The organism is Virgibacillus sp., assembly GCF_013393565.1.
In the GTDB taxonomy this organism is placed as follows: domain Bacteria; phylum Bacillota; class Bacilli; order Bacillales; family Amphibacillaceae; genus Virgibacillus; species Virgibacillus dokdonensis.
Map to the genome: position 1 here is coordinate 1 of NZ_JABXHF010000033.1, position 41,794 is coordinate 41,794.

40 protein-coding genes are annotated in these 41,794 nt (G+C 37.9%); 30 read left to right on the forward strand and 10 right to left on the reverse strand.

Annotated elements, in window-relative coordinates:
- Positions 1–215 precede the first annotated feature (215 nt).
- Entirely contained in the window at positions 216–839 is a 624-nt protein-coding gene (locus tag HLX49_RS08730) for a spore coat protein (RefSeq protein WP_101933198.1), read from the reverse strand.
- Between the two features lie 144 nt (positions 840–983).
- On the opposite strand from HLX49_RS08730, the gene HLX49_RS08735 reads away from it, so the two are divergent.
- Both HLX49_RS08735 and HLX49_RS08740 read left to right on the forward strand, forming a co-directional pair.
- Positions 984–1,925 (forward strand): arginine deiminase family protein, encoded by a 942-nt coding sequence (locus HLX49_RS08735; protein WP_077701830.1) that lies wholly within the window; start codon positions 984–986, stop codon positions 1,923–1,925.
- A 20-nt stretch (positions 1,926–1,945) separates the two neighbouring features.
- Positions 1,946–3,226 carry an amino acid permease gene (locus HLX49_RS08740; RefSeq protein ID WP_237342816.1) on the forward strand — a complete coding sequence of 427 codons (1,281 nt, stop codon included), beginning with the start codon at positions 1,946–1,948 and terminating at the stop codon, positions 3,224–3,226.
- Positions 3,227–3,265: 39 nt separating this feature from the next.
- Here the strand turns inward: HLX49_RS08740 and HLX49_RS08745 are convergent, their stop codons facing one another.
- Positions 3,266–4,024: a YqcI/YcgG family protein gene (locus tag HLX49_RS08745; RefSeq protein WP_077701828.1), complete on the reverse strand. Its 759-nt coding sequence runs from the start codon at positions 4,022–4,024 to the stop codon at positions 3,266–3,268.
- Positions 4,025–4,117: 93 nt separating this feature from the next.
- Positions 4,118–4,744: a LysE family translocator gene (locus HLX49_RS08750; RefSeq protein WP_073008462.1), complete on the reverse strand. Its 627-nt coding sequence runs from the start codon at positions 4,742–4,744 to the stop codon at positions 4,118–4,120.
- A 251-nt stretch (positions 4,745–4,995) separates the two neighbouring features.
- Between HLX49_RS08750 and HLX49_RS08755 the strand changes: the two genes are divergently transcribed.
- The 4 genes from HLX49_RS08755 (at position 4,996) to HLX49_RS08770 (ending at position 8,314) form a co-directional block, all read left to right on the forward strand.
- Positions 4,996–5,382 (forward strand): SLAP domain-containing protein, encoded by a 387-nt coding sequence (locus HLX49_RS08755; RefSeq protein WP_296361311.1) that lies wholly within the window; start codon positions 4,996–4,998, stop codon positions 5,380–5,382.
- A gap of 218 nt (positions 5,383–5,600) precedes the next feature.
- Positions 5,601–6,563 (forward strand): D-2-hydroxyacid dehydrogenase, encoded by a 963-nt coding sequence (locus tag HLX49_RS08760; RefSeq protein WP_101933200.1) that lies wholly within the window; start codon positions 5,601–5,603, stop codon positions 6,561–6,563.
- Positions 6,564–6,627: 64 nt separating this feature from the next.
- Positions 6,628–7,191: an HAD-IA family hydrolase gene (locus tag HLX49_RS08765; protein ID WP_101933201.1), complete on the forward strand. Its 564-nt coding sequence runs from the start codon at positions 6,628–6,630 to the stop codon at positions 7,189–7,191.
- A 304-nt stretch (positions 7,192–7,495) separates the two neighbouring features.
- A complete protein-coding gene (locus HLX49_RS08770) occupies positions 7,496–8,314 on the forward strand; it encodes a formate/nitrite transporter family protein (RefSeq protein ID WP_296361313.1) in 819 nt (272 codons plus the stop codon).
- Between the two features lie 529 nt (positions 8,315–8,843).
- On the opposite strand, the gene HLX49_RS08775 is transcribed toward HLX49_RS08770, so the two are convergent.
- The 3 genes from HLX49_RS08775 to HLX49_RS08785 all read right to left on the reverse strand — a co-directional run bounded on the left by HLX49_RS08775 (position 8,844) and on the right by HLX49_RS08785 (position 11,768).
- Complete coding sequence (locus tag HLX49_RS08775) at positions 8,844–10,337, reverse strand: PH domain-containing protein (RefSeq protein WP_296361315.1); 1,494 nt, start codon at positions 10,335–10,337, stop codon at positions 8,844–8,846.
- Positions 10,337–10,834 carry a PH domain-containing protein gene (locus HLX49_RS08780; RefSeq protein ID WP_101933203.1) on the reverse strand — a complete coding sequence of 166 codons (498 nt, stop codon included), beginning with the start codon at positions 10,832–10,834 and terminating at the stop codon, positions 10,337–10,339. Before HLX49_RS08780 ends, HLX49_RS08775 begins: the two co-directional genes overlap by 1 nt.
- A 373-nt stretch (positions 10,835–11,207) precedes the next feature.
- Complete coding sequence (locus HLX49_RS08785) at positions 11,208–11,768, reverse strand: TetR/AcrR family transcriptional regulator (RefSeq protein WP_296361318.1); 561 nt, start codon at positions 11,766–11,768, stop codon at positions 11,208–11,210.
- A 182-nt stretch (positions 11,769–11,950) separates the two neighbouring features.
- Between HLX49_RS08785 and HLX49_RS08790 the strand changes: the two genes are divergently transcribed.
- Entirely contained in the window at positions 11,951–12,877 is a 927-nt protein-coding gene (locus HLX49_RS08790) for a DsbA family protein (protein WP_296361319.1), read from the forward strand.
- Between the two features lie 67 nt (positions 12,878–12,944).
- On the opposite strand, the gene HLX49_RS08795 is transcribed toward HLX49_RS08790, so the two are convergent.
- A complete protein-coding gene (locus HLX49_RS08795) occupies positions 12,945–13,838 on the reverse strand; it encodes a LysR family transcriptional regulator (RefSeq protein WP_101933206.1) in 894 nt (297 codons plus the stop codon).
- Positions 13,839–13,946: 108 nt separating this feature from the next.
- Here HLX49_RS08795 and HLX49_RS08800 point away from each other — a divergent pair, with 108 nt between their 5' ends.
- The 3 genes from HLX49_RS08800 to HLX49_RS08810 all read left to right on the forward strand — a co-directional run bounded on the left by HLX49_RS08800 (position 13,947) and on the right by HLX49_RS08810 (position 16,221).
- Positions 13,947–14,969, forward strand: coding sequence for a YeiH family protein (locus HLX49_RS08800; protein ID WP_101933207.1), 1,023 nt, complete (start codon positions 13,947–13,949; stop codon positions 14,967–14,969).
- 205 nt (positions 14,970–15,174) lie between these two features.
- Positions 15,175–15,741, forward strand: a complete 567-nt coding sequence (locus HLX49_RS08805) for a maltose acetyltransferase domain-containing protein (protein ID WP_101933208.1) — start codon at positions 15,175–15,177, stop codon at positions 15,739–15,741.
- 195 nt (positions 15,742–15,936) lie between these two features.
- A complete protein-coding gene (locus HLX49_RS08810; protein ID WP_077702160.1) occupies positions 15,937–16,221 on the forward strand; it encodes a phospholipase in 285 nt (94 codons plus the stop codon).
- 347 nt (positions 16,222–16,568) lie between these two features.
- Here HLX49_RS08810 and HLX49_RS08815 read toward each other — a convergent pair whose 3' ends face one another.
- The gene (locus HLX49_RS08815) at positions 16,569–17,282 is read right to left on the reverse strand and encodes a GntR family transcriptional regulator (protein ID WP_240458719.1); all 714 of its coding nucleotides are present in this window, start codon (positions 17,280–17,282) and stop codon (positions 16,569–16,571) included.
- 518 nt (positions 17,283–17,800) lie between these two features.
- On the opposite strand from HLX49_RS08815, the gene HLX49_RS08820 reads away from it, so the two are divergent.
- The 7 genes from HLX49_RS08820 (at position 17,801) to HLX49_RS08850 (ending at position 26,083) form a co-directional block, all read left to right on the forward strand.
- Entirely contained in the window at positions 17,801–19,534 is a 1,734-nt protein-coding gene (locus tag HLX49_RS08820; RefSeq protein WP_483372449.1) for a class I mannose-6-phosphate isomerase, read from the forward strand.
- 602 nt (positions 19,535–20,136) lie between these two features.
- Positions 20,137–20,532 carry a PTS sugar transporter subunit IIA gene (locus HLX49_RS08825; protein WP_077702162.1) on the forward strand — a complete coding sequence of 132 codons (396 nt, stop codon included), beginning with the start codon at positions 20,137–20,139 and terminating at the stop codon, positions 20,530–20,532.
- Positions 20,533–20,548: 16 nt separating this feature from the next.
- Complete coding sequence (locus tag HLX49_RS08830) at positions 20,549–21,034, forward strand: PTS sugar transporter subunit IIB (RefSeq protein WP_164085419.1); 486 nt, start codon at positions 20,549–20,551, stop codon at positions 21,032–21,034.
- A 25-nt stretch (positions 21,035–21,059) separates the two neighbouring features.
- Positions 21,060–21,851, forward strand: coding sequence for a PTS mannose/fructose/sorbose/N-acetylgalactosamine transporter subunit IIC (locus tag HLX49_RS08835; RefSeq protein ID WP_296361332.1), 792 nt, complete (start codon positions 21,060–21,062; stop codon positions 21,849–21,851).
- Between the two features lies 1 nt (position 21,852).
- Complete coding sequence (locus HLX49_RS08840; protein WP_077702165.1) at positions 21,853–22,659, forward strand: PTS system mannose/fructose/sorbose family transporter subunit IID; 807 nt, start codon at positions 21,853–21,855, stop codon at positions 22,657–22,659.
- A 546-nt stretch (positions 22,660–23,205) separates the two neighbouring features.
- Entirely contained in the window at positions 23,206–24,372 is a 1,167-nt protein-coding gene (locus tag HLX49_RS08845; RefSeq protein WP_077702166.1) for a TraB/GumN family protein, read from the forward strand.
- A 256-nt stretch (positions 24,373–24,628) separates the two neighbouring features.
- Positions 24,629–26,083, forward strand: a complete 1,455-nt coding sequence (locus HLX49_RS08850; protein WP_296361340.1) for a DASS family sodium-coupled anion symporter — start codon at positions 24,629–24,631, stop codon at positions 26,081–26,083.
- Between the two features lie 351 nt (positions 26,084–26,434).
- Here the strand turns inward: HLX49_RS08850 and HLX49_RS08855 are convergent, their stop codons facing one another.
- Positions 26,435–27,151 (reverse strand): response regulator, encoded by a 717-nt coding sequence (locus HLX49_RS08855; protein ID WP_077702168.1) that lies wholly within the window; start codon positions 27,149–27,151, stop codon positions 26,435–26,437.
- Entirely contained in the window at positions 27,123–28,769 is a 1,647-nt protein-coding gene (dcuS, locus tag HLX49_RS08860) for a DcuS/MalK family sensor histidine kinase (protein WP_296361343.1), read from the reverse strand. Before dcuS ends, HLX49_RS08855 begins: the two co-directional genes overlap by 29 nt.
- Before the next feature lie 501 nt (positions 28,770–29,270).
- On the opposite strand from dcuS, the gene HLX49_RS08865 reads away from it, so the two are divergent.
- The 13 genes from HLX49_RS08865 to HLX49_RS08925 all read left to right on the forward strand — a co-directional run bounded on the left by HLX49_RS08865 (position 29,271) and on the right by HLX49_RS08925 (position 41,613).
- Entirely contained in the window at positions 29,271–29,996 is a 726-nt protein-coding gene (locus tag HLX49_RS08865; RefSeq protein ID WP_296361345.1) for a GntR family transcriptional regulator, read from the forward strand.
- Positions 29,997–30,678: 682 nt separating this feature from the next.
- A complete protein-coding gene (gene phnG / locus HLX49_RS08870; RefSeq protein ID WP_296361347.1) occupies positions 30,679–31,101 on the forward strand; it encodes a phosphonate C-P lyase system protein PhnG in 423 nt (140 codons plus the stop codon).
- 131 nt (positions 31,102–31,232) lie between these two features.
- Positions 31,233–31,832, forward strand: a complete 600-nt coding sequence (phnH, locus tag HLX49_RS08875; RefSeq protein ID WP_077702173.1) for a phosphonate C-P lyase system protein PhnH — start codon at positions 31,233–31,235, stop codon at positions 31,830–31,832.
- Positions 31,833–32,951 carry a carbon-phosphorus lyase complex subunit PhnI gene (locus tag HLX49_RS08880; protein ID WP_077702174.1) on the forward strand — a complete coding sequence of 373 codons (1,119 nt, stop codon included), beginning with the start codon at positions 31,833–31,835 and terminating at the stop codon, positions 32,949–32,951.
- Positions 32,941–33,807: an alpha-D-ribose 1-methylphosphonate 5-phosphate C-P-lyase PhnJ gene (locus HLX49_RS08885; protein ID WP_077702175.1), complete on the forward strand. Its 867-nt coding sequence runs from the start codon at positions 32,941–32,943 to the stop codon at positions 33,805–33,807. The genes HLX49_RS08880 and HLX49_RS08885 overlap by 11 nt, the downstream gene beginning before the upstream one ends.
- Complete coding sequence (locus tag HLX49_RS08890) at positions 33,800–34,639, forward strand: ATP-binding cassette domain-containing protein (protein ID WP_077702176.1); 840 nt, start codon at positions 33,800–33,802, stop codon at positions 34,637–34,639. Before HLX49_RS08885 ends, HLX49_RS08890 begins: the two co-directional genes overlap by 8 nt.
- Before the next feature lie 13 nt (positions 34,640–34,652).
- Positions 34,653–35,834, forward strand: a complete 1,182-nt coding sequence (gene phnM / locus HLX49_RS08895; protein ID WP_296361354.1) for a phosphonate metabolism protein PhnM — start codon at positions 34,653–34,655, stop codon at positions 35,832–35,834.
- A 20-nt stretch (positions 35,835–35,854) separates the two neighbouring features.
- Positions 35,855–36,577: a phosphonate C-P lyase system protein PhnL gene (phnL, locus tag HLX49_RS08900; protein WP_296361356.1), complete on the forward strand. Its 723-nt coding sequence runs from the start codon at positions 35,855–35,857 to the stop codon at positions 36,575–36,577.
- Positions 36,567–37,382 carry a PHP domain-containing protein gene (locus HLX49_RS08905; RefSeq protein WP_077702179.1) on the forward strand — a complete coding sequence of 272 codons (816 nt, stop codon included), beginning with the start codon at positions 36,567–36,569 and terminating at the stop codon, positions 37,380–37,382. Before phnL ends, HLX49_RS08905 begins: the two co-directional genes overlap by 11 nt.
- Positions 37,383–37,872: 490 nt before the next feature.
- The gene (locus tag HLX49_RS08910; RefSeq protein ID WP_077702180.1) at positions 37,873–38,916 is read left to right on the forward strand and encodes a PhnD/SsuA/transferrin family substrate-binding protein; all 1,044 of its coding nucleotides are present in this window, start codon (positions 37,873–37,875) and stop codon (positions 38,914–38,916) included.
- 277 nt (positions 38,917–39,193) lie between these two features.
- Positions 39,194–39,958, forward strand: coding sequence for a phosphonate ABC transporter ATP-binding protein (phnC, locus tag HLX49_RS08915; protein ID WP_077702181.1), 765 nt, complete (start codon positions 39,194–39,196; stop codon positions 39,956–39,958).
- Between the two features lie 12 nt (positions 39,959–39,970).
- A complete protein-coding gene (phnE, locus tag HLX49_RS08920) occupies positions 39,971–40,756 on the forward strand; it encodes a phosphonate ABC transporter, permease protein PhnE (RefSeq protein WP_296361360.1) in 786 nt (261 codons plus the stop codon).
- Positions 40,756–41,613, forward strand: coding sequence for a PhnE/PtxC family ABC transporter permease (locus HLX49_RS08925; protein ID WP_296361362.1), 858 nt, complete (start codon positions 40,756–40,758; stop codon positions 41,611–41,613). The genes phnE and HLX49_RS08925 overlap by 1 nt, the downstream gene beginning before the upstream one ends.
- Positions 41,614–41,794 lie beyond the last annotated feature (181 nt).

Consider the following 41,794-nt stretch of genomic DNA (forward strand, 5'->3'; position numbering starts at 1 on the left):
GGATATAAAGACATCGCTCTACAATACCAGTTCGTACACTCAAACTATTGAACCGCCGTATACCGAACGGTACGTACGGTGGTGTGAGAGGGGTGAAAAGTTACTTAACTTTTCCCTCTACTCGATTCGCCCGAGTTCGTCGAGACCTCGCTCGCCCCCGCGCGTAAATCGCTCGCGACACCCAGAAGTTTCGTCAGTATGATTTGTATATGCTGTTAATGTAATTGATTACCTTGCTGCACGATCGTATAGCTGTTTAACATATGCTGCATGTCTTGTGGTGCTAGCTGTGGGACTTGATAGTAGCCATGTTTGTTTTGATATAGAAAGATTTCATAGCTCATTTCGATAAAGTTTGGAACGGTATCTGCAATGACGCGACGTAGTACAGGATTTGTCATTTCCGTAGCTGTCATAGCAAGTAGTGAGCTTAAAGATTTTGTATTTCCGAGCATGTAAGCAGATAGACCTTGATCAGATAAGTCGTTAATTGATGCGTTCGGTTTTTTTGGTTGGCCAGGGGTTATGCCATAAACGACATTATTATCTTGCTGCATCTCATATTGTTGTGTTGGCACAGCGGGGTCTTGTCCGGTTTGAAATGTTTGCACAATCGTGTTGTAAGCTTGCGTGACGAAAGCGGTTTGTCGTTGTAAAATCTCTTTTAACTCAGGGTCTTGTATATGTTGATCATACATTTGGTATTGGTCAAGCATACTAATTATTCCCGCAATGATTTCATGTGCATCAAATAATTCATGACCTCCATGATTGGTGTTTTGCTGATTTGGCATCGATCCAGGTTGTTGCTGGTTACCTTGCTGATTCATGTTGTGCATAATGAATTCCTCCTTGATTGTGTATTTTCCTTCATAGATTTTCCTGTTTATTTATTTTCATGTATTTAAATTTTTTTATCGTACACATAACCTTTTATTTATTGGCAAACATATAATCATAACGCAAAAAGGGCGGTGTTCATAGTGCGATTAGACCAACCTAGCTGCTGGTCAGAGCATGGTGCATTACAAACAGTGCTTGTTTGTTCTCCCTCCGTGCAAAGTATTCCAAGTCTACAAGTGGCAGAGAATGTACAATGGAATGCTCCAGTTCAACAGGATGTAGCAATGGAAAATCATCATTCACTTATATCTGTTTTGAAACAGGAAGGTGTTCAGGTAATTGATTATGCTTTGTACTTGGATCTGGTCACGAGGCAATTAAATGAGCAATTAATTAATCGTTTTTTTGTACGTGACTTGGCATGTGTATTTGGAAACACGATACTCCCGGGGATCGCAGGGACGTTTATGCGTCGAGCAGAATATGATCACGTTCATAAACTTTTGGAAAACTGGTTTCCAGAAACTTTTACTAAAGGAGTCACGAAAGGTGTAAAGGCATTAGAATATGGAGATGTCCTCATTCTAAATGCAAATGCTGTTTTTATTAATATTGGTATGCGTACAAGCTTGGAGAGTGTGGAACAAATGATGGGACATATTTTTCAAGCAGGATTTACAGAAATTGGACTGATTAGTTTGCCAAGACGGGCAGACACGCTTCATTTAGATATGAATTGTAATGTGGCGGCAGAGGATGTCGTCATTGCTAAAAACTATATGTATTATTTGCCAGTGCAAGTTGTCAATGAAGAAGGTGTAAAGGGCTATGACATGACAGAGAAGTTTTTGCATCGTCATGGGTTTGACGTATATTGGTTGGACAAATATGAGACGATACCTGATATTAACTTTCTTAATATAAACCCAGATACATTATTAATTAGTAAACAAGCACATAAGCAAATGTTAAAATCCCATCCCAAATTAAAGAATAAACGCTTTATAGAAGTTGACGTTTCCGAATTAGAAAAAGCTGGCGGAGGTATCCGTTGTATGACGCTGCCTCTGGTTCGTAAATAAGCAACATGAAAAAAGGGCAAATGAACTGGTGGCAGCTGTCTTTATTAGGTGTGGGATGTACCATTGGAACAGGCTTTTTCCTTGGAAGTAGTATGGCGATTAAAAACAGTGGTCCTGCGGTTATAGTGGCATTTGTCTTAGCGGCAGCAGGAACGTTTATCGTCTACGATTCTTTGGCGAGTATGTCGGTGGATGATCCAAATAAAGGATCATTTCGCTACTATTCTCAAAAAGCATTTGGCAGTTGGGCAGGTTTTAGTAATGGGTGGGTGTATGCTTTTTCAGAAATTCTAATTATGGGTAGCCAACTTATCGCCTTAGGGATATTTACACAATTCTGGTTTCCCAATGTTTCTTTATGGCTGCTTTGTGCCATATATGGCGCGCTAGGGTTACTAGTCATTTTAACCGGTATGAAAGGGTTTGAAAAAATAGAAGGCTTATTTGGCGTAATGAAAACAGCTGCCATCCTTATGTTTATTTTCGTAGCGGTGTTTCTATTAGTGACATTTGCAGGAGGAGAAAGTTTAATCCCTTCCTTCAACAAAACAAACCTATTTTCAGAAGGACCAACCGGTGTTTGGCATGCATTGATTTATGCTTTTTATGCGTTCGGTGGTGTGGAGGTAATGGGGTTACTAGTTATTGATTTAAAAAAACCGAAAGAGGCTCCCAAAGCTGGAAGGGTAATGATGATCGCACTCACTGCTATTTATATTATATCCATTAGTCTCATTCTCGTACTTGTATCATGGCAAACGATCCATGCGAATGAAAGTCCGTTTATTACAGCGCTTAAACCATTCTCCATTCCTTATGTCACAGATATTTTTACCGGGGTCTTCATTATTGCGGGCTTTTCTACGATGGTTGCAGCACTATTTGCAGTCCTCACGATTTTAGTTTCGTTAGCAGAAGACCACCATGCCCCTTCTATTTTTCAGCATCATGGGAAATGGAATGTGCCTTGGCCAGCATTTTTATGCACGACAGGTGGGTTGGTGGTATCCGTTATTATTGCGCTTGTGTTACCAGAGCGCTTATTTGAATATGTGACGACTGCTGCTGGGTTAATGTTACTCTATAATTGGATGTTTATATTAGCTACTTTCTTAAAACAAAAGAAACAGACAGGGTGGCAAAAAATAAAGCCGCTCATTGGAATGCTACTCATCACCATAGCTGTATCTGGTACATGGGTGGAGAAAACGAGTAGAATTGGTTTTTTCGTCAGCTTTGTTTTTATTTGTTTCATTGCTTTAGCTACCTTCTTGTCTCGTTCTACAAGACAACATGGATAGGTGGCGAGCGTCCCATCCATGTGTTCTCATTACCTTCTTCTATTGTAAGAACGAGCTCATTTTTTCTTTCATACGCATAAACGGACACTTGCTAGGACTCTCATCATCGTCACTTAAGAAGTATTGTTTCCATTCATGGTTATCCTCTTCGCCATACCATTTTAAATCGGGGTGGCCAGGTATCCCGTCATACTGGAATAGACGCTTGCGGATAATATTTTTCATTTTGCGCCCAAATGTGGTGTTTCCATTCAGGTTTTCGAATACCCAGCGTGGCTGAAATGCTATCATAAAATAAGGAAAATAGCGGCTTTTCCTTTTTCGATGTGCAGGGGTAGCACAAAAAGCAAAGTAAGGCTCGCCAGCAAAACAAAATTCCCACTCATGGTGTTCAGGTTCTTGTGGAATTGCTTCTGGCCACGGTTGTTCATCATAAGCAGTAACTTGATTCAAAGCATTCCAAAACAAATTGCGATAATCTTCTACGGAATAATTGCGAATCATATCCTCTGGTGTCTCAAAGAACACGGCCAATGACGTGTAGTTGCCAAAGCTTCTAGCATGATTGCCATAAGTTTTTAATGCAGTTGCTAGCTCTTCTGAAGCGCTCGTTTCACGTGGATCGGATACGAAGCAGAAACGAAGCTGATTGTCTAAAAAACCTTGTCTTGCAGGAACGCAAGGGTACGTATTCGTATCTATAAGCATACTGGTGAAGGTCTGATAGGCTTGCTGCTTCCATAGTGGCAAATTGGTTATTTCCTCATCAAGTGAGTGTTTCTCATATAATGCACCCATTTTTCACTTCCCCTTTCTAGTGGTAACGTATGAAAAAAGGGCATATTAGGTGCTTGCCTATACGCATGATGAAGTTAGGAGTTAAGTAAAATATCACTTTGTTAACAGCAGGAAAGCCTCGTATCCGAAATAGACGCCAAAGCCGATAAGCATGATCCCAGCTCCAACGGTAATGATATACTGCACTTTTGCATGAAAAAATTTGCGAAAAGAAGTAGCTACACTCGCCATCACCAAATCCCAAATAAGAATACCAAGAAAAATACCACTACTATATATAATTAGCTGGAAATTACTATATAAATCACTTGTTTTTGCCAATACAGCGCCGTAAATACCTAGCCAGAAAATAATGTTTAACGGATTAGAAATAGCAAGTAGAAAACCTGCGCGAAATGATTTGAATTTTGATGTTTGTCGAGAAGAACGATGAATGTGTAATGATTTTTTTGCGCTGACGATACTTTCTATTCCGGTATAAACAAGAATGAAAAAACCAAATAGCCAGAGGAAGGTCTTCATGAGTGGCGTCGTTAAAAATTGCGCCACGCCAAAGTAAATGAGCAACATAAAAACTAGATCGCCAATCATTCCACCGAGCCCAACTAACCAAGCATGGATAAAACCGTGATTCATCCCTTTATTTAATTGTGCCGCGTTTATTGGTCCAACGGGCGCAGAGAGAGAAATTCCTAATAAGATATAGCTAAAGAAATTCATTCGTTCACCTTCTTTTAAAATGAATGGATGGCGCATCATGGAGAAAACAGCTATGTATATTTCCATACTATTGTATTCATAGTATGTAGCTTGTACCACTATTTTATTTTTACACGACGGAAATGTATAAAAATCTCTGATCAAGCTAATCTTTTCTGAAAAGTTTTTTATTTAGGAGTAGTAGAGATATAGATGAATATGCACACAAGAAAGATGACAGATGGTATACTAAGCATAGACGAGGTGAAAAGATGCAACGTTTACTTTTTGAGGCTGCATGGGAAAAGACAATCGATGCTAGAGATCGGGAAGAAATAGAAAAAGTTTTTGAACAAGTAAAGGAAATGAAAGAATCGAGGCAATCGTTTTTTATATTAAGCCAAGCGCGTAATCATCGTAACGATTTGCTTGTAACTGTGCTCATTCAAAATGGTTTGGAAACGGACTGGGTTCTCTGTGGAGGGAAATTAACGTATTACGAAGCAAATAAGCTTATTGCCACGGAAGTTTTTTCTGATAAGCGATTAATCGTTCCTGCCAAGTGCAGCATGCCGTGGACATTTATTTTTCCTGAAAGCTCCGTACAACAGGAACCGAATTTTAAAAAAGGGACATTACAGATGTTTTCCCAACGATAAAGCCAACTCATTTAGGAGGAGGGTGTAAGGAAGATCTAATACGGAACAACATTTAAAATCTCGGTTTCTACTGTAGGAAAAGCATTTAAACGCCAAGACTTAAAGTATAGGAAACTGTCATAAATAGATTGGACGAGCTTTTTCCATAAGTCTTTGCCGACAATCCATGTTTTTCTAATAAGAGCAAAACCAGCGTGTATTTAGAAAGGGAGGATAGGATGGCTAAGCGGACATTAGTAATGAATGTAGATGTAAAAGAAGCACATGTGCAAAGAATTCAGCAGGCATTGCCAGATTGGAAAATTGTTGCAAATAAAGCGTTGGATGACGTGCAGGACGATATAAAAGAAGCTGAAATCATGTTGCATTGGAAAAAAGATATGGAATCCATTGTATTTGAAGAAAACAAGAATTTGCAGTGGGTGCAAACATGGAGTGCGGGCATTGATAACCTACCATTATCAGAGCTTGAGCAAAGAGGGGTTCACGTCACAAGTGCTAATGGTGTGCATGCTTATCCAATTTCGGAAACCATTTTTGCGCTTATATTGGGACTTACCCGAAAGATTCATACGTATGTGAAGCAGCAACAAGATAAAGTTTGGTATCATGCACGTTTGAATCAGGAAATACACCACAAGACGATCGGTATTATCGGTGCTGGAGCAATTGGTCAGGAAACAGCTAAAATTGCTAAAGCATTTGGCATGAAAGTGCTCGGGGTGCGTTATTCCGGGAAGCCTACTGCGTATGTTGATGATATGTACAAGCCTGAACAACTAGATCACGTACTTGCAGAGAGCGATATTATTGTTATTACACTGCCATTAACAGAAGAAACGAGACATATGTTTGCAAGAAAGCAGTTTGAACAGATGAAAGATTCTGCTCTTCTGATAAATATTGGGCGTGGTGCTATTGTTCATGAGGAGGATTTGATTAAAGCATTGCAAGCAAATGAAATAGCCGGGGCTGGTTTAGATGTTTTTGCTAAAGAACCATTACCAGAAGACAGCCCGCTTTGGGAAATGGAAAATGTGATTATAACTCCTCATACCGCTGGATCGACGGAGTATTATGATGAACGTGTTATAGACGACATTTTTCTACCTAACTTACAGCAATATCTTCAAGGAAAAACACCTAAAGTGAATGCCGTTCATTTTGATAAAGGCTATTAGAATATCGGTAGCTATCTTCTTTATAGGAGATAGCTTCATTATAGGAAGAAATGAGGAAAAATAGATGCACTTATTATGGGATTTTGACGGAACACTGATAAATACGTATCCGATGTATACGAAATGTTGTCAGCAAGTTATAGGAAAAGAAGCAACAGAGGAGGAAATATATACGCAACTGAAAAAATCTTTTTCTCATGCCATTGCACATTTTCATATGACGAAAGACCAGGAATTAGAGGTGCGTCGTCTTGTTAATCAAATTCAACCAGAGGAAGTGAAACCTTTCGACGGTTTGGAGCGCGTATTACAGGCAGCAGATGTCAATGTCATTATGACGCATAAGGATTATAAAAACGTGAAACGCATCTTGGACTACCATGGTTTGACATCTTATTTTGATGATATGGTTACAAGTGATGATGGATTTCCACGTAAGCCGGATAGTGCTTCCTATGCTTATTTACATCAAAAGCACCGTATCGATATGGCGATAGGAGACAGAGAACTTGATTTGTTACCTGCGAAAGAGCTAGGAATGAAGACGTGCAGTTTTCAAAATACGCATGCAGAAGCAGATTTTTATCTTTCTTACTATCATGATTTTTTTTACACGATAGGAAAGTAGACCATTTTACGGTTTAGCGGAAAGTTGCTATAGAGATTTAATGGCTTTCTTCTAAATTGTAGGTATCAATGTAAAAAGGGAGAGGTCATTTGCTTTCCAAAGCATGCAAGGCTCCCTCTTTTTTATTGCATTTATGTGAAAAATCTTTTCTTTACGTGAATTATACGTTAATATCTAATTATGTTTGTTTTAAACAAACATGCTGACGGAAAGCAATGGGCTAGAAGAACATGATATTTCTATCAGTATTAATGTGAAATTTTTCACATAAAAGAAAGTAAACATGCAAAAGGAGTGACTTCATGTGGAACGACAGCCAATAGAGCAAGCGGTGAATCTTGCTATAAAAAAGAAGGAATTATTAAATACATCATTCATAAGATATATGCTGCGAGCGGGTTTGTCAGGAATATATGTGGGTATAGGATTAATATTATCGTTTAAGCTAGCGGAAGGATATTTTGATATTCAATCTCCGGCTGCAACGATTATGGCATCGATCTTTTTTGGTGTTGCCCTCGTGTTAATTATTTATGGTGGTGCTGAATTATTTACTGGTAACACGATGTACTTTACGATGAGTACGATGAGGAAGCAAACGACAGTCAAGGATACGGTGCAAAATTGGCTTGCCTGTTATAGTGGAAATTTGATTGGTGGAATATTGTTTGCCTTGTTAATTGTTGGAACAGGATTGTATGCTTCCACAGAAAGTAGTCAATTTTTAATGAAAACAGCTGCCGCTAAAATGGATTTAGGCATATGGGAATTATTTTTTCGAGGCATATTATGTAATCTGATCGTCTGTTTAGCTGTATGGATTCCCATGCATATTAAAGGTGATGGCGCTAAAATATTAGTGATGATGTTATTAGTTTTTGGCTTTGTTGCATCAGGGTTTGAGCACAGTGTTGCCAATATGGTCACTTTTTCATTAGCATTAACAGCACCTCACCCAGAATCCATTACCTCATTAGGAGCGATTTATAATTTAGTTCCTGTTACGCTTGGAAATCTTGTCGGAGGTGGCTTCTTTTTAGGAGGCATCTATGCTTATTTAGCTTCGCCTAGTAAGCAGTATAAACAAACCGTAGAAGTAGCACAGGAAAAGAAGCTCGGATAAAGGTACTAGCTTATGGTATATAGCAAAAAGAATACAACCTGCATGGAATTTATCTTTTTCATGCAGGTTTGATTTTTTTCCATCGCATTCATACCCATGACGACGACAATGAACTCTTCTGTTGATAATTGGTCCGTTAAGTTGGTCAGTTCATAAGCGGGAGAGGAGAAAAAACTGTTAATACGTGTGAAGGCTGCCACATCTTGATATGGTTCATCTATAATTGTAAATGATTTAGACAGGACAGGGGAAGTAATGGTGTATTGATGTCCCCTCTCTGTAGAATACGTATACTTTTTGCCAATGAAAACCAGTTTGCTTTTAATTTCTAAAATTTCTCCAGCTACTTACTACCCAGCTATTAGAAAAGAAACGTTTAAACTTCCCTTCTCCAAGTTCTCTGTTGTGGACATCATACACCGTAACACTAGTCGAAAAAGCGGTTTTTAAATCTAGATCGCCAATCCTTTCATTACGACTGTTTTTAATGATGTTTTTCCAGCCGAAAAAAAATTATTCTCAATAAATTTTATTCTCCATCCAATCCTCCTTCTATTCTCGGGTTTCGTCCTGTATACCAGATAAACGCACGTTGTGTCATCTGCATAGGTATGTTATATAAGGGAGTGGTATGAACAGGTTTGCTTCGATTTGCTGTTTCCATATTTGCTAGGTCAAAACGTTTTTGAATAAAATTTTGTTCTAGCTTAAATTCAATGATTTTTTCTCGCGTTGTAATGCTTGTTGTCATGAAGAAGCCTCCTGTACGGACTTGCAATGTTTCCCCATGAATTAAAAAGTGAGTGAAATAATAATCTAGTAAGCGTGACACGATCGTAAATAGAAACAAAATTATCGATACAGGCCACCATGTTGGAAAGAAAATAACAATAATAATGGTGCCGATGACCCAAAGTACAGGTGTTTGACACATTCGCGCTACTAACGATTTCTTCGGGAGTGATTCCATATTTGTTTGTACTGCGAATTCAGGTAGTATTTCTTCAATGATCGTATATGCGCGATGAATTGGTAAAAATGGATAAAGGGAATTTACTTCTTCCCCTGAAAGATCAACCCCACCAGCGCTAATTAGCTTTACTTCAGCTATTTTAAGCATGCGTTTTAACAATGATTGTTTAATATGAACGGCTTGCACATTTTGTTTACGAATGGAAAAGTGTTGTTCGTTTAATACACCTTTACGAATATAAATCCGCTCATGATCAGATGAGATTTCATAACGACCATATTTTAAGTAAGTACGCATTATTCCAAAGCAAATTGCAACGATAATAAATAGGATGATTAAAGCACCAATCCAAAACCAAGAGTCCTTTACAAATTGAATAATCTTATTTCCCGTTGCGGATAGATCATATACTTCGTCAATATTACTAAACATTGATGCTAGTACAGGGATAAGCAATAAATAGCTAAATGATAAAACAGAAGCTTTTAAAATGACTTTTTTAGTGGGATTAAAGTGGACATTTTTTTCTTCTTTTGTCATGGCTTGGGCTTCGTCTGTTTCTGTTTCTATTATATTTGTGTCTATTGCATCCGAAGTTTTCTGTTTCGTGTAATGGTCTAAAACATATTCAATTTGTTGAGCTTCGTCCTTCGTAATGGCTGTAAAAGTGAAGGATGAATCCTCATCTTCTGCTCCCGTTTCTAACGTCAGCGTTGTTAGATGAAATGGTCGTAAATAAAACGGGGTATTTGTTTGGACATTTTGAATCCGATCATACGGAATTTGATGATGTTTACGTGTGAAAAGGCCTTGCTCGATTTCAATGAAGCTTTCATTGATGCTATATGTAGTACGCCACCACGTTACAATAACCGACACAAACTCATAAATTAGGTAGACAAAAAATAAGATTCTACCAATTTCTACCCACGTTGCTTCGGAGGAATAGTTAAGTACAAATAAAATAATAAATACGAAGAAAATGTCCTTTAATGATGCAAAAAATGATACGGGCATCATCATGGGGTGCATGCGCTTTTTTTGATCCATTAGTTCTCCACTTCCTTCACTTTGGCAAGTTCAGCAATTTCATTTCGAATAGCCTTTGCTTCGTCCTCTTGTATAGCAGGAATTTCATGAGTGGAAGCCATTGTACCAATGGAGATACTTGATAGTCCATATTTTCGTAAAATGGGTCCTTGTTGTAGGCTAACATATTGAATTTTTGTCATAGGGATAACTTGGTGTGCCAAATTCCATCTTCCGTGCTTTAATTGGACAAATTCCTTATTCAAACCATACCGCCAATATTTTTGTAGTAATGTCGGTTCAAAAACTATACTCCAAACAGCAGAGATAATCGTAAAACCTAGTAAGCCCCATAATATGTAACTAATCCAGCTATACCAAGCAAAGTGGGAGTCCATGATAAGTAAAACGACTAAGATAAGGAGAAATATAGTATGTCCGATTGTGTTTGTAATCCGCCATACATTAATAGCGTATGGTGAAATTTTTCGTTTCGGTTCTTCTATGTTTTTGTACAAAATAAACCCTTCCTTTGCAGTCTTTTATAAGATAGTTTTCTAAATAAGATTATAAATGCAGTAGAAATATCTTCTTTTCTATTTATGTTTATTACGATTTAGATAGGGTGTGGGTTTCAATATGTTTTTATGAAATTGTACCTAAAAAGGTTTTTAATGGAAATGTAATGCTGAAGCAGGTGAGGCTTAACCACTTTTAATTGTTGATAGAACTAGACTGAGCCGAACATTTATATTGTTCGGCTCGGTTGTAATTTGGAAAGTGGCTTGTTTTATTTCAATCCACGCACCTTTCATAGGTGCGACATATATCTTCCCAGCATGCATTAAACACGTCCCGTTATTTTAGGAGATAAACCATATATTTTCCATCTTATTGCTTTTTGTTAACCCCATGGAGAATGTAAGGAATGATTAGTTGAATAAATTCTTTTCTCGATTGCTGACTGTTTGTTCGCCATTCAATAGAAACACCATACATACCCCAGCTTAGCATGATGGCTGTGCTTTTTAAGGCGGAACTTTCAGAAATGGAGTGCTGCTTTAATAATATGAGATAAAATATGTTCGTTAACTTATCTATAATGATACGAGATATGGTATCCTCATAGCCTGATTGGCAGCGGTGAGCCAATGAATCCCAAAAGTTAGTAATAGCAATAAAAGTACTAATAATCATATCTTCATTGATTTCTTCATAATCACTTAAATCAAAAGTTATATTTGTTATTAATCCCTCTTCTAAAGCCTGCGCCAACAGATCAAACTTATCTTCAAAATGATAATAAAAAGTAGCTCGATTAATAGTTGCTTCATTCGTAATATCCGTAACTGTGATATCTTTAAATTCTTTTTTATTAGAAAGCGTGATGAAAGAATCCATAATTAATTTTCGTGTCCGACGCATTCGAGGATCTGTGTTTGGATTACTCATATATTTTTCCTCCTCTTTTTCAACGATTTATTAATAGTGTTGGATAAGCAACATATCCAACGAAATATCGATACTAATGAATTAAATTATGTACTACAATACGAATAGAAAGCAACTAACGTACCTTCAAGAGTTGAGGAAAATGTTCATAGATAGTTTTTAAAACGAGGAGGTTTTCAAATATGTCAAACAAGGATCAAATGATCTGTGATTTGGAGACGGGCGTGTGCGGTGAGGTTGAAGACAAAGAAATGGAAATGATGGATTTCGACCAACCGGATAATTCAATAGATTTGTACTATGTGACGGATCCTATCTGTTCACACTGTTGGGCATTAGAACCTGTTCTTCGCAGATTTGTGAAGCAATATGGTTCGTATGTTAATGTTCGAGTTGTAATGGGAGGGTTATTGGAAAAATGGGAAGGGTTTGGCGACCATAAGAATGGCATTTCTAAGTCGGAAGATGTAGCTTTACATTGGAAAGAAGTTGGTGAGCATAGTCGAATGCCAATTGACGGTACACTTTGGTACGATAACCCTGTTCAATCTTCCTACCCTCCTTCCCGTGTGTATAAAGTCATTCAAAAACAGAGTGAAGCATTAGCGGAAGTATATCTGCGTCGAGTTCGAGAAGCTGTATTTGCGTTTAATCAAACGGTTTCTGAACGCTCTGTGCTTGTTGACATTGTAAATAGAATGGGATTGGATGGAGGAACAATCGTTGATGAAGCTGGGTCTGCTCGTGCGCAACAGTTATTGAATGAAGATTTTCAGCTTGCAGCAAGGTTAGGTGTCAGAGGTTTCCCTACAATCATTATGATGAATGAAGAAAATAAAGGAGTTAAAATAGTAGGTGCTAGAGAGCTGAATAACTATATTGCTGGATTACAGAAAGTGATAGGTGTGGAGGATTTAAAAGCAGAGAGCCGACCATCCCTACCCACTTTGTTGCAGGAGGACAAGCTCTTATTCGCGAAGGAAGTTGAGGAAATGTATGATTTATCTCCGACTGATTTCCCTGATTTTGTAAAAAAAGAGCTGCCTACAAATCAATATCACATGAAAGAAGTTTTAGGGGAGACGTATTTATCCAGTATAGAATCATAGATGCCTTTGTGGATGCTAGTGTTGCAGTAGGAGGTAGCAAGACATTCCTACTGCATGCTGTTTTGCGTTATTTAGCATAAGGCCATTTCTGTTGCAACATATTGATAAAAGTGACTACGTTTCGCTTGTTTTTCATAATAGGTGAATAAACATAGGAAAATGTCCGTCTGAAATGCATGTCTTCCATCTGCAAAATGGCGAGTTGTTTTAATTGAACATCCCGCTCAATCACACTGTAAGAAAGTAAAGAAAGTCCCATCCCATTAATAACACTTTCCTTTACCCCTTGATTACTACCAATGGTAATAATGGATTTCACTTTTAATCCGTTGGAGCGAATGACATGCTCTAAATACTCGCGTGTCCCCGACCCTTCTTCACGGGAAATCCATGCTTGGCTTTGCAAATCTGAAGTAGTTACTTCCGCCTTATTTGCTAATTTATGCTGATGAGGTGCAACAACCCATAATTCATCTTCCATAAACGGGCATACAGCTAGTTCTTTATCACTCGTTTGTCCTTCAATAAGTCCAATATCCACCTGAAAATGTTTTGTTTGCTGGACAATTTCCTCTGTATTTCCAATAACTACTTCCAATTCAAGGTCGGGGTAAGCTGTATGTACATCTGCAAGTAAAGCTGGCAATATATACTCCCCGATCGTAAAGCTGGCACCTATCTTTAACCTACCTTTTACGATTTCTTGTTGTTCTAATATATCACGTTTGGTTTGTTCATAAATCTTCAAAATTTGTTTGGCGCGTTCATACAGGATTTCCCCTGTTGGTGATAGTTGCAATGATTTTCGGGAACGAACTACTAATTCTGTTGCTAGTTCACGTTCCAGATTCTTTATATGTAAGCTGACACTCGGCTGCGATATGTGTAAGACTTCCGCTGTTTTGGTGAAATTTTTAACTTCTGCCAAAGTAATGAAAGTACGTAAAGCATCATAATACATGTAGCCATCCCCTTTTTTTATTAAGAAAGATAATAATAACAATTATTTATATGTATTTTACTAATAATATTTCGTTCGGTAAAGTAAAAGGGAGAGAGATAAAAGGATGTGAATGTGGTGAAGAATAAAGAAAAGAGAACGGGACGTCTTGCATTTATTCAAGGAATAGGCATTACATTAATTATTGCTATTATAGCTAACTATGTTGCGAAACTGCCTTTTTTATCGATTATGGGTCAGCTTGTTATTGCTATTATTATAGGTATGCTATGGAAGCAGATAGTTGGTGTTCCAAATCATCTCCAAAAAGGAGTTACATTTTCTAATAAAAAGCTACTCCGTTTCGGGATTATTTTATTAGGTATGCGACTCAACCTAGTAGATATCTATGAAGCGGGAATAAGTGTATTTATGATTGCAGCTATTTGTTTGGTATTTACTTTAATTGTTGTCTACGGATTAACAAGGTGGTTTGGAGTAGGCAAACGACTAGGGATTTTAACAGCATGTGGGACAGCGATTTGTGGTGCTGCAGCAGTGGTTGCGATTGCACCACAAGTAAAGGCAAAAGATGATGAGACAGCTGTTGGTGCAGCTACAGTTGCAGTGTTAGGAACACTGTTTACGTTAATATACAGTGTAATTTATACGATGTTACATTTATCGCCGACTGGATACGGCATTTTTACAGGTGCTACACTGCACGAAATAGCACATGTGATAGCGGCGGCTGATGTTGCCGGAAGTGAAGCTGTAGATTTAGCTGTTATTGTTAAATTAACGAGAGTGGCATTATTAGTTCCGGTTGTGATTGTCGTAGGTTACTTGTTTCAGCGAAGCGGGGAAGAAACGGGTAAAAAAGTATCGATGTCCATTATTCCTTGGTTTATCTTAGGTTTTCTTGCAATGAGTGGATTTAATACACTTGGCATTGTATCACAATCTGTTGCGGATTTGATTGTTGCTACTGCCTATTTGCTTATTGCCATGGCGATGGCAGGTCTTGGCTTGAATGTTGATTTAAAGACGTTTCGAAGACTTGGAATGAAGTCTTTTGCAGCGGGGGTTGTTGGATCTGTTTTGCTTGTAGTATTAGGGTACTCGCTCGTCATGCTATTTCAACTAAATTAAAACATGTGTTCAGTCGTAAAAATATATCTTTTTAACGTCTCATGAAGTTGGTATCTATTATATCGAATGTGAATCATGGTTGAGTAGAAAAAATAGGCTTGTTGCCAAGTTTTATAGCGAAAAAACACTGTCGTTTTTTATACGATAAACCTTTAGACTTTCCTATAGTATAATAAAAGCAAAAGACAGCGAGGAGCTACCATAAATGACATCAGAAAAACAAAAAATGATTAAAGGTGAATTATACAATCCAGCTGATCCAATACTTGCCCATGATCGAGAAATTTGCCGAATGAAAACGCGGCTGTTTAATCAAACCATAGAAACGGAGCTAGCAAAACGTAAGGAGTTGTTACAAGATTTATTTGGTTCTACGGGAAATGAACTCTATATCGAGCCAACATTTCGTGGTGATTACGGGTATAACATTCATGTAGGCAATCATTTTTACGCTAATTTTGATTGTGTCATGTTAGATGTTTGTGAGATTAAGATTGGCGATAACTGTATGCTGGCTCCAGGAGTACATATTTATACAGCGACACATCCCTTAAAAGCGGATGAAAGAAATGCCGGGAAGGAGTATGGAAAGCCTGTAACAATTGGCGACAATGTTTGGATTGGTGGGCGTGCTATTATTAATCCAGGCATAAGTATTGGCACTAATGCTGTCGTTGCCTCAGGTTCAGTCGTAGTAAAAGATGTTCTCGCAAATACGGTCGTTGGTGGAAATCCAGCTAGAGTGTTAAAGCAAATGGATAATAATTCATAGGATGTTACAGGCGCTATTATGAAAACATTATAGCGCCTTATCGTATAAGATTTATGCATAAAGAGTCAACAATTTTAATAAAAAAAGGTGTTAATGATGCTCTTTTTAATTAAAAAGTACAGGGCATTCGCAGCGGCTAATTGATGCACACGGGAATATAGTATTGTAAAAGCTTTTAGGGAGGGGGTTTTTACAATGCGGAGACAGCGTAAGGCAGCCTTCTGTTTTCCGGGCGGATACCGCTGGTGTGGTCCTGGATGCAGTGGTCCGGGTGAACCCATCAATGATGTAGATGCAATTTGCAAGGAACATGATTTGTGTTATAGACGTACTGGAGATCACTGTAAATGCGATCAAGCATTTCTTGAGCGGATGCAGTTGAAAATCGATCCTACAACTGTAAAGGGAAGGCATGCACGTACCATGTATCATTACATGAGATACCAAAGCTTATTTACGTGTGGGTTTAGAAAAATGTAATATGGTCTCAGTTAATAACCATGGAATGTTCAAATCCCCTATAAAAGAGTAGACTGTTCTATGAGAAGTTTGATCGCATAGGATGTTTTTTTAAAAAAAGGCTAATTTTGTTATTTAACTAGCTGAAAACATCCTTTTTATCTTAAGATCAGTCACTCTTTCGGAATACTATATAACTGTTTCTATCACCAGTTTTAAGGTTGTATCAACCTGCCGCTATCTCGTCTGAAATAAATGTTATCTTGCTTTAGTCATATTCCCTTAAGATAGAAGGAAAATGTTCTTAGTCATGAATTATAATCCTATAAAGCTTCATTTGAGGGTTGGTTGAACCTCTTCGATAACTTTTAATTGAAGTCTAAGTAATATTTATAGGACTTCCCGATATAGTAGTTTATTGTGTATTCATAAAAATTTTGGGGTTTACATGAAGTGAAGCGTGTTCGTTTTAAAACAGGTTCATGTTTGTTGATACTTAATGCTGTTCGTACTTCATAATTAGGTAGTACAGCTTCTACAACTTCACTATTATCTTTCACTTGAATGCCGTGTTGATGAAGGTATGAGTAAAAAGAATCGTAATAATCATTGGGATCTAAAGAGAAATTTTCATGCTTTTTAAAGTATGATACCGAATAAACAAAGGCTTGTTTCGAATCTCCTCGGATTCTTTTTAAAATCATTACCTTATCACCGATATTCATGTTTAAGTACATCGCAAGTTTTTTATCAGCATCGGTTATCTCTAATTTGACATCCATTGTCCGTGCTTTTTCACCTAATTCTCTCATCTCTTCTGTGAAGCTTTTTACAACGGTGAAATTATCTGAAGGTTCAACGAAATCGGTTACAAAGGTTCCCTTAGCTCTTTGGCGACGAAGCAAATCTTCTTTCACCAATTCATCGATTGCCTTTCTTATTGTAATTCTACTCACATCATATATTTTACACAATTCCACTTCGGTTGGGATTTTATTCCCTTCTTTCCATTTCCCCATTTTAATATTATCTCGCAAACGATCTGCAATTTGAACATATAATGGGATTGCATTACTAGCCAAAATGTTTCCTCCTATCTATATGAAGTATTGTTATAACATTATATCATATCGAGTGGTATAGTTCATACAAAATACATAAGAGAACGGAATTAATTACCAAAAACATAAATGTTTAATTGCATTGTCCAACAATGGGAACAGTTGAGCAAAACGAATAGATTTGTTGTATAGAATTCAACAACAGATAGCTTACAATGGAAATTACTCTTATTTTGGAACCTCCTCGTTTAGGGACATGCGGTCATCATAAGGCGAAGTAGCTTTCAACGCCATGAAGGTAAGGTCGTGTCCCATCCCAGACACAGATTATGTGCATTTCCTTTGTTTTTAGATTCATTTTCCTCTGTATTTCTGCGTTTTAATATATTTTCTTTTCCCAGCTTGAAGATATGAATAATTTAGGTAAGGTTTACAAAAAAATATAATATCTATTGCAACCTATATTTAAGTCTGATATTATTTACATTAATGTTATATGGTTATAACATTATTACAATAAAGTAAAGAAGGGAGCAGTTATTATGGCTTATGATTTATATCCTCAAATTGATATGAAGGGAGGTATTGATCTATATACTGGATATGATGAAATATGGAAAAAAGTAGATGATGCAATAAAACAAAGAAAAGCTAATGTTATTACAATAGAATGTTATCCAGGAACCTTGGAAGAAGAATTGGAGCAGTTAATAAATCAGCTAAAACCAGACCTAATCATTCACGCTGATGAAATCTTTTTATCCAGTGAGGAAATTACTGCTAAAATACAAGATTATTTAACAGACGATCGTGTATTTGGAGTTATGAGCAATCATGCTTTAGCTGACTTTATAGACGAAGAAAAATTTGATAAAACATTGGCTAAAATTAATCATGCTAGAGATAAAAAAATTGTTATATATGGAGTGGGCGCATCGTTAGTAGCTCCTTCTGATTTATTGCTTTATACAAACTTAGCAAGATGGGAAATTCAATTAAGATATAGAGCTAAGAAAGTTTGTAATTGGAAGGCCAATAACTGGGAGGAGGAAACGCTTCGTAAGGTAAAACGTGCTTACTATTTTGACTGGAGAATTGCGGACAAGTTAAAGAAGAGTCTATTTGATAAAGTTGACTTTATGTTAGATGTTAACAAAGAGAACCAGCCTAAAATGATAGCAGGACATGATTATCAGATGGCTTTGTCACAGGTGGTTCAAAGACCATTTCGCTTAGTTCCTTATTTTGATTCTGGGGTTTGGGGTGGCAAATGGATGCAAGAAAAATTTAATGTAGCAAAAGACAAAATAAATTTGGCATGGTGCTTCGATTGTGTTCCTGAAGAGAACAGTATATATCTTGGCATAAACGGAGAAAAGTTTGAAATACCCGCTAATGATATCGTTTACCAGCGTCCAGTTTCGTTACTAGGTGAAAAAGTATATGGAAGGTATGGAACAAGCTTTCCAATTCGATTTGATTATTTGGATACAATGGGTGGCGACAACTTAAGTTTGCAAGTGCATCCAAAGGTAGAATATGCTCAAGAAACATTTGGGCTGCACTATACTCAAGATGAAAGCTATTACATTTTAGAGGCTGAGGAAGATGCTGTTATATATTTAGGTGTAAAAAACGGAGTTGAAAAACAGTCTCTAGTAGATGCCTTAAAATCGTCACAGGAAGAAGGTAAGCGATTTCCGGATGAAGATTTTATTTATCGTAAAAAGATAAAGAAACATGACCATTATTCTATACCAGCTGGAACAATTCACTGTAGCGGTAAGAATAGTGTTGTTTTAGAAATTAGCTCTACCCCTAATCGTTTTACTTTTAAACTATGGGATTGGGAGAGAGTGGATTTAGATGGCAAGCCGAGACCGATTCATTTAGAGCATGGTGAGAAAAATATTGATATCTCTAGAGATGAAGACTGGGTTGAGAAGGAAGTAAGTAACCAAGTAGTTAAAATCGCAGAGGGCGATGGTTGGACAGAAGAAAAAACAGGGCTTCATATAAGAGAACCTATTGAGACCAGACGTCATTGGTTTTCATCAGAAGTGATGCATGAAACGCAAGACAGCGTCAATGTATTAACGCTTGTTGAAGGTGAGGAAATTATTGTTACAAGTGTTAATGCATCATTTGAACCTTTTGTTATTCATTACGGTGAGACATTTATTGTTCCTGAATGTGTGAAGCAGTATAAAATTTCTCCTCATGGTCCAAGTGTGGGAAGCACAGTAGGAACAATAAAAGCGTTTATTAGGTGAAAATGGTATGAATTTTATCGCTTTTTGTAAGTACTTTTAGTTACAGCGTCTACATGCCAATTCATTTACATCGCCTAGATTATATCGATACGAAATATTCAGTAGGAGGTGGGTGAAATCTCCTACTGAATGGAGGTAGCACTTCGTTTATAGGGTTTTGAATCGTGATTTCGATGGTACGTTGCGTTTCGTCTTATCTATGTTGTGCAAACTAAATGGGCAAAGTGAAGGTAAGGTCGGATATAGAAAAAATAGTCACACTGTATAAGTTGTTGCATATCTTTGTGACACAAAGACAAGCTATATAAAGAAGTATCAAACGTAGTTGTAACAATACTGTAACAAAAAACAATAGAAAGCGTTTTAAAATAATGTTATTATAACTTTATAAAGTTATAACAATATGATGAAAGGAGGTTAAGTATAAAGCGCTACATTTTGTTACACGGCGAAGGGAATGGAAATATCATTGCTTCCTGTGTGAGAACGCATAACAAAAGCAATAATTATCGTAAAAACTTGGATTATGCGAAAAGCTATTGTTTTCTTATCTCTAGACCATAATCTATAACGTTCTTAATAGTGAAAAAGGAAGTGATTAAGTGATAGGAGTATTAGTAACTTCTCATGGGCCTTTTTGCGAGGCTTTAATTAAAACAGGCGAAATGATTACAGGACAACAGGATAATGTCAGTCACATCTCGCTAGATGATAAAGGTGTTAGTGATTTCGCTGCGAGGCTGGAAGAGAAATTAAATGTGATGACTGAAGAATATGATGAGGTCGTTATTTTATGTGATATAAAAGGCGGAACTCCTTGTAATGAAAGCATAAAATATGCGTTAACTTATAAAAATAATCTTGCTATTATAGCAGGAGTAAATTTACCAACCTATTTAGAAATTATAAATGGTACAGGCTTTATGAAAAGCATCTCTGAATTAACAGATTTTGTGAAACAAACTTGCTTCAAAACAATTGAAATTATTGAGATATAGAATGGAGTAGATGAAAATGGCAATTACATTAGTTAGGATTGATGATCGAGTTATACATGGGCAAATAGTAGCTAGATGGTCTAGATTTAAGCCTTGTAATGGAATTCTAATAGTTAATGATAGCATTGCTCAAGACCCGATCCAAAAAAAGATATTTACAAATGCAGCCCCAGCAGAAATTAAAGTTGGCGTATTTACCGTGAATGAGAGTATAGAGAAAATTAAAAAAGCTAGAGAATCAAAAAAGAATTATTTTTTAATTGTTAAAACACCTGTAACATTGCGAGAAATCGTAGAATCAGGTGGTGATTTTGGGACTGATATTAATGTTGGCCCAATTAGTGCAATAGCTGGTGGGAAAACGGTAGCAAAAAATGTAACCATATCAGAAGAAGATAAGTCTGCTTTTGACTTTTTAGAGAATCATGGAAAGACCATTCAATTTCAGTTAATCCCCGATGAAAAAGCTGTTAAATGGTCAAAAGTTAAACAGAACTTCTAATTTTTAAACGGAAGGAAAGATGAATATGGATCTACTATTATTAATGCAAGGATTGTTGATAGGTATATTTTGTTATTTAGGGTCTGTTTCGTCTCCTTGGTTAATGGGTGTTACTGGTGGTTATTATGTATTAGGAAGACCATTAGTAGCTGGTTTGATTATTGGTCTTATTTTAGGAGATGTTACCACCGGAATTATTCTAGGTGTAGCTGTTCAGGCTGCTTTTATAGCAACCATTAGTACAGGAGGTACACAAAATTCAGAAATAACTTATGCGGCATATGGTGGGATAGCCCTTGGTCTTTTATCAAACGCAGATACTGGCGTTGCTGTTACGTTGTCAGTCGGTATTGGAACGCTAGGGTTAATCCTGCACAATTTAATGATGATTGTAAATTCAGTGTGGAATAAAAGAACGGAAAAAGCGGCCGCTGAAGGCAATGCAACCAAGATTATATATAACAACGCCGTATATCCACAATTGTTGAACTTTGTCCTTAGGGTAGTACCTATAACACTTGCTGTTTATTTTGGACAAGGTTTTATAACAAGAGTTTTAGATATTATCCCAAAAGATGTAACTCAAATTATGACCGTGTTGGGTGGACTACTTCCTGCTTTAGGAATAGCTTTATTAATGAATCTGCTTATAAAAGAAAACAAACAATTGATTTTCTTTCTCACAGGATTTGTCATTATCGTTTTCTTTACGGATAGTATGATTGCGCTAACAGTGTTTGGTGTATTAATAGCTTATATCGTTTTCCTTAGCTTAGGTCAATCACAAATTGAAACAGATGATGATGGGGTGATATAAAATGCCGAAATTAGATAAAAAAGATTTAAAAAGAGGTTGGAGAAGCTGGGCTATGTTCCATTTATCTTCTATGAGTTTTGAAAAATTAGAAGCAAATGGTTTTGCACATTCCATGATACCAATTTTAAAGAAATTATATAAAGATGATCCAGAAGCTTATAAGCAAGCTTTGGAACGACATACGGCTTTTTACAATACCGAACCACAAGTAGGAAGTTTAGTGAATGGTGTTGTAGCATCAATTGAAGAAGAAAGGGCTAACGGCAAAGAAGTTAACGATGAGATGATTCATAGTGTCAAAACTGGATTAATGGGCCCAATTGCTGGAATGGGTGATTCGATTATTCAGGGTATTATCATTCCAATATTACTTTCTATAGGAATGGGGATTTCGGCTAATGGAAATCCGGTAGGGGTTTTTGTTTACATTGTAGGGTATCTATCTATCATTTTAACCGTATCGTATTTATTATATATGCGTGGTTATAAAATGGGAGTTCAAGCTGTTGATGAATTGTTAGGAGCCAACTCAGAAAGATTAAGAAGCGCATTCACTTTACTGGGTGTCATGGTGGTAGGTGGTTTAGCTGCCTCTTTTGTAAAATTGAATACCATTTTACAGATCCCAAATGGTGAGGAAGTATTAGAATTCCAAAAAACGCTAGATGGATTTTTCCCTAAGTTGTTACCTCTTATTGCCGTTTTGGTTTGCTGGTATTTGATCTCTAAGAGAAAATGGAGTGCAACAAAAGTACTGTTATTTTTAATCGTAATATCCATCGTTGGTGTGTTGTTGAATGTATTTTAGGACTTCTCGTTTTAAATAGGGACTCGAATCTCTTTATGTAAAAATATTTGGCTACAACTAGTCCCTTATGTCACTTTTTAATGTAGCGATGTAGCATGAAAAAGACGAATTAGTCTGTCTGTTATTTGTGAGGACTGCAAACCATTTTATACCTTTTATACAGTCCCTTATTTGGAAAAAGGTTAAAAAAATTGTTGCCTTTAGCTCTCAGTGGATATACACTTCGTTGCTAAAGACGGAAATCTTAACTTCTTCGGCAATAGTAAGTTGCTTACTTTGTACTATAAAAACCATCATGGAGGTTAAGTGTATATCCACTGTTTATTGCATATACGTAGCTAGCTAAGTTGTTTTCTGTTTTGATTTTATATTCTGTTAAATGCGACAAAAAATGTCCTTTCTCTAATAAACTGCGAATTTTAAGCATTATGATGCAAACTTTTCGAAATTTTTTGGGCTAGATCGTTTTCCCTTGAACTTCCAATAGAGGTATAATTCACGTATAATAAAATTAGTTTACATGTTGGGAGTAAAGGAAGGGAATATATGACAGAGGACAATATAACACGGATATATTTGAACAATAAGGAATATATTCTAATTGGAACGGCTCATGTTTCTAAACATAGTGCGGAACAAGTAAAAGAAGTAATTGAAGCCGAAAAACCAGATACAGTATGTGTAGAGCTTGATGAACAACGGTATCAATCCATCAAAGATGATAACAAGTGGAAAAACATGGATATATTTAAAGTGATAAAAGAGAAGAAAGCTTCTTTATTGTTAATGAATTTAGCCATCTCTTCTTTTCAAAAACGAATGGCAAAGCAGTTTGGTATTAACCCCGGTCAAGAAATGATTCAAGGGATTGATTCTGCACAAGAAGCAAATGCAGAACTTGTGTTAGCAGATCGTAATATACAAATCACCTTTGCAAGAATATGGAATAATATTGGATTAAAAGGAAAAGCGATGTTGTTAACGCAAGTGATTGCGAGCATTTTTAGTAAAGAGACAATTTCTGAGGAAGAATTAGAAAAAATGAAGCAACAAGACACGATTCATACGGTGTTGCAAGAGTTTACAGACACTTTCCCAAAGCTAAAGAAACCGCTCATCGATGAAAGAGATCAATATTTAGCTCAAAAAATTAAAGATGCACCCGGGGAAAAGGTCGTTGCTGTGCTTGGTGCCGCTCATGTGCCGGGGATAAAGGAACAAATACAAAAGGATCATAATTTAAATAAACTACGAGAGTTGCCTCCAAAATCAAAACTGCCTAAAATTATCGGTTGGTCAATCCCGATCCTTATTTTGGCAATTATTGCGTATACGTTTTATGCTAATCCACAAGCTGGTTGGGAACAAACAGTAAGCTGGGTCATTTGGAATGGCGGATTATCAGCATTCGGTGCATTAATTGCGTTAGGGCATCCGCTTACTATTTTAACGGCATTACTCGTTGCTCCGATCACTTCTTTAAACCCATTACTTGCAGCGGGATGGTTTGCTGGCTTCGTGCAAGCATATGTAAGAAGACCGCATGTTCGTGATTTTGAGAATTTATCTGAAGATGTATTTACGGTTAAGGGGTTTTGGCGCAATAAAGTGACGAGGGTGTTACTTATTGTAGTACTAGCAAATCTCGGTAGCTCTTTAGGTACATTTATTGGTGGTGTTGACGTCATTCGTGTGTTTTTGGAAAATTTATAACTATAGCTCTTACCTAAAAGTACGTTTAGCTGAATGATTATTAATTAAGATTCAGTCAATATAGCAAGGATTATAATAGTGTTCCTAATAACCTAACAGTGAGTTTATGTTGCTGTTAGGTTATTTGCGCTAGATAAAAGTTTGAATAGAATGTGAATTACGTAACTAATTAAAGTGTTTCGCAACAAATGTCATCGCTTACATGTGGGTGAAATGTCTTACAATAAAGGTGAGAAAGAAGAAGGGAGAGGGTATTATGAACCGGAAAAATTGGATTGGTATTGGTTTAGCTTTTCTTGTCTTATTTATTATTTTATTATTACCAAACCCTGATTCACTTCCACTTGTCGGGCAAAGGGTGCTTGCAGTTTTGACGTTTGCGGTCGTTTTGTGGGTGACAGAAGCAGTGCCTTATCCGGTAAGTGCAGTAATGATTATCAGTTGGTTAGCTATCTTAGTTGGCCTATCTCCTACCATTGAAGACCCCACCATCATGTACGGGACAAAAGAAGCATTAGGAATGGCAATTGGAGGTTTTAGCTCAACAGCTGTAGGGCTGGTTGCAGGAGCTCTATTTTTGGCGGCTGCTATGGAGATTACAGGACTACACAAGAGAATTGCGTTGTTTATTATGTCAAAAATAGGCACGAAACCAAACCGTTTAGTAATGGGAACGATTACTGTAAGCTTTGTACTTGCACTATTTGTTCCAAGTGCGACAGCGCGAGCAGGTACCATTATTCCAATATTATTAGGAATCGTTGCCGCATTTGGTTTAACAAAGCAGAGTAAGCTTGCGGCATTATTAGTTATTACTGCTGTTCAGTCCATTTCCATCTGGAATGTTGGAATTAAAACAGCTGCTGCGCAAAATATGGTAGCGTTAGGATTTATGCAATCGGAATTTGGTATGGATGTAGCTTGGGGGAAATGGTTCATGTATGCTGCTCCATGGTCAATATTGATGTCTGTCATGTTGTTTTTCGTCATGACAAAGCTGATCAAACCAGAAGAAACGAACCTTGCTGGTGGCGATAGCATTCAATCTCAGCTTCAAGCGTTAGGGAAAATGAAGCCAAATGAGTGGCGATTAATATCTATTTCCGTTGCATTGTTGTTCTTATGGTCTACGGAAGGCATCTTTCATCCGCTGGATTCCACCACAGTTACCATTATTGCTGTTGCGATCATGCTACTTCCTAAAGTAGGTATCTTTACGTGGAAAGAAGTGCAAGCAAAGATTCCTTGGGGAACGTTGGTCGTATTCGCAACCGGAATATCACTCGGAATGGTGTTATTAAGTACAGAAGCAGCTACATGGTTATCTTCTAACACATTTGAAGCAATGGGGTTAGCTGGCATGTCAATTGTAGCTATTGTAGCTATCTTAGCATTATTTAATATTCTCATTCATTTAGGATTTGCGAGTGCAACCAGTTTGGCATCTGCGTTAATCCCGATTGTTATTGCGCTAGTAACAGGCATGGAATCGACATCATTCAATGGACCTGGACTTGTGCTCATCATGCAATTCGTAATTAGTTTCGGTTTCTTACTTCCTGTGAACGCACCACAAAATATGCTTGCATATGGAACAGAAACATTTACAGCAAAACAATTATTAAAATCTGGTATACCAATAACGGTAATCGGTTATCTTTTCATTATCTTATTTAGTGCAACGTATTGGCAATGGGTTGGATTATTGTAAAGAATAGGAAGTGTTTCTGAAGGTGTAACGAACCGGTATATTTCACGTAACTATAGGAAAGTATAATAGTTTAAAGGTTTGTAGTATAAGAAAAACAAAGTCTTTCGCCACAAGACTTTGTTTTCCTGCTAAAATAAACCTCCAACAGAAATCCTATGCTTGCGTAACATGTTTAGCCTAAGCTCAGCTCCAACAGTTTACAATACTTGAAGGGATCGTTCTCCTTCATTTATTGAAGGATTCAATTTTGTTGCTTAGCTTTGGTGTCCTCGTATTATACGAAGGGGGTGTTTTAGTTTTATCCTCATCTTATGTTGCTTTATTACAGGATTGTTCTCTTATGATATAAACTTATTCTAAGTATGTTGCAATCAAAGCTTGTCGATGTGGCAAGCATTTATACATGGTTAATGGTCGTCCGACATTGCCATAGGAAATATATGATGTAATAACATGTTGCTGTTTCAAAAAAGATAGATATTTACGGATAGAAATTCGTGACATGCCAATTTTATTAGCTAATTGTTCGGTTGAAAATCCTTTATCGCCAAAATTTTGCGTACAATCCCATATTTGCGACAGCGTTTCTGGAGCTAACCCTTTTGGTAACGCAGGCTGTTCAATATCTCTTTCAGGCAAATCCCCTCCAAGTAATTGATCTAATTCCGATTGGCTCAGTTGCTTTTTTTCTTTTACGATTCGTTGTTTTTCTTGATAGCTTAAGAGCGCATGCTGAAATCGCTCAAACTGAAAAGGTTTAATAATGTAATCAGACACCCCATTTTGTAAAGCATACTGAATGCTATCCGTATCCGATGCTGCTGAAATGATAATCACATCAATGCCTTTTTCATATTTACGAATATAGCTCAATAATTCAAGCCCTGTTTGTTGCGGCATATAAATATCGAGCAAAATGAGATCTATCGGTTGCTGTTTAATAAAGTCCCTCGCTTCAGCTACAGATGTGACCTGCCCTTCAAGGTGAAACCCTTCTATTTGTTTTAAGTACATAGCGTTAATATGAGATACCATAGCATCATCTTCTACGATTAGTACGTTGATCATTGTCATCCCCCACCATTGGTATTGCTAGTGTAATGTTAAATACAGTTCCGTTTCCTGCCGTAGTTGAAACGTTTATCTTGCCTTGAAGTTTTTGCACAGTTTGATATGTAAGAAACAGTCCATAGCCTCGATCCCCTCCTTTCGTGGAAAACTTTTTATCAAAAAGATTGTCGAGATGATCCTTTGCTATTCCTGGTCCATTATCTTCTATTTTAATATGAATGGTTTGATCTATGGAATAAAGGAAAAGTTTAACGGTTTTATGTTTGTTATTGGATGCTAAAACAGCTTCAAAACCATTTTCGATTAAACTTCCTAAAATAGTAATTAATTCATGGATGATTGGTGCAGTAAATTCCTTTTTTAGAAAGCTGCTTTCTTCCAATTCAAAGGTGATATTACTTTCTCTAGCTTTACTCATTTTTCCGATTAAAAAGCCTGCTAATGCTGGATGTTTCAATCGTTGCGAAATATAGCCAACTTCTTCATCAAATTGATCTACCATACTAGGAATCATCGTTTCTAATTCTTTATATTCTTTTAAATGAAGCATGCCTAAAATAACATGTAATTTGTTCTTGAATTCATGGGATTGCGCTCGTAAAGCCTCTGTATAGTTTTTAATTCCTACCATCTCATCCAATAGTTTCTGCACCTCTGTTTTATCCCGAAAAGTAGCGATGCCGCCAACGATTTTGTCGTCAATATAAATGGGAGAGCAGTTTAATAATATTTTTTTTCCGTAAAAGAGGGCTTCTCCATTCTCGGAAGCTATTCCTGTCTGAATGGTCTGTTGCAATGTAGGCATGTAATTTCTTACAGGTCGACCGATTAATTCCAATTCTTTTGTTAACGCCATAAGTTTTAACGCTTGTTGGTTAACGCGTGTAATTTCACCAGACTGATTGACTACTAAAATCCCTTCTTTGACAGACTCTAACATCGTGTCACGTTCCTTCGTTAACTGAGCAATTTCTACAGGTTCCATTCCGAACAATATTTTTTTAACGTATTTACTAATGAAGTAGGCGCCAATTACACCGAGCAGGAGTTGGAAAATAGCTCCTAATAAAATCATGCGCTGCCCTTCTTCAATTTGATCTTCCACTTTATCCATTGATAATCCGGCTACAACTACGCCAATTTGTTTGTTTTGTTCATTCTTAATTGGCGTAAACACACGCATACCTAGCCCGAGCGGTCCCTTTTCAATGGAAGTATATTCTTTTCCTCCAAGTGAAGATTTAGCGTCTTCTCGGTTGTAAAAAGATTTTCCAACTTCAGACGGAATAGGGTGGGATAAGCGAATTAGATTCATATCTAGAACGACAAGAAAACCGATATTTGATAACGCTTTTAATTCATTCGCATATTCCTGAATGTTAGCTCGTTGCTTTTCGTTTTGCAAACCCTCTATCACAAGGTCAGACTGTGCAACGAGGCGGGATATAGTGTATAACCTTTGGGAAATCGTATCTTTTGTATTTTCTGTGATATACTTACTAAAAAACCCGTTCATGATAATGACAGACAATGAAACAATGAAAATAATTAACAATGTAATCGAGGTTTGCAGCTTCATGGCTCTGCCTTGTTTGATGGGAGATCGTTTTTTCATTCGTTTTCCCTCGCAGTAAAATGGCTCTTTTCATCATTATATAGGACTTTATATGCAGTGGCACATGAATTGATTTTATCCTGTAAGGTACCTTCAGCATGTCGAAGAAAGAAACAGTAGCTAATACCTTTGTGCAAAGATAAGAAAGTATAAAATTTGTTGCTTTGGGATACGGATTCAACGAAATAGCCACGTCTGGCTCCAGCGCCCAGCAACTAGGCGACTTCACGAAATCGCCCTAAGCTAAGTCATCATCGGTTCGTTCTAAATAGGAAGGCCGACTAAAGACGGGCTTGCCGGAGCATGATACCTAAAACTTTCGTTGATTCGTTCCAGTCGCTACGTTGCTAAACGGGCGCCCCGAGCCTTTGTTCGTTGCCTAACAATGAATGTGGAAGAACAAGGGTTCCGCTAATGGAAAGAGTCGATTCAAAACATAATGAACGAGACAACATGACAGGATTACAAATATGTTGATATAGTTGGTAGGGAGGTATTTACATGCCGATAGATAAAGAAACGCAAATTATTGACGATATAATGGAGAAAATTATTACGAAGGCGATGAAGCCTGGTGAAAAGCTTCTATCAGAAAATAAACTTGCAGATCAGTATAACGTGCCACGCATTACTGCTAGAAATGCATTAACAACATTGGAGGCTCGTGGATATATTTATTCTGTGCAAGGTAAGGGGCGTTTTTTAAAAGAAACTGCCAAACCAATTCAATTACATTTGACAGGAAACAGCAGTTTTACCGAAAAGATGCAGCGTGCTGGTTATCGATTGACAACGAAAAATATGTATTGCACAAAAATCAGCTATGATAGTAAAGTGTACGACGCGTTACGGGCTAGCAGGGAAGCAGAGATTTATAAAATTGGGCGACTTCGATTAATTGATGACGAACCGATAGCTATTCATCAATCATACGTTAATCAGCAGCAATTTCCAAACATTGCTCAAGAAGGACCGCAAATATTATCCATGTTTGCTTACTATCGGCAATTGGGATATGAAGCATTTACAAGTAAGCAGTCTTTATTAAGTATTACGTTTCCAACTTCCTATGAACAAAAATTGTTTTCATGCGGTAGTATGGTCCCTCTTATTGTACTAGAAACCGATTGCATTGATGTACAAACACAAAAAGTATTGGAATATACGAAAATACTGTATCGTAGTGATAAATTTAAATATGATATTACAATGAATGAAAGTCGGTGAGGCATGTTAGAGGGGCCTTATCGACTTTTTAGTTGTCTAGGAAATTATAAAATTTTGCAGCTGTAGATAAACTTACTAAGTTATTTAGCCACGTCCGGCTCCAGCGCCAATCAACTAGGCGACTTTACTCCATTGCCCTACGATAAGTCATCATCGGTTCGTTCTAAATAGGAAGGCCGACTAAAGACGGGCTTGCCGGAGCATGATACCTAAAACTTTAGTTGATTCGTTCCACTCGCTACGTTGCTAACCGGGCGCCCCGAGCCTTTGTTCCACTATAAGAAAGTATAAAAGTTTAAAGGTTTATAGTATAAGAAAAACTATGCCATTCGCCATAAGACTTGGCGACAAGCCAAGTTTTTCTAATTTGGTTATAGGGTTTACTGGAAAACAGTTGAAGTTCATAAAAAATTCGCTTAAGTTTACAATTTTACTTAGCTCTAGGTAAGCACATGTGCGTAATAGTACGCTTTCATCTCAATTTGCCCCTACTCTAATAAATTGGAAATGCCTAACTGAACAAGTCTAAGTGGACGATAACAGCAGTTAAATCGTCAACAAGTCGTTTATTAAATGGTATCGCCTTTCAATTATAAACCACCCTTTACAAATACTTTACGATATCTTAAAACACAGCAACTTGGCAACAAGTTAATATGAACTTGTAAAGGAGGTTATCTGAATGAGAAGGCGAAGAAGATCAGAGATTCTTGTGCAAGCAAATCCCAACCTGGCGGCAAGTCTGGCAAACGATATTAAGCAGACGTATACCTACAAGGAAATCGTTGTCCCAAGACATGGATTAACAATGGTGAAAATGCGGGAAAGCGCACAGAAATCCTTATTCTATATAGGTGAAGTACTCGTTACGGAAGCAAAAGTAGAAATTCAAGGGGAAATCGGCATCGGCATTATACAAGGTATGCACGATGAGGTAGCAACTCAATTAGCTATTATTGATGCAGCTTACAATGCACAGTTACCTGAAACGCTGTCTTGGACGGACACTTTAGAGGCCGCTGAAGCAGAAATAAACCGTAAAAAAATAAGACAACAAGCAGAATTAATGGAAACCAAAGTAAACTTTGAAACGATGGATGTTTAACATTTTCTTGGCATGATCAAGAAATGTAGATAAAGTTTTTCTGAAAAATACACGAGCAATAGAGAATGCAACCTATGGCAAGGAATTGTTTGTTAAAAATGTTAAAAATATAAGAGCAGGAGAGAGATTGTATGCCGATAGATCAAGTTCATGACTTACAAAAGGTGTATCGCAAATTATTAGATCGTATGGCTCGTCCAGGAAAGCTAGCTAATTTACAAGCTTTTCAAGAGAAAGTGGACTATGAGGTAGCGTGTTATGATGCAACGTTGCTCATTGCGATGACGTTATTGGATGGAGAAGTGTCATTTCATGTGATTTCTGAGAATAAGCAGCTCGTCGAAGAAAAAATCGCTGCCTATACTTTAGCCAGACATGCATCTATGGAAGAAGCCGATTTTATTATTGTGTTACAGGACGCTACCGAGGCTTCCATTATTGAAGGAATGGCTACTTGTAAAACAGGGAATTTAGTTGATCCGCAGTATTCTGCTACATGGGTAATGGAAAGTCAAACGCCGTTGTCTAATCAGCCGCAACTACTATTAACAGGTCCTGGAATTCAGAGGCAAACAGATTTACATACAAGTTTCGTGCCAAGCATTTGGCAAGCTAGGAGTGAAGCAGTGCAAGAATATCCTTTAGGCATCGATCTTATGTTCACGGATGACATCATGCAGATTGCTTGTGTTCCTAGGACAACAACGGTTTCTGTACAGGAGGTGGAGTAGATGGGTTATGTAGCGGTCAAAGGTGGAACAAAGGCAATTGAAGCTTCTATTGAAAGGTTAACGTACGATCGTTTACAAGAAAGAGAAGTTGTTGAAGTGAAAACGATCATGGCAACAATGCGTGCCCTTGTCGATCAGGTAATGTCAGAAAGTAGCTTGTATTCTCCATTTCTTGCAGCGCTAGCTATTAAGCAAGCAGAAGGTAGTATGGAAGAGGCTGTATTCATTATGCGCGCACATCGTTCAACATTACCGAGACTGCATTATAGTAAGATTGTAGAATCCGAGTCTATGTGCGTAGAACGCCGTATTTCCGCCAGTTTTAAGGACATTCCTGGTGGGCAAATATTAGGCTCTACGACAGACTACACGCACCGTTTACTTGACTTTTCGTTAGCTTCAGAAACAAAGCTAGGAATTGATCAATGGATGAAAAACTATTTGGATAAACTGGAGCAAGTAGTATCTCCACACGATGAAGTATTGTTTTTTCCGAAAGTAGTCAATTATTTACGCCAAGAGGGACTATTTGGAGGTCATGAATTAGATGATACACCTCCGACGGATATTACAAAAGAAAACCTATCTTTTCCAGCTTCGCGCAGTGCTCGATTACAAACATTAACACGTGGGCAAACAGGTGCCGTGACAGCTCTTGGGTATGCCTCTTTACGCGGATACGGTCAGGTGCATCCAACGGTCGGTGAAGTCCGTGTTGGCATGCTTCCGATCTATGTCGGGCATCCGAATGAGCCTGAACAGACAGAGGAAGATAGCTATTATATTGGTGAAATCAAAGTTTCCGAAGTCGAATCGTTTGTCCCTGTCTCTGTCAAAAATGAACAAAATGAAGAGGAACTTGATTTTGAAATTGGTTACGGGGTTTGTTACGGACAAAATGAAACAAAAGCAATTGCGATGAGTATTCTTGACCAATGTTTAGAGCACCCTGAAGCTAGTTTCCCGACACATGATGAAGAGTTCGTTCTATTACATATCGATTCGGTAGAAGCAACAGGGTTCATATCGCATTTGAAACTCCCACATTATGTCACTTTCCAATCGAAGCTGGATAGTGTACGTGAGGTTAAAAGAAAGGGAGAGAGTGATGAAGAATAAAACACATTTTGCGTTTTTTGATGAAGGGTCAAAGAAGGAAATTCGCCGCACGACGTTAAAAGCAGTCGCGATCCCTGGCTATCAAGTCCCATTCGCTTCAAGAGAAATGCCAATTGCAAGAGGTTGGGGAACAGGTGGATTACAGTTAACGTTATCGTTAATTGGTAGAGAAGATAGTTTAAAAGTAATTGACCAAGGTGCAGATGAGTCAGTGAATGCCGTTAGTATAAAAAAGTTAGTCCAACAAACTACCGGTGTGGAACTAACCGACCAGACAGAGGACGCTTCCTTAATCCAATCCAGACATCGGATTCCAGAAGTTCCACTAACCGAGGAGCAAATTTTAGTATTACAAGTCCCAACGCCAGAACCGTTACGTGATGTAGAAGCTAGTGAGTATGTAACCAAACGATTACATGCAGAAGAAGAATATAGCGGCGCGTGGCTCTTATTATTTGAGCAAATTATGAAATACGGTAAAACAGCAACAGGTGCCGATCATCCTGTCTATGTAAATGGACGCTACGTGATGGCGCCAAGTCCCATCCCAAGGTTCGATAATCCGAAAATGCATACATCGAAAGCTTTGATTTTGTTAGGGGCAGGAAGAGAGAAGAAAATCTATGCTGTGCCACCTTATACGGATGTAGCGTCACTTGCTTTTGAAGATTATCCGTTTACCGTGGAAACATTTTCAGATCAGGCATGTCATTTATGCGGTGCAAATGATGTGTTCCTTGATGAATTGGTCGATGAAACAACAGGAAAAGCTTATTATCAGTGTAATGATACGAGCTACTGTATAGATAGATTGAACAGCCAAGAGCAAGTGGAGGTGGAACATCATCATGCATGAAGAACCAATATTGCAAGTTCGGAACTTAAATAAACAGTTTGGTAACGGGTGTACCCATTGTCGTAATAAAGTAGACCGACAGTTGGAGAAAAATTATTGCCCTATTTGTGGAACAGTTTATGCATGTCAGGATGTATCTTTGGACTTGTTTCCAGGAGAAATACTTGGCATTGTTGGCGAAAGTGGTAGTGGGAAATCAACAATGATGCAATGCCTTTACTTTGATGCGCCCGTTACTTCTGGGGAAGCTTTTATCTATAATGGCGAATTAAATGGGCAAAATGTCTTTCAATTATCCCCACAGAAGCAACGGTATATTCGTAATCATAAATACGGAATGGTCTATCAAAATCCAGTCAATGGGTTGAAGATGAACTTTTCTTCAATTGGAAATATTGCCGAAAAACTGATTGCAGCGGGAAATCGTCATGTCTCATCCATGGAAAGTACGGGAAACAAACTGCTTGAACATGTGCAAATTCCGTTGTTTCGCTCGAAGGAAGAGCCGCAAAACTTTTCTGGAGGAATGCAACAGCGGGTGCAAATAGCAAAAGCATTATCGAATAATCCGCCGATTCTATTTTTAGATGAAGTAACGACAGGGCTTGATTTGTCTGTACAGGCAAATGTGCTTGATTTGATTAAACAGATTCAGAGAGAGTGGGGAATTAGTATGATTGTCGTTTCCCATGATCTGGCTGTTATTCGGATGCTAGCAGATCGAACGATGGTGATGCTGAATGGTTCCGTCATTGAAGAAGGGTTAACGGATCAAATCTTAGAAGATCCACAACATGCTTATACGCAACGTTTAGTTTACTCGTTATTATAGGAGGTCACCTATTGTGTATGTCATTCATAATGGAAACGTCATTACCGAAGAAACAATCTTGGAAAATTATGCCGTCGTGGTAGAAGGGGATATGATTCAAGCGATCATTCCTGAAGCAGAAGTCGATAACTACGCCCATGCTGAAAAAGTAAATGCCAATGGGGGTTTTATTTCTCCAGGATTTATTGATATTCATTCCGATTATATTGAAAGTCTTGCTTCGCCAAGGCCGACCAGTATGATGGATTTTAATATTAGTTTAAGAGAAGCAGAGAAGATTTTGGTTGGGCATGGTATTACAACGATGTTCCATTCGCTATCGTTTTATAGAGAAGATGCGTTTGACCATAAACCCATCCGACAGCCTGAAAATGTCCAACGCATGGTAGATGCCATTGCAAACACGCATCATGAACTACATTTAATCCGTCATCGCCTACATGCGCGGTTTGAAATTGACAATATTATGGAAGTCGATCAGTTAATCCGCAATATGGAAGCAAATAAGGTCCACTTGCTATCGTTTATGGATCATACACCTGGGCAAGGACAATACCGTGATTTAGAAGTGTATAGGGAAACATTGCAAGGCTATCGTGATTTATCTGACGAGGCTGTACAGACCATTATTCAAGAACGACAAAACGTCGAGTGTATGACCATTGAACGCATGCAGGAGGTTGCCAAGTTGGCTATTTCCAAAGGGATAGCAGTGGCTTCACATGATGATGATAATGTGGATAAGCTACATCTTGTGCAATCATTTGGCACAACGATTAGCGAATTTCCAATTACGATGGAAATTGCGAAAAAGGCGAAGAAACTGGGACTGAAGACAATAGCTGGTGCTCCTAACGTATTACTTGGCGGTTCGCATTCCGGCAATTTGTCAGCTGCTGAAGCAATTAAAGAAGATTGTATTGATATTTTATGCAGCGATTATTACCCGGCAGCCTTACTGCACGCTATCTTTTCTTTAAGTGATAACGACGGAAATGATTTGCATGACATGTTTATGAAAGTAACGTTGAATCCTGCTAAAGCTGTACGAATGGATAATGAAATTGGTTCCATTAAACCGGGGAAAAAAGCAGATATGCTAGTGATTGAACGAATGGATGATGGTTATCCAATGTTAACAGCGACGATGGTAAACGGCGCCTTAATCACGACAACAAATTATCGAATGAATTAATGTAAAGGAGGCTTTTGGCAATGGCAATGCTGCAAGTAAAAGATTTTGGCAAACGATTTACAATTCATCACTTGGGAAAAACGAGGCAAGCAGTGGAACATATTCATTTTTCACTGGAGCAGGGAGAATTTCTTGGGATTGTTGGTAAAAGTGGTAGTGGTAAGTCAACGATCTTAAAAAGCATCTATCGTACTTACCGTCCTGATGAGGGAAGCATAATTTATGATTCGGCACGCTATGGGTTCATTGATTTAACGAATGCAACAGAGCGAGAAATTCTTTACTTACGTAAGCATGAAATCGGCTATGTGTCGCAATTTTTAAATGTAATGCCACGGACAACATCAAGGGAGCTTGTGGAGAAAGCACTGTTGGAAATGGGAGCAACAGAACAGGCAGCTAAAATAGAAGCAGAAAAGGCGTTAACGCATTTTGAGCTAGATCCCAAACTTTGGGACCATTATCCAAATACATTTTCTGGTGGAGAAAAGCTGCGGCTGAATATTGCCATGGCAACCGTGAAGAAGCCTCGCTTGTTATTACTTGATGAGCCAACAGCCAGTTTGGATCAGCAATCGAAAATAAAAGTACGTGAAATCATTGAAAAATTGAAAGCAAGTGGAACGACGTTAGTTGGTATTTTTCACGACATCCAATTTATGGATGGCTTATGTGATCATGTGTTTGATATGCAATTCAGTCAAGATAAATCTGTGAAAGAAGGCGTTATTCATGAAAGCTGACCTGCATGTGCATAGCACGTATTCCGATGGCTCGGATCACGTAGAAAGGGTGTTGGAGCAGGCAGCGAAAAATGGCGTTTCGCAAATGAGCTTTGTGGATCACGATAGCATCGATGGTTTAAACGAAAAACAAGCTTTAGGGAATACATATGGCATTGAAGTCATTCCCGGAATTGAAATCTCAGCCTATGATTTTAAACGAGATCGTAAAGTGCATATCCTTGGCTATGATTTTTACCAAGATGCCAAGAACATGGAAGCACTCTGTAAAACGGTGCGCAATAGAAGGCAGGCGCATACACTTTGGCAAATCGAGCAGATAAATCAACAGGCATATCAAATTGACCCGCAAACCGTGATCAAAATAGCACGACCGAGTAGAACGATTTACAAGCAGCATGTGATGCAGCAAATCACATCAGCCGCTTATGAATCTGAGCCTTATCAAGCGTTATACCGCAAACTTTTTAAAGGGGAAGGTCCAGCATCTGGTGATATCGAATATGTAGACGCGTTTCTTGCTGTAGAAGCAATTGTAGCTGACGGTGGTATCGCTGTTGTTGCCCATCCTGGGCAACTCGATTCTTATGAGCTTATCCCCGAACTTGTCGAGGTTGGCTTGGGCGGTATTGAACGCAATCATCCTGATCACACAGCAGAAGACCACCAACGCATTGAACATTTAGCGCACACATATGATTTGATCATGACTGGCGGGACGGACTATCATGGTAGTTTTGGCATGCCGATAGAGGTAGGGGAAATTACAAGTCCTTCTTTTCTGAGTCGTACGTTAATAGATTGACTTTCTTCAAAAAGAGCAAGAAATGACCCATATGTTTGGTGGTTTGTTTTAAACGAAAAAGAAAAGCTGGCTTATCGCTGAGACTTTATGACGAGGCAGTCGTTTATCCCGATATAAGCTGCTGTAAGCCTTCCATTTCAAGAATTGGAGATGTGAGCGCTGAACAAGTCTAAGTGGGAGTAACAGGGCCTAAATTATTAATTCATTCAGAGGCTTTTAGGTCATACCCTTGCTTTGCTAGCCAAACAATGGGGGAAAAGGAAGTCTCGCTGATTGATATTTTACTTTATCTTATAATGTAAATAATATTAATTTATTAAATTTTATGTAAATATATTGTAAATATAAACTCTATTCAGTCAAGTTATGTTTTAATAGTAGAGGAAAAGAAGGCAAGCTACCCATTAGGGAGGGAATATTCACTTATTCGTGCATACGAAATCGAAAAATTGCTTTATCAACTAATCTATGAATAAGAAGGAGCGTTAACATGAAAAAGACGTTAACTAGATTTGGTGTTTTGCTTTTATTAGCTATATTTGCTGTTGGTTGTTCGGAAGGAAACGCTAGTACGGAAGAGGGAAAAGCAGAAGTAGATAATGTGATTGATGTTGTATGGTATCCAAATGAGTCAGGAGAAGATTTGAAATCCTCTCGTGATGAAATTGGCAAAGTAATTGCTGATGCTACTGGAAAAGAAGTAGAGCACCACTTAACAACAGATTATGCGATTGCAATTGAGACGTTAGTGAATAATAACGCGGATGTAGCATTCATGGGTGCACAAGGTTATATTGAAGCGAATGAAAATAACGATGCAGTGCAGCCTATCGTCGTTCCAACTGGTCCTTCTGGTACGTTAGACGATGCTGTTTACCATAGCTGGTTAGCTGTTAATGTGGATGATCAAGAAAATTATAAACAAGATGGTGAATATTCTCTAGATACAATAGCAGATAAGAAATTTTCTTTCGTTTCTAACAGCTCCACTTCTGGTTTTAAAGTACCATCAGCTGGGATTCTTTCCCACTTCACAGAGCAAGAGGAGTACAAAGATTTAACCGAAGAAGATTTAATGGAAGGTGGCCCTCTATTCTCACAAGTACTGTTTGGTAACTCCCACCAAGGTTCGGCAGTCAATTTATTAGATGGGAATGCCGATGTAGCAGCGTTTTGTGATACATGTGTAGAAAACTATGTAGAAGTAGCTGAAGGAGAAGAAAATGAAGTCGGCTCTATTTATAAAGTGAAAGACGACGCAGAACAACCTTTTAATAAAGTAGTAGGAAAAGAATTTACGTTAATGAGTGTAACACCAGTGCTTAATGCGCCATTTGCCGCAAATATGGATACATTAGGTGAAGAAGATTTTAAAAAGCTTCAAGAAGCATTGACCTCCGATGAAGTTGCGAGTAATGAAGGTATTTTTGTTCCAGAAGACGCTGAGCAATCGGCATTATTCTTTAAAACAGATAAAGAACGCTTTGCACCAGCAGAAGATGATTGGTTTGACCCTATTCGTGAACTTCAATAAGCAAGTCTTTAATCAAGTGGGGGGGGGTTATGCTTATCCCCCACTGATTGTTAGTATACCAAGGGCATAACTTAACAACCTCTTACAAAAAAAGAGGATGTAGATGCTGTTGCCTCACTTATACGCATCTTTACACAATAGGAATGTTGAAAATTTTAGGGTCGTATAAGAGCATAATTTCGGTCTAAGACGTGACGATAAGCCAAGTTTTTCTAAACATGTTTAGCAAAAAGAAGCGGAGGGATTCTCTGCTCACATTATAGGAGGGAGCCTATTCATGGCACTTTTACAAATTGCAAGACTAAGTAAGTCGTACGATAACGAGACGAAGGTATTAAAAGATATTTCTTTTACCGTAAAAGCTGGAGAATTTGTTTCTATTATCGGTCCATCTGGTGCAGGGAAATCTACTTTATTACGTTGTGTGAATCAAATGGTACCTATTAGTAGCGGGGAAGTGATCTTTGATAATGCTCCTGTGACACAATTGAACAAACGTGCACTACGCCAATTGCGTACAAACATTGGAATGGTGTTTCAACATTATAATTTAGTTCCACGTTTAACAGTAATTGAAAATGTGCTGCATGGACGCTTAGGCTATAAGACGACTTTGCAAGGCATAATGAGCCGTTTTACAGAAAAAGAAAAAGAGCAAGCTTTTTATCTGCTTCGCAAGCTTGGCATTGAAGAACATGCGTATAAGCGTTGTGATCAGTTAAGTGGAGGACAGCAGCAACGAGTTGGCATTGCCCGTGCATTGATTCAAGGTCCGAAACTTGTCCTTTGTGATGAGCCGATTGCGTCACTTGATCCAAACTCTTCTAAAATTATTATGGATCATTTAAAGTCCATTACTTCCGAGCTAGGCATCACTTGTCTTGTCAATTTGCATCAAGTGGAAGTCGCACAACAATATTCAGATCGCATTATCGGTCTAAATCAGGGAGAAGTTGTATTTGATGGAACCAATTATCAGCTGACCGAGGAGAAAACGAATCGTATTTATGGAACGGAAATGCGAGAATTAATAACAGTGTGAGGGGAAATGGTCGTGAGTGAAAAGGTAATGCAAAAACGAAAATGGCAAATGACGATGGCATTAATCATTATTATTGCCATTACGTATTTATCTGCAGCAATAACGAAATTTAATTTCATAGATGGATTAGCAGCTTTTCCAGAAGCAATTGGTTGGATGTTTTCGAATTTACTTATAACGCAAGAATCATTAGAGAAGCTACCGACTATTTTAGATAAGCTTGTGGAGACCATTTTCATGTCAATTGCAGCAACGACAACGGCTGCAGTTGTTTCCATTTTCCTTGGTATTATGGGATCAAAAACAACGAGCATCAATGGCTTTTTAAGTACATTTGCCCGCTTTATCGCTTCCGTATCACGTAATATTCCTGTTGTTGCTTGGGCGCTTATTTTATTACTTTCCTTTGGTCAAAATTCGTTAACAGGATATTTAGCGTTATTTGTAGGAACAGTTGGATTTTTAACGAGAGCTTTTATTGAGTCCATTGATGAAGCAAGTCATAGTGCGGTGGAGGCTTTAACAGCTACAGGTGCCACTTATTTTCATATTGTAAATAAGGCCGTCATCCCACAAAGCTTACCGCAAATGATCAGTTGGATATTATTTATGATTGAAACAAATATTCGTAGTGCCACCTTAGTAGGTATTTTAACAGGAACAGGTATTGGCTATACATTTGATATGTATTATAAATCGATGAATTACAATGTAGTTGCTCTCGTTACCTTTAGCATTGTAATCGCCGTAATTATCATTGAGTTGATGTCAAACTATATACGGAAGGTGATTATGTAATGGAAACAGTAGCGAACCCTACGTATATAAAGCGAAAGAGAAATGGACGTATTTCTATTAAAGCTGGAAGTAAATCGGAACGCGTTATCCGTCTGACAATGATGTTGCTTTTTGTTTTAACCGTTGCTGCATTTCTGCTTTTTGATTACACAGGGTTGGAGTTATGGACCGCCATTGTAGAAACGGGACAAAACTTAAAAGTGATGTTTTTTGAACCAGCGCTAAATCATTTTACTTGGGCAGAAGCGCTTTATCAAGTTGGGGTTACCCTTGGTCTTGCTGTTTTGTCTACGATTATTGGTGCTGTTATTGCGTTCTTTTTAGCGCTTATGGCTGCAACTAATTTATCGAAGGAATGGGTGACGAAGGTTGTTCGTGTTATTGTCGCCTTTATTCGAGCGGTTCCAACTGTATTATGGGTACTTATTTTCGCCATTGCTGCTGGACTCGGAAGTGAAGCTGCCGTTTTAGGAATGTTGTTTCATTCCATTGCGTATCTTGTAAAAGCTTTTTCAGAGGCGTTTGAAGAAGTGGATAAAGGTATTTTAGAAGCATTAAGAGCGACAGGTTCAAGCTGGTGGCATGTTGTAATACACGGCATTATGCCTTCCACGTTTACATATATATTATCTTGGACTTTCCTCCGCTTTGAAATCAATTTTGCTGTCGCAGTTGCTATGGGAGCTGCTGCCGGAGCTGGCGGTATCGGCTTTGAATTATTTATGGCTTCAGGATTCTATTTTGATCTTAGCGAAGTTGGATTTATTACATACGCTATCCTGATCATTGCGATTATTTTAGAAGTGTTTTCCACACAATTAAAAAATCGCTATTTCCCATCTAGCGTAAGGAAGTAACTATTTTTTACCGACGGAGGCCTTCCGTCGGTTTTTTAATTGTCTAGGAAATTACACTAGCGTTGCATAAACTTTTTATAAAGTAGTCAAGAAAAAACAACTTGTGTCAATACTAAGAATAATAGGAATTATCAATACAAAAACGCATAAAAAAACCTTATAATAAGGGAATGGTAGTCCT

Excerpts from the sequence above, each read along its gene's own strand:
- HLX49_RS08810 (WP_077702160.1), top strand. The coding sequence starts at position 15,937 with ATGCGGAGACAGCGTAAGGCAGCCTTCTGTTTTCCGGGCGGATACCGC.
- HLX49_RS08760 (WP_101933200.1), top strand. The coding sequence starts at position 5,601 with ATGGCTAAGCGGACATTAGTAATGAATGTAGATGTAAAAGAAGCACAT.
- HLX49_RS08880 (WP_077702174.1), top strand. The coding sequence starts at position 31,833 with ATGGGTTATGTAGCGGTCAAAGGTGGAACAAAGGCAATTGAAGCTTCT.
- HLX49_RS08890 (WP_077702176.1), top strand. The coding sequence starts at position 33,800 with ATGCATGAAGAACCAATATTGCAAGTTCGGAACTTAAATAAACAGTTT.
- HLX49_RS08775 (WP_296361315.1), bottom strand. The coding sequence starts at position 10,337 with ATGGATCAAAAAAAGCGCATGCACCCCATGATGATGCCCGTATCATTT.
- HLX49_RS08730 (WP_101933198.1), bottom strand. The coding sequence starts at position 839 with ATGCACAACATGAATCAGCAAGGTAACCAGCAACAACCTGGATCGATG.
- HLX49_RS08925 (WP_296361362.1), top strand. The coding sequence starts at position 40,756 with ATGGAAACAGTAGCGAACCCTACGTATATAAAGCGAAAGAGAAATGGA.
- HLX49_RS08835 (WP_296361332.1), top strand. The coding sequence starts at position 21,060 with ATGGATCTACTATTATTAATGCAAGGATTGTTGATAGGTATATTTTGT.
- HLX49_RS08910 (WP_077702180.1), top strand. The coding sequence starts at position 37,873 with ATGAAAAAGACGTTAACTAGATTTGGTGTTTTGCTTTTATTAGCTATA.
- HLX49_RS08850 (WP_296361340.1), top strand. The coding sequence starts at position 24,629 with ATGAACCGGAAAAATTGGATTGGTATTGGTTTAGCTTTTCTTGTCTTA.
- HLX49_RS08765 (WP_101933201.1), top strand. The coding sequence starts at position 6,628 with ATGCACTTATTATGGGATTTTGACGGAACACTGATAAATACGTATCCG.
- HLX49_RS08865 (WP_296361345.1), top strand. The coding sequence starts at position 29,271 with ATGCCGATAGATAAAGAAACGCAAATTATTGACGATATAATGGAGAAA.
- HLX49_RS08745 (WP_077701828.1), bottom strand. The coding sequence starts at position 4,024 with ATGGGTGCATTATATGAGAAACACTCACTTGATGAGGAAATAACCAAT.
- HLX49_RS08750 (WP_073008462.1), bottom strand. The coding sequence starts at position 4,744 with ATGAATTTCTTTAGCTATATCTTATTAGGAATTTCTCTCTCTGCGCCC.
- HLX49_RS08785 (WP_296361318.1), bottom strand. The coding sequence starts at position 11,768 with ATGAGTAATCCAAACACAGATCCTCGAATGCGTCGGACACGAAAATTA.
- HLX49_RS08885 (WP_077702175.1), top strand. The coding sequence starts at position 32,941 with ATGAAGAATAAAACACATTTTGCGTTTTTTGATGAAGGGTCAAAGAAG.
- HLX49_RS08740 (WP_237342816.1), top strand. The coding sequence starts at position 1,946 with ATGAACTGGTGGCAGCTGTCTTTATTAGGTGTGGGATGTACCATTGGA.
- phnG (WP_296361347.1), top strand. The coding sequence starts at position 30,679 with ATGAGAAGGCGAAGAAGATCAGAGATTCTTGTGCAAGCAAATCCCAAC.
- HLX49_RS08805 (WP_101933208.1), top strand. The coding sequence starts at position 15,175 with ATGACATCAGAAAAACAAAAAATGATTAAAGGTGAATTATACAATCCA.
- HLX49_RS08795 (WP_101933206.1), bottom strand. The coding sequence starts at position 13,838 with ATGTATTATGATGCTTTACGTACTTTCATTACTTTGGCAGAAGTTAAA.
- HLX49_RS08845 (WP_077702166.1), top strand. The coding sequence starts at position 23,206 with ATGACAGAGGACAATATAACACGGATATATTTGAACAATAAGGAATAT.
- HLX49_RS08830 (WP_164085419.1), top strand. The coding sequence starts at position 20,549 with ATGGCAATTACATTAGTTAGGATTGATGATCGAGTTATACATGGGCAA.
- phnC (WP_077702181.1), top strand. The coding sequence starts at position 39,194 with ATGGCACTTTTACAAATTGCAAGACTAAGTAAGTCGTACGATAACGAG.
- HLX49_RS08790 (WP_296361319.1), top strand. The coding sequence starts at position 11,951 with ATGTCAAACAAGGATCAAATGATCTGTGATTTGGAGACGGGCGTGTGC.
- HLX49_RS08855 (WP_077702168.1), bottom strand. The coding sequence starts at position 27,151 with ATGATCAACGTACTAATCGTAGAAGATGATGCTATGGTATCTCATATT.
- HLX49_RS08905 (WP_077702179.1), top strand. The coding sequence starts at position 36,567 with ATGAAAGCTGACCTGCATGTGCATAGCACGTATTCCGATGGCTCGGAT.
- phnL (WP_296361356.1), top strand. The coding sequence starts at position 35,855 with ATGGCAATGCTGCAAGTAAAAGATTTTGGCAAACGATTTACAATTCAT.
- HLX49_RS08755 (WP_296361311.1), top strand. The coding sequence starts at position 4,996 with ATGCAACGTTTACTTTTTGAGGCTGCATGGGAAAAGACAATCGATGCT.
- dcuS (WP_296361343.1), bottom strand. The coding sequence starts at position 28,769 with ATGAAAAAACGATCTCCCATCAAACAAGGCAGAGCCATGAAGCTGCAA.
- HLX49_RS08840 (WP_077702165.1), top strand. The coding sequence starts at position 21,853 with ATGCCGAAATTAGATAAAAAAGATTTAAAAAGAGGTTGGAGAAGCTGG.
- phnH (WP_077702173.1), top strand. The coding sequence starts at position 31,233 with ATGCCGATAGATCAAGTTCATGACTTACAAAAGGTGTATCGCAAATTA.